Raw genomic sequence first — 57,522 nt, forward strand, 5'->3', positions numbered from 1 at the left:
TAACCCGAGTATTGCTACCAAAGCCGGCCGGCGCAAATGCTATTGTAGCATCTGCGCCGGCCGGTTTCGTATGTGTGTTTTTACTCGATGGAGGCGCTGGCAAGCTGCTCCACGGTAGCCTCCAGGCCGGCCGTCAGGCTCTCAACCTGCGCCTGCAGCTCAGCGGTGGAAACGCGCACTTGCTCTGATTCAGGCCTTGAGAGTGGCTCCAACACCGTTACGGCACTTTGCACACTGTGCACCCCTAGTAACTGCAGCGAGGGGCGCAGCTTGTGCACCAGGGCCCCCACGGTAGGCCAGTCGGCAGCGGCGGCGGCTTCGCGCAGCTGAGCTATAGCCACCGGTGTGTGCGCCTGAAAGGAGCCGATTACCTTCTGCATAAAAATGGTGCTGCCGTGGGCCGTGTCGCGAAGCCGGGTCAGGTCGTAGAGCGGCGCCTCATCGGTGGGCTGAGAAGTGGATTGCTCAGGTGCGGGCTCGGTGGCTGTTCCGGAACCCGTGCTACCGGAATTCAGGGTACCAGCTTCCAGTTCCGCTACCGGCACCGGCCGCAGGTTGGCTTCCAGCTTCCGGAACAAGTCATCTTCCTCAAACGGCTTAGAAAGGTAGTCGAGGCCCGCGGCGCGGTAGGTTTCATCATCGGAGCGCATTACGTTGGCCGTGAGGGCGATAACTGGCGTATTGGCTCGCAGCGGATCCGGGTGTTCGCGCAGGCGGTGCGTCACATCGAGGCCACTCATACCGGGCATCTGAATGTCCATCAGTACCACATCATAAAGTCGGGCTTCCAGTTGGGCCAGCGCCTCGTTGCCATCAGAGGCTAGGTGCGTTTCTACCTCCCAGTTTTCCAGAATCATAGCGGCTAGCTGCTGGTTTACGGGGTGGTCCTCTACCAGCAGCACCCGTTTGCCCCGCAGCTTTTCGTAATTGGGAGGCGGGAGCTGGCTTGGCTCCGGCAAGGCATATCCGGCCTTGGTGAGGGTGAGCGAGAAGAAGAACGTGCTGCCCTGGCCAAACTCGCTTTCTACCCACATGCGGCCCCCCAACTGCTGCACTAGGCTTCGGCTGATGGTGAGACCTAGTCCGGTGCCCCCAAAGCGGCGCGAAATATCCGCATACGCCTGCGAGAAGCTCTCAAAGATGGTTTCCAGCTTATCAGCGGAAATACCGATGCCCGTATCGCGGACGTAAAACTCCAGCTCCAGTTCCGTTTCGGTTTCCCGCAGGAGGCGGCTGCCAAGCTCTACGGTGCCCTGGTCGGTAAACTTGATGGCGTTGCTGAGCAGGTTGAGCAGAATCTGGTTGATGCGGCCCGGGTCGCCGATGACGAAGGGGTGGGGCAGTTGCAACGGCACCAAGCGGAACGTGATGCCCTTTTCCTCGGCCCGGAACCCCAGGCTTTGCACAGCATCTTGCACCGACTGCGCAATGTCGAAGGGAACTTGCTCCAGCTCCAGCTTGCCGGCTTCCATCTTGGCCACGTCCAGCACATCGTTGATGACGGTGAGCAGGTGGCGCCCCGAGTTGCGCAGAATCCGCAGGTGTTCCTGCTGCGACTCAGAAAGCGGCGTTTTGGCCAGCAAGCCGGCCATACCCAGCACCCCATTTATCGGCGTCCGGATTTCGTGGCTCATGTTGGCCAGGAAGTTTTCCTTGGCCCGCGCAATGTTCTCGGCGGTTTCTTTGGCCCGCACGAGTTGCTGCTCGGCCTGAATCCGTTCCGTAATTTCCTGGCCGTACGCAATTACGTACGGCACCTCATTGGGCTCCTCTACGCGGTAATTATTGTACATCAGGTGGTGCGCCTGCCCGTTAAGGCCGCGCAACGTCATGAGGCCGGTGAGTTCCTGCTGATGATGGGCCTGCGCCAAATAGGCTTTCACCTGCGGGTGCAGATCCGGGGTCATGACATCGAACAGCGAGCGGCCCACCAGCATTTCAGGCACCACGCCCACCAGGTGCGCCGCCGCCGGGTTCACCGACAAAATCAGGCCATCTAAATCATGCGTGCAGATAAGTGCCTGCGAGTAGTGCATCAGGTCGCGGTACTGCTTGGTGCTGCGCTCCAGCGTCTGGCGCGCCTGCTTCATCTCGGTTATGTCGGTACTTACCCCTAGTACGTTCACGCTGCCATCAGCGCGCAACAAGGGGCGTTTTACCGTCTGAAGCCACATGGTGCGGCCGTCGCGCAGGGTGTAGGTGGTCTCGTTGATCAGCTCGTGTCCCGTCGTCAGCACATACTCATCGGTGGTGCTGAACTCACGAGCCTCTGCGGCCACTACACTGTCCGGATCTAGCACATCCACGTTGCGGTGGTCACTTTGGGCCACCAGCTCGTCGAAGGCGCGGTTGCTGAACAATACCTGGCCCCGGCCATCGGTCACCCAAATAATATTGGGGGTGGAGTCGACTACCATCCGGGTAAACTTCTGCTGTTCTTGCAGCTGAGCTTCGCTTTGGCGTACTTTTTCTTCGGCGGCGTGGCGCTCCGTAATGTCAATGCCGTAGCCGATAACCATGCGTAGCTCGCCTTCGGGATTGAATACGGCCTGCATGTGGCGCAAAGCCAGCCTGGTGTCGCCCTCGGGGGTTAGAATGGCTTCTTCCCAGGCTAGCACGCCCTGCTGCCGGATGGCCTGCTCGAAGGTTGCGCGCCGTTTGTGGGCTAGGGCGGCGGGGCGGCCCCGATAGGCCATGTACTCAAAGTCATCGTGGCCGATAATCCACTGGCGCAGGTGCGGGTCGCGGATGGCGGCCGGGTTCACGAAGCGGTAGCGATGCTCCGTATCAAACACGGCTACATCGGCGGGCAGCTGGTTGAGTACGGTTTCATAAAACTCCCGCTGATCTACCAACTGCTTTTCGGCTTGCTTAAGGGTAGTAATATCGGTGAAGTACAGGTTCACGTACTGGTCATCGATGAAGGGGGCAATGGCTAGCTGGTAGCACAGCTCCTGGAAGCATATTTCCCGAATGATCAGCTCGCCGGCGGCCAGTGCCTCAGTAGCAGCTTCGTAAAGCTGAAGGGCAAACGCCGGCTCTTCCTGAGGGTTGAGGTATTCTTTGCGCAGGGCGTCGGCGGCGGGGTTGCTATAGAGCAAGCGCCCATCGGCGTGCAAGCGCACAACCGGGTTGGGGTTCTGGCCGGGTATGCGCGAGAGGGAGTGCATGTACTCCTCGGCCCGGCGGGTTTGGGTTACGTCGCGGAAGGAAAGCATGTAGCCGGCTGCCACTAGCTCATCGGGGCCGCTCAACGGGATAAAGTCGAACTCCAGAATAGTGCGGTCGGCTAACTCCAAGTCTTCGCCCAACACCCGCTGGTTGGCTTGCTGCATGCTGTGCAGCCGCTGCCGGGCCTGCTCCGGCCGCGCCGCCTGGGCAATAATGGCCTCGAGTACGGGCGCCACCTGCTGGCCCAGCATGCCCAAGGAAAGGCCTTCTACCCCAAATAAGTCGCAAAACTCCTGGTTCAGCAACGCCACCAGCCCACTTTGGTGCGCTACCAACACCGCTACGCGCAGGTTTTGGGTGAGGCGCGTAATGCTGTCGGTGAGGCGGGTAGCCGTGCGTTGGCTGGTCGTGAGTTGGCGGCGCAGGTTCTGAACCTGCTGCTCGGCGGCCAGCCGTTCGCGGCGTTCCTGCTGAAGTTGGGCAGTAAGGGAGGCTAGCTCAGAGGCAGGATCGGGAGAGGAAAGCATACGCGAAACAACACAACCTGTGCAGGAGGAAGAAAGTCGGGCGCTACCGCTCCGGGCACTATAATGAGTGCTGGCTAAAGATACACAACGATTGAGCGCTAGCCCAATAGCAGGCCCGCACCAAACCCCAGCACTAGCCCCGCACCCAGGGCCAAACCGGCCCACACCTGCGCTTCGGTATGCGCGTTCAGGGCTAGGCGGGCGCTGCCCACGGCGCCGGCTACCATAATGGTGCCGGCCAGCCACGCCACGGCACCCGGCCCGGCCATGCCGCCTAGGTGCAACAACGCCAGCAACCCCACGCTACCGCCCATGCCCACGCCGTGCGCCGAAATCTTCCAGCGCAGCGTAATCAAAAAGGTTAGCAGCACGGCCACGGTCATGCCAATCATCATCTGGGGCAGCAACGCATCAAACAACCGGGGCCGATGCAATAGCCACGCCGCCGCCCCAAAGCTGACGGCCGCCAGCAGCAAGGGCCAAGCACGCTGCTGGCGTTTGGCTAGCTCCAAAGAATCAACAAACCCGAACTGCACCAGGGTTAGCGTGCCCAAGGAGGGTAGTACAAACGTGAACCCCCACACCACGGCCAGCACCAGCCACCGATCAGGCAGCGGCGGCAGCAGTACGGCGCCCGGCAGCTGATAGCAGACGATGTAGAACAGATAAGACGGAACTAGCAGCGGATGAAATACCGCCGACAGCGCCGTAGCAAGGGCACGCGACACAATAGGCAGGGCTAGGGCAGAACCCAACGAAGATACAACAGTGCCAGCGCTTCGGCACCGCCCTCTCACTAGGCCGTGTGTATACGCAAAGTCCCCGGCACCGGCGGTACCGAGGACTTTCGCTTCTGGCTGCACATAGTAACTAGCCTACAGCTCTTTGCGCAGGCGAGCTACCGGAATATTAAGCTGCTCGCGGTACTTGGCTACTGTGCGTCGGGCAATGTTGTAGCCGCGGGCATTGAGCATTTTCTCCAGTTTGTCATCGGAGAGGGGCTTGTTTTTCTGCTCACCCTCAATGATTTCCTTCAGAATGTGCTTTACCTCCCGGCTGCTGGCATCCTCACCCGAGTCGGTGGCAATGCCTTCAGAGAAGAAGTACTTGAGTGGATAGATGCCGAACTCCGTCTGGACGGATTTGGAGTTGGCTACCCGGCTCACGGTGCTGATGTCCATCCCAATTTCCTGGGCAATGTCCTTCAGAATCATGGGGCGTAGCTTGCTCTCGTCGCCTTCCAGAAAAAACTCACTCTGGTAGCGTACTATCGAGTCCATGGTGCGCAGCAGCGTGTTCTGGCGCTGCCGGATGGCATCAATAAACCACTTGGCCGAATCCAGTTTCTGCTTCACGAAGGTGACGGCCTCCTTCATTTTCTTGTCTTTCTTCGAGGCTTTGTCGTAGGCCCGAAACATTTCCGTGTAGGCCGGCGACACGCGCAAATCGGGCGCATTGCGCGAGTTCAGCGTGAGGTTAAACTGCCCGTTGTCAGAAGTCAGGATGAAGTCGGGGATAATGTACTGCACCTTGCCCATACCCACAGGGCCCGTGCCGCCGGGCTTGGGGTTGAGCTTGAGAATCAGAGCAATGGCTTCCTTCAGCTCGTCATCCTCCAGGTCGAGTTTCTGCTGAATGCGAGGGTAGTGCTTCTTGGTAAACTCGTCGAAGGTTTCATTCAGAATTTGCTCGGCGTGCTCCGTCGCTTCGTCTTGGTGGCGGCGCTCTAGTTGCAGCAGTAGGCATTCCTGCAGGTCGCGGGCGCCAATGCCAGCGGGGTCGAAGGACTGAATCACGTGCAGCACGCTTTCTACCTCCGGTACGGTCGTTTCGATATTTTGCGAAAACGCCAGGTCGTTGGCAATGGCCGATAGGTCGCGGCGGATGTAGCCGTCGCCATCAATGGAGCCAATTAACTGGCGGCCAATGGCTTCTTGCTTTTCATCGAGATTGGCAAAGCCAAGCTGGTCGAGCAGGTTGTCCATCAAGGAGCCACTGGTGTCGGCCAGGGGCATCTCCCGGTCATCCTCGTCCTCGCCGGGGCCGTCGCCCTGCATCTTGTAGCCGGCTATTTCGTCGTCGTTGAGGTAGTCGCTCAGGTCTAAATCCTCGTTGTCCGACGACTCTTTGGTATCGGCGGGCTCGTCTTTGATGGGCAGCTCTATTTCCGGCTGCTCTTCGCTCTGGCCGCTGTCAAAGTCTTCGTCCAGCGTATTGTCGGGGTTGTCGAACTCCGCATCCGGGTCGTTGTCGAAATCCTCATCCGAGTCGCTGGAGTCGTCACGGTCTTGGTCCTCGAAGTCCTCCTCTTGGTCGTCGCCTTCTTCCAAGGCCGGATTTACTTCCAGCTCTTCTTTAATGCGCGCTTCCAGCTCTGCCGTCGGAATCTGCAGCAGCTTAATAAATTGAATTTGTTGGGGTGACAGCTTCTGGGAGAGAAGCTGTTTCATGTCCAGTCGTTGCATACTCAAAAACGCGTACGCCCCGCCGGTTTCTGCACGGGGTGGTTAGGCCAAATATAGCCCTTTCTGTACTTGGGTTTGGGGTAAAATGTTGGGCCAGGAGGGGGAGGCTGAACCGTAGCAATGCGTGGCGCGGGCCCGAAGGCTATCTGTACCAAAGGCTTTGCGCTACTCTGGCCCCTAGTAGCACGGTTTTCACCCCTTAAAACTTCTACCTTTGCCGTTCTTAGTTATTCTCCTTCTAGTACGAACACAACCTCCTAATGTCCGACCTCCGAAAAACCAGCGTGCAGGAATTGCTCCGCAGCACCGATCTGGACCGCGAAGTGCTGGTAAAAGGCTGGGTGCGCACCCGCCGCGGCAACAAATACGTGCAGTTCATTGCTGTCAACGACGGCTCTGGCTTTAATTCCATTCAGGTGGTAGCCAATGCCGAGCAGTTCCCGGAGGAAAAGCTAAAGGCCGATGGTGTTGAAAATGGCGCTGCTATTGCCGTACGCGGTACCCTAGTAGCCTCGCAGGGCAAAGGGCAGACGGTTGAGATTCAAGCCACGGAAATTACGGTGTACGGCTCCGCTGATACGGCCGAGTATCCGCTCCAGAAGAAGGGTCACACGCTGGAATTCCTGCGTGAAATTGCGCACCTACGCCCCCGCACCAACACATTTGGGGCGGTGCTGCGCATTCGGCACGCCATGGCATTTGCTGTGCATAACTACTTCAACAGCAAAGGATTTTACTACGTCCATACGCCCATCGTAACCGGCTCCGATGCTGAAGGCGCGGGCCAGATGTTCCGCGTAACTACGCTGCCCGACCAAAACCCGCCGCTCACGGAAGACAAATCAGGCGTTGATTACAAGCAGGACTTCTTTGGCAAGCAAACCAACCTCACGGTTTCGGGGCAACTGGAGGCGGAAGTAGCTGCTATGGCCTTGGGCAAAGTGTACACATTCGGCCCCACGTTCCGGGCCGAAAACTCGAACACGGCACGCCACCTGGCGGAGTTCTGGATGATTGAGCCCGAAGTGGCCTTCAACGACTTGCAGGACAACATGGACCTAGCGGAGGATTTCCTGCGCAGCCTGGTTCGCTACGCCCTCGAGAATTGCCAAGATGATCTGCAGTTTCTCAACGAGCACTACGACAAGGAATTACTAGGCCGTCTGCAATTCGTAGTCGACAACGACTTCCAGCGCCTGACTTACACCGAGGCCGTTGAAATTCTGAAAGTTGCCAAGCAAAAATTTGAGTTTCCCGTGGATTGGGGCACTGACCTGCAGAGCGAGCATGAGCGCTACCTAGTTGAAAAGCACTTCAAAAAGCCCGTTATCCTGACGGATTACCCCAAGGATATCAAGGCCTTCTACATGAAGCTCAACGACGACGACAAAACCGTGCGCGCCATGGATGTGCTGTTCCCCGGCATCGGTGAAATCATCGGGGGCTCGCAGCGCGAAGAAAGCCTGGAGAAGCTGAAGGCCCGCATGGCCGATATGGGCATTGCGGAGCACGAGCTGTGGTGGTACCTGGAGCTGCGCAAGTACGGCACTGCGCCCCACGCTGGCTTCGGCTTGGGCTTTGAGCGCCTCATCCTATTTGTGACCGGCATGTCCAACATCCGCGACGTGATTCCCTTCCCCCGCTTTCCCAAGAGCGCAGAGTTTTAGGCCCGGCTTTCCCTATACGATAACCGCCGCCACAGCAACAACGGCAGCCTCCAATAGGGGCTGCCGTTGTTCATTATAATAGGCCTCAGCAATAATTTCGTAGCTCCTTGTCGTCCACGGCAACTAGCGCGTCCAGCCGCAGCTCGAAGCCGTCAGCGAGGCGCAGATATTCTACCTTATCCTTGATGAATAGGTCCTGAATGGTGCCGTGGTAAGTACTAGGAGGCGTGTCGGGCTCGGTGCGGTAAGTGAGGGTGCACGGCTGGCCAGTGGTAGCACGGGCTTCCAGCTCATCGTAGAAGGAGCAGTTGATGGGGCGGTAGGTTGAGTCAGGCATACGAGGTGGGGTAGAAGTACTAGGTCCTCTTCCTACGCCAAACCGCCATTTAAAGATGAGGCTCCGAGGCTTCTACCAATTGGCCGTCCACGGATACCAGCCAATCAAGGCGCAATTCACAGCCTTCCGCTAGGCATAAGTAGTCTATCTGGTCTCGGCGTTGAATACTCAGCACACTACCGCGCACACTAAACTCAGCGGATGTACCTGGGGTACGGTACACCAGCACGCACCGCCGCCCACCTTTGAGCTGTGCCCGAAGCATATCGGGGAGTTTGGGGCGCAATAGGGGGGTAGTAACAGGCATAGCGCGCTGAACGGATCAGGTACTAAAAAAGATACAGTGTAGGACAGGAGCTACGGAAAGCCGTTAGGCCTTGGTTTGGTTCCGGAAGTGAAATACAGGCAGTTACTAGGTCACTCAGTAAAACAAACGTGGCCACCTGCTAAACAAGGGGCCACGTTTTAGGCTCAAAATATAGTTGTCAGAAAACAGGGTCGCTTAGTGCTTGCCCTTGCCTCTTCCATTTCCATTTCCATTTCCGTTTCCGTTTCCATTCCCGTTACCGCGGCCTTGGCCATTGCCTGGGCCGTTACCATAGCCTAGCTTTTTTGCTTGGCCAGGGGGAAGAGGCTTACCACTTTGCAGGCGTTTTACCTGGCCAGGGGGCAAGCTGGCCGGATACAGCTGACGGTGACGGCCAATTTGGCCCCAGGGCTGAGCGCCCACGTAGTCGATTACTACCGGATGGAAAGAGCTAGGCGAGTAGCCGCTCACATTGGCTACGCGGGCCCATTTGCCGTCGCGCTGCACTACATAGTTCTTGTCGCGCAGGTCATAGTAGCCGCCTACTTCCGGAATGTAGTAATACTGGGTGCCGGCCGGAGCGGCGGGGCCCCAGGAAGGCGGGTTCACGTTGATATTTACCTGCGCCTGCGCTGACTGCGCGAAGCTAGAGAGCGACAGAGCCAGCAGGCCTGATAAAGCAAGTTTGGGCAGAAGTTGCATGGTTGTGGGTTGAGTTAAGAGGTAGGAACAACATGGGCTTTGCAAGAACAAGGCCAACTCCAGGTCAGGCGGAGCATCATAACTGAACAGAAAGCACCTGCCGACCTTAACGCAGATATACGAAACGTGTTAGGGCTCCACAGAACCCAAATGAAAAGAGGCCTCCTAGTTTTACATAGAAGGCCTCTCAACGAAAAGAAGTGCTAGCTCACTTATTGTCCCATACGGCCGCGCCCGCCGGTGCGGGAGTTAGGCTGAGGAGATGAGGCTCCAGGGGCGTTGCTGCCTCCGCGCTCTGTGCGGTCGGGGTTTCCGTAACGCGTATCGCCTTGCTGGCCACTGTAGCCGCCCTGTTGAGTTTGGGCATCATCACGGCGTCCGTTGTAGGCTCCTTGGTTGCCGCGTTGGTCATGGCGGCGGTCATATCCCCCGCCGTAGTTGCCACGACGGTCATAGCCATTATGGTAGTTACCCCGATAGTCGCGGTCGTCCCGGTAGTCGTTGCGGGCGTAAGGGCCCGGGTGGTTTGGCCGGTGATTATAGTATCCGTTAGGTCCGTAGTTGGGGCGTGGGGCCACTACATAGCCCCGGCCGGGCCAGTTGGCTCCGTAATAGCGGCCCGGCACTACGCCCCAGCGGCCGCAATACGCCCGGTGGTCGCGCAGGTAGCCCCACGGCTGCCGGCCCACGTATTGTACCACTACGGGGTGGAAAAAGCGGGGGTCGTAGCTGGCGTAGGCCCTAGGCAGTACCGGCGAGCTAACCCAAGCGCCGTATACCGGATCATAAAACAGATACGACTCCGAGTACAAGTCATAGTAGCCGTCTATTTCCGGAATATAGTAGTACTGCACATCTGGGCCTACCGCTGGGCCCCAGTAGGGTGTATTGAAAGAAACCTGAACCTGCGCCTGGGCCTTGCTACCATACAGTAGCAGTCCAAGTGCCAGCACCAGACTTGATTTAAGCAGCGTTTTCATGGTAGAGAAAGTAAAAGGGAGACGCTACTTATAACGCAAAAGCCACACCACAATTCAAGGCTTAGATGGAAATGCGCCGCTAGGTTTAAAAGAAGTTTTGTTCCGCCCGGGACATTTCCCCAACCCTGTGTGTTATAGCCCATCTGCCCGCTTTTCTGCGCTTGCAATTCCTCGCTCATCGGCTTAGCAAATAAGCTAGTGGGCGTAGCCGTTGGGGCCTGATTTGCGTACCTTTGCAGACTTATTCGCTTCGCTGCTGCATGGCCAAAAAAACAACCGCTGCTCCTGTTACTACCCCTGCTCCCGCTGCAAAGCCGAAATCGGTGGCTACGGCCGACCGCCCGGCTAGAGCGGCCAAAGGTGCTGCTAAGGCAACCTCTGCTCCAGTAACCAAAGCCCCGAAGCCCAAGAAAACGGCCGCTGCTGTGGCCGACAACGCCGAAAGCCACACCACGGCGGCCGTACAGGCTGTAGCCCGCGTAGAGCAGGTTGCTGAGGTAGTAGCAGCTAGTGCTACCGCCGGGCAGCTACTAGGCCCGGCCGATCTGGAAGCTCCCTACATTGAGGTGTATGGCGCCCGGGAGCACAACCTGAAAAACGTTTCTGTGCGCATTCCGCGCGGCCGGTTGGTGGTGTTTACTGGCATTTCCGGCTCGGGCAAGTCGTCGTTAGCATTCGACACGATCTACGCCGAAGGCCAGCGCCGTTACATGGAGACATTCTCGGCCTACGCCCGTAGCTTCATGGGCGGTCTGGAGCGCCCCGATGTGGATAAGATTGAGGGATTGTCGCCTGTTATCAGCATCGAGCAGAAAACTACCTCGCGCAACCCCCGCTCCACGGTAGGCACCATCACCGAGATTTACGACTTCCTACGCCTGCTTTACGCCCGCACCGCCGAGGCATTCAGCTACGCCACGGGCAAGAAGATGATCCGGCAGAGCGATGATCAGATCATCAACTACATTCTGAAGCAGTACGACGGCAAAAAGCTGGTAGTGCTGGCGCCGGTAGTGAAAGGCCGCAAGGGACACTACCGCGAGCTGTTTCAGCAGATTGCCAAGCTAGGCTTCACGAAGGTGCGCGTTGATGGCGAGCTGCTCGACATCACGCCCAAGATGCAGGTGGACCGCTATAAGATCCACGACATCGAAATCGTCATCGACCGGCTGGTGGTGAAAGAAGAAGACCGGTTCCGGCTCTCGGGCTCAGTGCAAAGTGCGCTTACCCACGGCAAAGGCACTATGCTGGTGCTGGACCCCGATGAGAAGAAGGCCGACAAGCAGACCCAGTTCTTCTCGCGCTTCCTCATGGACCCCACCACCGGCATCGCCTACGATGATCCGGCCCCAAATACGTTTTCCTTCAACTCGCCTTACGGTGCCTGCCCCACCTGCAACGGCCTGGGCGAAGTGCAGGAAATCACTGAAGACTCGGTGATGCCAGATAAGAAGTTGAGCATCAGCCGCGGCGGTATTGCACCTCTGGGTGAGTACCGCGACATCTGGATTTTTCAGCAGCTTGGTCTCATCGTTAAGAAAAACAAGGCCAGCCTGAGCACGCCCATTGAAAAGCTGCCGGCTGAGCTAGTGGAGCGGCTACTATACGGTGTGCCCGAAGATGAGGATGCCGACCCTAAAAAGGCGAACTACAGTGAGCCGTTTGAAGGTATCATTCCGTTCCTGCGCCGCCAGATGGAGTCCGATTCGGAAAACATACGGGAGTGGATTCAGCAGTACACCCAGGCTCAGGAGTGCCCCGAGTGCCACGGCTACCGCCTCAAAAAGGAGTCGTTGCACTTCAAGATTGACGAGAAGCACATCGGCGAGCTGTCGGTGATGGACCTGAACGACCTAGCTGATTGGTTTGAAGGACTGGAAGGCCGCATCTCGGAGCGCCAGAACCTGATTGCCCGTGAGCTGCTCAAGGAAATCCGCAAACGCATTGGGTTCCTGCTGGAAGTTGGCCTCGACTACCTGAATCTGCACCGCTCAGTACGCACGCTTTCGGGCGGCGAGTCGCAGCGGATTCGGTTGGCCACCCAAATTGGTACGCAGCTGGTGGGGGTGCTTTACATCATGGATGAGCCTAGCATTGGCCTGCACCAGCGCGACAACGAGCGCCTCATCAAAGCCTTGCAGCACCTGCGCGACCTAGGAAACTCGGTGATTGTGGTGGAGCACGACAAGGACATGATCATGCATGCCGACCACGTGCTGGACATTGGTCCGGGCGCGGGCATTCATGGGGGCCACATTGTAGCAGAGGGCACTCCTACCGAAATCTTCAGCTCCGGCTCGCTTACCTCACAGTATTTGAGTGGACAAAAGCACATTGAGCTGCGCAAGAAAAAGCGCGTCGGTGAAGGCAACGACTTGGTGCTGAAAGGCGCGAAAGGGCACAACCTCAAGAACGTAACCGCTAAGTTTCCACTAGGCAAGCTGATAGCCGTAACCGGCGTTTCGGGCTCGGGCAAGTCGTCGCTCATTCATGACACGCTGTACCCGATTCTGAACCAACACTTCTTTAACGCCAAGCGCGAGCCGCTGCCTTATGGCACCATTGAAGGCCTGGAGTTTATTGACAAGGTAATTGAGGTTGACCAGTCGCCGATTGGGCGTACGCCACGCTCTAACCCAGCTACCTATACGGGTGTATTCACTGAAATTCGCCAGCTGTTTTCGTCGTTGCCGGAAGCCAAAATCCGGGGATACGGGCCGGGCCGGTTCTCGTTCAATGTGAAGGGTGGCCGCTGCGAAACCTGCGAAGGCGCCGGCATGCGTACCATTGAAATGAATTTCTTGCCCGATGTGCACGTGCCTTGCGAAACCTGCAAAGGTCGCCGCTACAACCGCGAAACGCTGGAAGTGCGCTTCAAAGGCAAGTCCATCACCGATGTGCTGGACATGACCGTGGAGAAGGCCGTAGAGTTTTTCGAATTTCAGCCCCGCATCCTGCGCAAAATACAGACGCTGAATGAGGTAGGTTTGGGTTACCTCACGCTCGGGCAGCAAGCCACCACGCTCTCAGGCGGCGAAGCCCAGCGCGTAAAATTGGCCACTGAGCTCAGCAAAAAGGATACTGGCAAAACGTTCTATATCCTGGATGAGCCAACTACTGGCCTCCACTTTGAGGACATTAACCACCTAGCCGTAGTGCTGCACAAGTTGGCGGATAAAGGCAACACCGTGCTCATCATCGAGCACAACCTGGATCTAATTAAGGTGGCTGATCATATTATTGATATCGGACCGGAAGGCGGCGGGGCGGGCGGCAATATTGTGGCCCAAGGTACTCCGGAGCAAGTAGCAAAGTCAGGAAAAGGCCATACGAGCCGCTTCCTGGCCGAGGAATTACGCACCAGTAAGTACGCTGAGGAAAACGTAAAAGAAACGGTGTAAAGCTGCCAAGGCGAAAGGTAAAAGCTTCCTGTTTTTGCGAAACATTGAAAAATATTCGCGGAAGCATGGAGCTTTTACTATTTTAACGGGCTCTCCCACACCAGTTGCTTTATGAAAGTCCTCGTATTCCCGGCGCTGCTTGCAGTAGCTATTGCCACGGCACCTCCCAAGCCTCTTAGAAATTCAGCTCAAGCCAGCACAAGCAGCATAGTAGCGCCTGCATCAACAACTAAGCACTGCTCCGCCACTAGTGAGTGCCCGGAAACCAGTGTAGCTTCCGAAAACCAGCGCACCCATGGCGCAACCACTTCCATCAGCATTACCAGGCGTTAATCGCCCATACCAATACCATATAAGATACTAGGTGCCTAGTCAACGCATTGGCTATACACTGCCCCTAGTAACAAGAAAGCGCCTGCCTCACAGTTGAGGCAGGCGCTTTCTTGTTACTAGGGGCACTTCGGCAGATTTACATCATGCCTGCATGCTTCTTCGACATATCAAGGTGGTTGGCAACTACCGGCGTGGTTTTCGTGATGAACCCCTGCAGGTCAGCGTCCTGGGTCATCTTCTGATGAGCTGCCATGGTGTTCAAGGTTTTCTGGTGGTCAACTACCATCTGATCCATGAACTTCTTCTCGAACTCCTTGCCAGAAAGTTTGCGCATATCGGCCGCAATGGTCTTGTGCTCAGCGTCCATGTCAGTGGGCAGCGTCACACCCTTCTTCTGGGCAATAGCTTTCAAATCGGCTGTTGATTTAGTATGGTCGCGCACCATCATTTCGGCGTGCGTTTTGGCCATACCTGTTACCCCTTTTTCCAGCGCCAGCTTGCTAAGCTGAATTTCGTTCTGGTCGCTGTGGGCGGCTGACTTCATAAACTCAGCATCGTCTTTGTGTGGAGCCGTGGGGCCGTTTGGGTCGCCCATAGCCGCGCCGCCTGAAGCTGCCATAGCCGTATCGGGGGTGGCCATGCTGGCTGAGGCCGTGTCCATGGTAGCGTCAGCGGTAGCCGAGGTGGCATCCGTAGAGGCAGTATCGGTTTCGGTGGCAGAGTTGCTGCAGGCTCCCAGGCTCAGTAGGCCAATGCAGGAGACGGATAACAGAATGCGTTTCATAGTGAGAAGGATTGTAAGGTGAATGTGAGAGAGCGGAGACGAACGGGAGAAACTACTGAGCCGTAGAGTCGGCAGCCGCTGCCGAGTCGGCGTCGGCGGTTACGGTCGGACCAGCGTTGTTATCAATCACTATTGCATCAGCTTTTACGCCTCCATCGTCAGCGGCTTGGTCCATGTCGCTTACCGCTTCACCGGCCGTGCCATCGGTGCGTTTTTCAGCATTATTGCAGCTAGCCAGCATCAGGCCGGCACTCAGTACTAGAAAGGGAAGAAGGCGAGTTCTCATTCGGGTTTTGGAAAAGTGAAAAGTAGAGCGGAAAGTATTAGGGTTTGAGCTTGTCGCTCAGGTCGTCAAGGGCTTTGGTTTGGGTCTGAATCAGGGGCAGATACCGCGCGGCGTGCGCCCGGATGTCGCCATCGTAGGCATCATCGCGCAAATCATCGTACGCATCTTCGTCTTCAGCCAGAATCCGACCTAGCAGCTCCGTGTATTTCTGATCAAAAGCTGCTCCGTTCAGGGCCGTAAGCTCACCTATTTGCTGGGCTTGATCGGCGCCGAGGCCTGTTGGGAGCACTAGGTTCTTTTGTTGGGCCAAGTTTCTAAGCTCCTGTTGCAGCCCGTTGAATTGGGTTATGGCGTTTTGAGCGGCTAGGCGAACATCGGGGGAAGTAGCTTTGCGCTGAGCGAGCTGGCTGGTTTCCAGCAGCTGCATGTGGCGGCTGGCAGCGCCCACAACAAACTCCGCATCCTGAATCTGGCGCTTGGTGATGGCCTCATCGCCGATGCGCTTCTCATTTTGAAATTTAGCCTCCGCAACGGGGTCTTTGTTACTCTCGCCCGCCGAGCAAGCCGCCGCGAACGGAAGAAATAACACGGCACAAGTGCGCAAGGAAAATAGCATGAGGTCAGGCGGTTGGATCTTATAGCAGATATGTGAGGCTATACGCGCCCTGCTAGATGAGGTTCTGATTCAGTATTTTGAAAAAAGTTCCCTTCCCGAATTAAACTCTTCTTCAGGCTAGCCCTCTAACTGCCATACACCTCTCTGTCAACCCTCACACTTCCAACCATGACTACACGTACCCTGCGCACATTCAGCCTGATGGCCTTAGCTGCTGGCAGCCTGCTAGTAGGCGCCTGCGACAAAGCCACGGATCCGCAAGCTGCGCCCGACGTAGCGGTTTCAGCCGAAGATCAAAGCGTAGCTGAGGAGGAAAATGCCTTCCTGGCCGATGTAGTGGAGGCTGGCTCGCCTACCGATGCGGCGGTAACAGGCAGCCCCGCCGCCGAGCCTACTGATATGAGCCGAGTAGGGGGCACCTGCTTCACCCGTACGTATGATGCCGCCACTCGCACGCTCACGCTTGATTTTGGTGCTACCAACTGTGTAAGCCCCAATGGAGTGGCCCGCCGGGGCAAAATTGTAGCTGTGTTCAGCGGGCCTTATCGCCAAGTGGGGGCTAGGGTAACCATCACGCTGGTAAAGTATTACCGCAACGATAACCTGCACGCTGGCACCCGTACCATTACTGCCCTAGGTAACGGCTCCTGGACGCTAGAGGTGCAGAACGCCAGCGTAACAACTTCAGTAGGAACGCATTCCTGGACTTCGCAGCGAACCTACACCCGTACCGCAGGCTTTGGCACCCGCACTATTCAGGATGATACGTACAGCGTAACAGGCCAGGCCACTGGCACCAACCGCAAGGGCATAAGCTACACGGCCACTATTCAGCAGCCGCTTATCAAGAAGTTTCAGGCAAGTTGCGCCCGCACGTTTGTGGCCGGCACCGTGCAAGTGCTTACCTCGAATGAGAAAGAGCTGCTACTGAACTACGATCCAACGGGTACTCAAGCCTGCGACAACCTGGCTTCTATCACTATCAATGGGAACACGCGTACCATCCGTGTGGGGCGAGGGCTGTAGGTAGCAGCAGGGTTTACACAGAAAAGGCAGGTAGTGGTTTACTACCTGCCTTTTCTGTGTAAACCCTGTTATTCTGGTTTGGCTACTTGCGGAAGGAATGCTGGCCGACTACGGGTTTGCCAGGAAGGCTTCCGCCACCAGCAAATCTTCCGGCGTCGTGATTTTTAGGTTGCGGTAGTCGCCTTCCACCAAGTGTATGGGGTGCAGATCTTCTACCACGCTGGCATCATCTGTAAACGTAGTAAGCTCAGGTAGTTGATAGGCCCTGCGAAGCAGCTCCAGGTCAAAGCATTGGGGTGTTTGCACTAGTCGCAGCCGGGCCCGGTTCAGCGCATAGGAGCCTTGCTGGTTTAGGCCGCGCACCGAGTCTTTGGGTACTACGGCAGCTATAGCTGCGCCGTGGTTATGGGCCGCCTCGTAAGTAGCCTCAATAACGTGCAGCGGCGTAAGCGGCCGGACGCCGTCGTGTACGGCTACTACGCCGGCCGTATGCCCTGCAAGATGCAGCAGCCCGTTCCGGACCGAAGCCCACCGCGTTGCACCCCCCGTGACTAGGGCATGCGGAAAGGTTACCTCATGCTTCTGGCAGAGCTGTTGCCAGGTTTCTACCTGGTCAGAGGGTAGTACTACCACGCATTCCTGCACACCCAGGCTGGCATCGGCAAATTTTCGGAGGGTGTGCACCAACACCGGCTCGCCGGCCAGGGGCAGAAACTGCTTGGGCCGATCGGCACCCATGCGCGTACCGCTGCCGCCAGCTACCAAAATTGCAAAGCGAGGGTAAGTAGAAGTTGGCATACGGGCAAGGGGCTAGGTAGAGCGCAAAAGTAAGGCCCGGTCGCTATATGCAACCGGGCCTTCTTGTTACTAGCTTCTGAAAAAGCGGCAGGCCGCCATTTTCTGTTTGCTAGGTCTCTGATACTAGAGAATCAGCATGGCATCGCCGTAGCTGAAGAACTTATATTTCTCCTTAATAGCCAGCTGATACGCTTCAATCAGCAACTCATGGCCAGCAAAGGCCGAGGCCATCATCATCAGGGTGCTCTCCGGTGTGTGGAAGTTGGTGAGCAGGGCGTTAGAGATTTTGAACTCGTAGGGAGGGAAGATAAACTTATCGGTCCAGCCCTCAGTGGCTTTCAGGCGAGCATGCGCCGAAACCGACGACTCCATGGCGCGCATAGAGGTAGTACCGATGGCACACACGCGCTTTTTGGCATCCAGGGCGCGGTTCACAATCTTGGCCGTTTCTGCGGGCACAACAAAGTTTTCCGAGTCCATCTTGTGCTTGGTCAGGTCTTCCACATCTACAGGGCGGAAGGTACCTAGGCCAACATGCAACGTTATCGGAGTTACATCTACGCCTTTGATTTCCAGGCGCTTCATCACCTCGCGGGTAAAGTGCAGGCCGGCCGAAGGGGCAGCCACAGCACCCGTATGTTTGGCATAGATGGTCTGGTAACGCTCCTTATCGGCTGCCTCAGTCTCGCGAGGAATAAACTCCTTTGGAATCGGGGTTTCGCCGAGGTCGTGCAGGGCTTTATAGAACTCCTCGTCGGAGCCATCAAACAAGAACTTGATGGTGCGGCCGCGCGACGTGGTGTTGTCGATTACCTCCGCTACCATATCCGACTCGCCGAAGTACAGCTTGTTGCCCACCCGAATCTTACGGGCCGGATCAACGAGTACATCCCAGAGGTGAATTTCCTTATTCAGCTCGCGGAGCAGAAATACTTCAATCTGGGCTCCGGTTTTCTCCTTGTTACCGTAGAGGCGCGCGGGAAATACTTTGGTATCGTTGACTACAAAAACGTCGCCTTCCCCAAAATACTCAATGATATCCTTGAACACGCGGTGCTCAATCTTACCACTGTCGCGGTGCAGCACCATCAAGCGCGATTCGTCGCGGTTCTTGGCGGGGTGCTGTGCCAGCAGGCCTTCGGGCAAGTCAAATTTGAACTCAGAAAGTTTCATGGGCTGGACAAGGCAATAGGAGGGGAACCTAAGGAAAAAATCGAAGTGCAAAAGTACGTACTTACCACGGATAAATCGTTACTTTTCGCCCGAAATCTGGTTATCGCCCACGTTACGCCCCTTCGCCGAACCTCCTTCCTATGAAAGCTATACGCCTTACGCTGGAGAGTTTCCGTTTTGCGTGGCAAGCCCTGAAAGCCAACCTGCTTCGTACTATTCTCTCGCTGCTGGGCGTAACGGTAGGTATCTTCGCCATCATTGCCGTCTTCACCGTCGTCGATTCGTTGGAAGCCAATGTGCGCCAAAGCATGAGTTTCGTGGGCGACAAGGTGATTTACGTGATGAAGATGCCTTGGACTTTCGACCAGCCTGACTACCCGTGGTGGAAATACTTTGGCCGCCCCGTGCCTACGGTGCGGGAGTATAACGCCCTGCGCAAGTCCTTGAGTGATAATAATAAAGGGGTGGCTGTATTTGCCAGCAGCGGCGGTAATACATTGCGGGCCGGCAACAACAGCATTGAAAGCGTGGCCTTACAGGGCGTGAGCTACGATTTCCGGAATGTCTCGGAATTGCCTATTGCCGAGGGCCGATATTTTACAGCGCAGGAGGTGGAGGCGGCCCGCAACGTAGCCATCATCGGGGCTGATATTGCCACCAGCTTGTTCCCGAATGGCTCAGCTCTGGGCCGCGAGTTTAAAGCCAAAGGCCAGCGGTTCATGGTCATTGGCGTAGTGCAGAAGGAAGGCAAAAAGCTAATTGATACCCCTAGCAACGACAACAACGTGGTAATTCCGTTCGGGGCGTTTACCCGCATGTTCACCCTCACTACCGGCAATGGCTTTGGCATCACGCCTACCATTGCCGTGAAAGGTCGGGAAGAAGATACTGGGCTGCTGGACCTGGAATATGAAATGCGCGGCCTGATGCGCAACATCCGCAGCCTGCGGCCCCGCGAAGAAGACAACTTTGCCCTGAACCGCCCCGAAATGTTTGCTAACATGATCGGGAAGCTGTTCTCGGTTATTGGGGTAGCAGGAGCCGTCATTGGCTCGTTTGCGATGCTAGTAGGCGGCTTCGGTATTGCCAACATCATGTTCGTGTCGGTGAAGGAGCGCACCAACATCATCGGCATTCAGAAGTCATTAGGAGCCAAGAACTACTTTATCCTGTTCCAGTTTCTGTTTGAGGCGGTGTTCCTGTGCCTGTTGGGCGGAGCAGCTGGCATTTTCTTGGTGTGGCTGATTACCCTGATTCCGCAGGAATCTCTGCCGCTGCTGCTCTCGTGGAGCAATATCACCCTAGGCCTCACCGTGTCCGTCGTGATTGGGGTGCTAGCCGGCATTATTCCGGCAGTAATGGCCGCCAACCTCGACCCCGTTATTGCCATACGGGCTCAGTAAAAGGAACAGAGAAATCTTACTAGGGTGGCTTGGCCGGCCAAGCCACCCTAGTAAGATTTCTTAGCGTAATGTTAACAAATTGTTAACTTGCCGGTCACTACCTTGGGTCGCCTTCCTTCCGTGAGGCGGCTTTCTTTTTGCCCTTTTCTTAATTTTTTACCTGGGGCGGATCATTCCCACCTGGCCGAAGCCTGCGGGCCCGTCGGCTATCCGCGTCCAAATTTTAGCGTAGCTTTTATGTCAAAGCTTAAAAAAACCAGTCGGACTAAAGTAGCTGATGAAGTACTGAATGCTGGCAGCGGCCAGACCATCGTTCAGCCCAATATCAACGACAATAAGGTTAAGACCATCAGTGATATCCGCGAGCAAACGCACGGCCAGCGGACCGTGCAGGTAGACGACGAGCAGCGCATTCGCAAAGCCTTCGTTGATAAGGACTGGAACGAAATCAAGATTGCCGACTCTTGGCAGATCTTCAAGGTGATGGCCGAGTTCGTGGAAGGCTTTGAGAAGATGAGCAAAATTGGGCCTTGCGTGTCCATCTTCGGTTCGGCTCGTACCAAGCCCGACAACCCGTACTACCAGATGGCCGAGGAAATTGCGGCTAAGCTGGTGCGACATGGCTACGGTGTAATTACGGGTGGTGGCCCCGGCATCATGGAGGCCGGCAACAAAGGTGCGCACTCCGAAGGCGGCCGTTCGGTGGGCCTCAACATTGAGCTTCCCTTCGAGCAGTTCAACAACATCTACATCGACCCCGATAAAATCATCAACTTCGACTACTTCTTTGTGCGGAAGGTGATGTTTGTAAAGTACGCGCAGGGATTCATTGGCATGCCCGGCGGCTTTGGCACACTCGATGAGCTGTTTGAAGCAATTACCCTGATTCAGACCAAGAAAATCGGCCGTTTCCCTATCGTGTTGGTAGGCACGCGCTACTGGCAGGGCATGTTCGACTGGATTCAGCAAGTGATGCTGGAAGACGAAAAGAACATTTCGCCGGAGGATATGAACCTGGTGCAGCTAGTAGACGACGCAGAATCGGCGGTGAAAATCATCGACGAATTCTATAGCCGCTATTTGCTCTCGCCAAACTTCTAAATCATAGCTGGAAAGGTTGCTCAACGTGTAGTTTACTAGCCTGCTGTGAGTGACAAACCGGTCTGATCTTAAAAAGCCGCTCTGCTAGGAGCGGCTTTTTTCGTGTTTATTTGTTGCATACCTGTCCCGTTCGCCAAGAAGTTGCCTTACTCCGTGCCATCTGCAGAACCCAACTCCGTGCAGGAAACTTATGACTACCTCATTGTAGGAGGCGGGGCGGCCGGTCTGAGCCTAGCTTACCACATCAGCCAGGAGCCTCGATTGGCCCAGAAACGGGTGCTCGTACTGGAGCCTGAAGTCAAAGATCAGAATGACCGCACGTGGTCGTTCTGGGCCGATGAGCCGATGCTCTTTGACGGCATTGTGGCCCACGAGTGGCAGCGGCTGGCTTTCCGCGGCCCGGAGTTTGAGCGGGTATTTGACCTAGCGCGTCACCGCTACAAAATGATTCGGGGGCTGGATTTTTACCAGTTTGTACGGGGCGCGCTGGCTGATAACCCACAGTTTACCTGGCGTCAGACTAGGGTCGATTCATTGACAAACCTGCCAGATGGCGCGCGGGCTACTACCCCTGTCGGGAAGTTCAGGGCCCGGTTTGCTTTTGATAGTAGGCCGCCACACCTAGCCAAGCTGAAGCAGCCCGCCAAACATCGGTATCTGCTGCAGCACTTTGTAGGGTGGGAGGTGGCCACAGAGCAGGATGTGTTCGACCCCGCTACGGTAGAGTTTATGGACTTCCGCGGCGCCCAGCACCAGGAGGCGCGTTTTATGTACGTGCTACCCTTTAGCCCGCGCCGAGCCCTAGTAGAATACACGTTGTTTTCGGCGGAAGTCTTGCCCAAAGAAGCCTACGAGGCAGAAATTCGGAAGTACCTAAAGCAGCTCGGAGTGGAATCTTTCCGCATTGAGACCGAAGAAGTAGGCGCCATCCCGATGACGGACCATCCGTTGCCCGGCCGCGACGGCGCGCATATCTTCAACCTAGGAACGCGCGCCGGCCGCGCCAAAGCCAGCACCGGCTACGCCTTCAAGCGGATTCAGGAGCACTCAGCCCGGCTGGTTGCCAGCTTGGCCGCTACCGGCCAGCCTCCACAGAACCCCACCGGCGACCAGTGGCAGTTTCAGTTGTTCGATACGTTGCTGCTGGATATTATGCAGCGCCAAGGAGAGCGTACGCGCACTATCTTCTCGGAGCTTTTCCGGAATAATCCAGTGGAGCGCATCTTTGATTTCCTCGACGAGCGGACCTCACCCTGGGAAAACTTCCAGATTATGAACTCTGTGACGCCGTGGCCCTTTCTGCAATCCATCTGGCACGTACTGCGCCGAAAACCTGGGCAACGGCAAGCGTAACCAGCTGGTTATAGTAGGTTTGATGCGCTAGCGGCCCTAGGCCGCTACCATGTACATACGAGGCAGGCTACCTTCTCTGTACTAGGCTTTCTTCACTTTCTAAGTATTCTCGGGCTGCCCGGACCGATGCCTCCGTCAGTGGCTCCAAAATAGGGGAGGGTGCCGAGAGGTTGAGCAGATAGCCACTCAGGGCCGGCAGGTTTTCCAGGTCGTGCGTGATGCACAGAATCGTTTTTTGCTGCTCCCGCACCCACGCGTGAAGCAAGTCGAATACGCGCCGCCGGTAATACACGTCTAGCTGCTGGGTTGGCTCATCTAAGAGGTAAAGCGCGGCATCCTGCAAACTGAGCTGGGCCAGCCACACCAATTGCTGCTCGCCGCCGGAAAGCAGCGTAAAATCTCGGTTAGCGAGGTGGGCCGCTCCTACCTGAGCCAAGGCCGCCTCCGCGAGTGCATAATCCTCGGCGGAGTAGGCGCCTAATAAACGGTGGTGTCGAAATCGGCCCATCACAACCAACTCCCGGACCGGCAACGAAAACTCTACGCTACCGCGCTGGGGCAAATGCGCTAGCAGGCCGCTGGCCGCTGGGCGCTTAATAGTGCGCAAGTCTTGGCCTTGCACCAGCACGGTTCCTTGGTACGGAATCTGGCCGGTCAGGGCCCGAAGCAAGGTTGTTTTGCCGCAGCCGTTATGGCCTACCACGGCTACAAAAGCAGGCTTAGGTACCGTAAAACACAAATTGCGGAGCAGGACGCGCTGTCCATACCCCGCAATTAGGTGTTCAATATGCAGAACAGAATTGCCAGTTGCTAGGTGCCCGTTGTCAGTGGAACCAGTGAGTGTGTTCATCTATACCGGCAACAGATAACGGGCAACTGGTAACTCACTTAGTATTCGTCCTCGTTGAACATGAAGTCCTCTTTGGTCGGATAATCCGGCCATACTTCTTCAATGTTTTCGTAGGGCTGACCATCGTCTTCCAGAGCCTGAAGGTTTTCTACCACTTCCATCGGGGCACCCGAGCGGATAGAGTAATCGATGAGCTCATCCTTGGTGGCAGGCCAGGGTGCGTCTTCCAGGTACGAAGCAAGTTCCAGGGTCCAGTACATAGTCGTGTGTGCTACTAAAAAGTGGTCAAAAAGGTAAATCTCGTCAGCAAAAACCTAGCCGTCGGTGGGGGCATGACACCATTACCGACTCAGGGTTGCTTTTCGCTGTCGACAACGTAAAATAGTGGGTAAAGTTGGCTTAGCTAGTCAGGCGTTGCTCAAACATGGCAATCAAATCCTTCTTGGTTCTGATTTTTCGATCGAATGCTTTGATTTTGCCCTGCAACATGGTCCGGAAGGCTTCGTTGCCCGGCGAGTCGTTGAGTTTGCCCAGGTTTTCTTCCAGTACTTCCTGCTCCTGTTTGTCTGACTTGATAAAGTCGCGCAGGGCCTGGATGCGTACTGTGGCTTGGTCACGGGGCGAGCTGACATCAGGGCCAGCCGGCAGACGCTTGCGGATGTAGTGCTCTAAGGCGCTCATCTCAAACACCTTATCGCAGGCCAGGATAAACTGCTCCCACACCCGGTCCGATTCCTCGCCGCGTACGGGGCCTACCTTTTTCCAGGCTGCTTGTAGCTCCTTGGCCCGCGCTACGGCCTGCGACATGGGCTGGCTGAGCAGGGCCTGCGCCTCGGCTACTAGGGCGCGCTTACGGCTCAAGTTGTCCTCACCGGCCGATGACATAGCCGGCTCCGTGCGCTTGCTTTCAATGTGCACCTTCAGGCGCTCAAAGAAGTGGTTGTGGGCGGCCCGGAAGCGCGTCCAGAGGTCGTTGGCCTGCTTGCGGGGCAGCGTACCATCTATTTCTTTCCAAGCCTGCTGCAGCTGCTTGAGCTTGCGGGTCGTCTCTTCAAACTCAGTGGAGTTTTGTAGAGCCTCCGACTTGTGAATCAGGTCTTTGTACTGGTCGTAGACTCGGTTGGTCATGGCCTTCTTCTCGGCCAAGAAATCCTTTTTACGGGCGAAGAAGGCATCTACGGCGGCCTGAAAGCGCACTTCCAGCTCGTCGGTGAGGTGCTTTTCTACGGGGCCAGTCTTGATCCAGCCCTGGCGCAGGTCCTTGAGCTTGTCGCTGCCACCCTGCCAGTCAATGGTGTCGTGCAGGGCCTCCGCCTCCTGAATCAGGCTGATTTTGGTAGCGAGGTTTTTCTCGCGGTTGCGGTTAATGGTAACTTTAATGGACTCCTCGGCTTCCGTGAGCCGGTTGTATAGGCTCTCAAAGTCGCCAAGGGCATCATAGCTGGCTACCTGCTCCTTCAGGTGCAGGGCCTTCATAAGGAAAGAGCCTTTGTTGTCCGACTCCTCAATTTTCTGGAGCAGGTCCTCTACTTTGGAGCGAAACAGATTGAAGCGTTGGGCAAAATAAATCAGCGAAGCATCAGCAGATTCTTTGACCTGGCCAACTTGACGGGCGGGCAGGTCTAATAGCGGGCTAAGCCACACCTGGTCGCCCTCAATGTAGCCATAACGGCGGGCTTCGGCCAGCAAGTGGTCTTGTTCTTCCATAATCAGATAGCGGGGAGCGAATAGGTGGAAAGGTCGAGGTTCAGGCCAAAAATATGAACAAGTTTACGGGTTGTTGACTAATTCTTCTGCCCGGCCCAGGCTTCGGAATGTTTGCTGGAGCTGCCTACCTTTGGCATTCCGGCCCACAACGCAGGTTTACTAGCGCCGGTGCCCAGGTAGTTACTCAGTGGGAGGAGCTACGAACGGACAGCCAGCGCGGTTATTATGTATGTATTCAAAAAGCAGAATAAACCACGTTTGGCCCGTTCTGCCCGTACGGCCCGCTGCCGTATGATACCGCAAAATAGAAACCTGCGCCGAACTCACAAGCTTGCCGGCGGTTTGAGCGCCCCGGCACCCTAGTACATGTACCTTCACGGCCCTAGGCCCTTCACGTTTCCGAACTCTCTGTATGAGCGACCAACCCACCATTATTTTCTCGATGGCGGGGGTGACGAAAGTTTATCCTCCGCAAAAGCAGGTTCTTAAAAACATTTACCTCTCGTTTTTCTACGGGGCAAAAATCGGCGTACTCGGTCTGAACGGCTCGGGTAAGTCGTCGCTCCTGAAGATTATTGCCGGGGTTGATAAGCAGATTCAGGGCGACGTAGTATGGTCGCCGGGTTACTCCGTGGGCTACTTAGAGCAGGAGCCGCACCTTGATGCCACCAAGACCGTGCTGGAAGTAGTGCAGGAAGGCGTGGCCGAAACTGTAGCGCTGCTCAAGGAATTCGACGAAATCAACGAAGCCTTCGGGGCCGAAGACGCCGACTTCGATAAGCTACTGGAGCGCCAAGGCACTGTGCAGGAGCGCCTCGACCAGCTCGACGCCTGGAACCTCGACAGCAAGCTGGAACGCGCCATGGATGCCCTGCGCACGCCCGCCCCGGATGCCATCATTGGCAACCTCTCGGGTGGTGAGAAGCGTCGCGTAGCCCTCTGCCGCCTGCTGCTGCAAGAGCCCGATGTGTTGCTGCTCGACGAACCCACCAACCACTTGGATGCGGAAAGTGTGCTGTGGCTGGAGCAGCACCTGCAGCAATACAAAGGCACCGTTATAGCTGTAACCCACGACCGGTACTTCCTCGATAACGTGGCCGGCTGGATTCTGGAGCTTGACCGGGGCGAAGGCATTCCGTGGAAGGGCAACTACTCCTCGTGGCTGGAGCAGAAATCAAACCGCTTGGCCCAGGAAGAGAAAACCGAGAGCAAGCGTCAGAAAACCCTGCAGCGCGAGCTGGAGTGGGTGCGCATGGCCCCGAAAGCGCGCCAAGCTAAGAGCAAGGCCCGCCTTGCCGGCTACGATAAGATGGTGAACGAGGACTCGAAGGAGAAAGAGCAGAAGCTGGAGCTGTTCATTCCCGACGGGCCGCGCCTAGGCTCCCAGGTGATTGAAGCCGAAGGGCTGACCAAAGCCTTCGGCGACAAACTCCTGTTTGAGAACCTCTCGTTCAACCTGCCACAGGGCGGCATTGTGGGTATTATTGGGCCGAACGGCGCGGGTAAAACCACCTTGTTCCGCCTCATCACGGGCCAAATGCAGCCCGATGCGGGCACGTTTGTAGTGGGCCCCACGGTGCAAACCGCCTACGTTGATCAGCAGCACGACACGCTGGATCCCAACAAAACGGTGTTCGAAACCATTTCGGGTGGCACGGAAACCATGTTGCTGGCGGGCCGCCAGGTGAACTCACGCGCTTTCGTGAGCAACTTCAACTTCCGCGGCGGCGACCAGGAAAAGAAAGTGGGCTCGCTCTCGGGCGGGGAGCGCAACCGCGTGCACCTCGCTACTACCCTTAAGCAAGGCGCCAACCTGCTGCTGCTCGACGAACCCACCAACGATCTGGACGTGAATGCCATCCGGGCGCTGGAAGATGCCTTGGAGAACTTTGCGGGCTGCGCCGTGATCATCAGTCACGACCGGTGGTTCCTCGACCGCCTGGCCACGCACATTCTGGCTTTTGAGGGCGACTCGCAGGTAGTATGGTTCGAAGGCAACTTCACCGACTACGAAGAAGCCAAGCGCAAACGCCTCGGCGACGTGGAGCCCAAGCGCGTGCGCTACCGCAGCCTGGGGTAATTCCCTAGGTAGTATTACCGCTTAAGCCGACAGCCTTCCTTATCCACAGATAGGGAAGGCTGTCGTGTTGTAAAGCCGCACCGATGCTGGCTGCCGGCTTAATGTGGCATGTGGCTGATTTTGGCTTCGTCAAGGTCCAGTTGGGCTTCTTGGTGGCGGAGCATTTCTTCCTCGAATACGTCTTCGCGGCGCAGCACAAACAGTTCCTCGCGCTGCACGCGCAGCACATCCAGCAATACTTGGTGGTAGCGCTGCAGCGCCAACCGCTTCGATTCGTCGTAGTCCAGCGCTTCCAGCAGGTTTTCGGTGCGTTGGGCTTCCGCGTGCATGCGCTGCTGCAGGGCTCTAATGAGCTCATTTTCCTGAATATCGGGGAGATAGTGCTGGCCCATATGGTCCAGGGCCACTTGGCGCAAACGAAGCCGAATGCCTGCCTCCTGCGCATCGGTGGGCATGCGTTCTTCAATATGTGCCACACCGGTAAAGCGAATGAGTGCTGGCAGCGTGAGGCCCTGAAACACCAGCGTAACCAAAATCACGACGAAGGTGATAAACAGAATCAGGTTACGCTGCGGAAACTCCTGCCCGTTGGCCAATAGCAGCGGCACTGAAAGCGCCGACGCCAACGACACTACCCCGCGCATACCCGCCCAACCGATAATCAGGGGGCCTTGCCAGCCGGGGCTGGTTTCAGAAGTGCGGATGGTACGACTTAGCCAGCGGGGCACAAACGCGGCCGGAAACATCCACAACAACCGGATCAGGATAACAATGACGCTGATAATGAGGCCGTACATAATAGCCTGCCGGAGCGAATACGAGCCCAACCCCTCTACCGCCACGGGCAGCTCCAGCCCAATCAGGATAAAGACCAGGCCATTCAGCGCAAACCCAACGCTAGCCCACACACTGTTAGCTTGCAGACGCGTATCGGCATCAAATACCCGATGCGACCGAAACGAGAGTAGCAGCCCGCCACTAACCACGGCCAGCACCCCCGAGAAGTGAAATTCTTCAGCCAGCAGGTACATCACGTAGGGCGCAAGGAAGGTAAGCACCGTGTTGATGCTAGGGGTGGTGGGGAGGTAACGGTGAATGAGGTAGAAAAAATGCGCGACTACCAAGCCCACCACTAGCCCCATAAAACTCACCAACACGAAGCTGGAAGCAGCCTGTTGCAGCGTAAACGTGCCAGATATCACGGCTGCCAGCGCAAACCGAAACACGATAAGGCTGCTGGCGTCATTGATCAGGCTTTCCCCTTCCAGAATGCTGGTTACCCGGCGCGGCACTTTCACGCCCTTCAGCACCGAGGTAGCGGCCACAGCATCAGGGGGCGAGATAATACCGCCCAGCAGAAAGCCCAGCGGTAGAGTGAACCCCGGAATCATGGCTCTGGACACGTAGGCCACGATGGTAGAAGTGAAAAACACCAGCCCGAAGGCCAGCAACCCAATAGGTCGCTTCCAGCGCCAGAAGTCTTGCCATGAGGTTTCCCAGGCCGCTTGGTACAATAAGGGTGGCAGGAAAATCAGAAAAATAAGGTCCGGATCAATACTGATGGCAGGCAAACCCGGCACGAAACCCAGGGCCAAACCAGCCAGCACCAGAAAAATAGGATAAGAAATTCGCAGCTTCTGGCCCAGCATCACGAGCAGCAGCATGGCAAACAGCAACCCCAGAACCAGCAGAATATTCTCGTGTAACGTGGTGTCGTGCATCAGAAGAGAAAAAACTAAAAGCGGGCTGCCCGCGGCAGGAATCAGTAATGGAATGGCTGGCTCCACGGGCCTGGCCGCGGCTTCCGGCAAATTCAGAAGGCTGGCCGGGTGGAGCAACAGTTGCGGCAAATAGTAGCCTAGGCACAAGAATACCAAAAGCTCCGCTGTGAAGCACGCTACCCGGGTTTTCTGCTCCTTCGCCCAGCAGAATAGGGCGTTGGTTGCGAAAGATGGCCCGTTGGCCTAGTAAACCAGCATCGCGCCTATTTCACTCTGTACCTTTGACTTAATAAAGAATTAGCGCGAGTGGGTCCTATGGAAAGGAAGGCGCTCACCGCGAAGTATTGACCACCGGCAAAAGGAGTAGGGTGGATGAATGAAATTTGCCGGTCAATGCGACGGAAAAAGCCGCTGCCTCAGGCAGCGGCTTTTTTATTGGGCCACTTTAAGCTCGGGTAGGGGCTAGTAGTATTCGTCAAGTCGTTACCCACCCTTCGCGCACGGCCTGTACTGCCAGACCAACCAGCGTTCTGGCTCCCGCTTTCTGAAGCAACGCCCGCCGATGACTTTCCACGGTACGCACGCTTAGGCACAGCTGATCAGCTATTTCCTGGTTGCAATAATCATGTACTACCAACCGCAGCACCTCCAGCTCACGGCGGCTAAAGGGTGTAGGTGGAGCTAGCGTCCGGTGAGGCAGCATGGGCTGCCCAGCAGTTGCGGAGGAAGCATGAAGCAAGTAACTCTGAAACAGGGAAAGTACAGTGGCCGGCGCGGCGTGGTGGGGCAAGCAGGTGTGCGTATCCCGGTCGGCCAGAAACTGTCGCAGGCTGGTAGAAAGGCGGTTTCCGGTGAGTAGCACCACGGGCTGGCCGCTGCGAATTGTATATAGCGACTCCAGAAACGGCAGCAGCGGCTCCGTGGGCAAAGCGCAATCGAGAACAAGTACCGCGTACGCATGCTGGTAGAGCATCCGGGGTAGCTCGGCTGCATCTAGCTGAAGCGTAATAGGTAAGTCCGGCCACGCGTCGTGGAGGGTAGCCAATAGCCCCTGGCGGTGTAATGACGGGGAGGCAACTAACAATACGGCTGTAGGATAGGCACACATAGGCTGTTGCGTAAGGACATTACGACCCTAAATTCACTGGCAGCAATAGGTAAGCCCGAAGGGGATAGTATAGAGCGGAATGCACTTAAGATACCTAATAAAAAGTATTTTATGAATATTAAATATAATAATAATTAAGATCACAAATACATGCAGTGCAGCAGGGCCTCAGGCGTAGGGTCTGAAGGGAAAGTAGATTATCTTGTCTACTTCTTGTTGCTCGCTTTCTGTTATGCTGCCTTCTTCTGACTACTTAAGCCTAACCTACCGCCCCGATTTGCGGGTGCTGGTGGCGCGCTGGCTGCGGCAGCCTACCTCGCCAGAACTGCAGGAAGGCTACTGGCAGATATTGGCTTTGGCCGTAGCAGGGCGCCATACCTATTGGCTGGTAGATGTGCGGCGGCGCGACAACGCCAACCAGCAAGGCACTCCCTGGATGATGGAAACGTTTTTTCCGGCAGTGGCCGCGCAACTTGGCGGCCCGATGTACGTAGCGTATCTGTTCTCGCCCGCGCACCTGGCCGATTTGGAGGCTGATGCCTCGGTGCCGCCCCTCTCTTATTTTGATGACCGCCCTTATCAGGTGCAGCGCTTCACCGATGAACACCACGCCATGACCTGGCTGACCAGTTGCCAGCTCCACGACCAAGCGGTGGCCGCAAAGCGAACCCAGCGCTAAGCCTACCAGACCGATAGTACCTATTTATAGTGAGCAGAAGCTTCGGCTCCTGAGTGTAAGTATGCACCTTCATCCTGTTGTTGAAATGCCCGGCCTGGCTATTGGCTACGACTCAGATAACCAATGGCTGTATGCCGACTGGCACGGCGAGCACACGCAGGAGTCGTCGCGGAAGGCATGCATGCTGATGCTGGAAAGCCTGCGAGCGTGGCCATGCAGCAAAATCCTCAACGATAATTCCAGCATCACGCATACTTCAGCCGAGCTCAGTGAGTGGGGCGTCTGGTGGCTGGATGAAATGCTGCGGGCGGGCCTTGAGCACATTGCCTGGGTGTTTCCGCACCACTTTACGGCCCGCCAAGCCTCCGAAGGCAGGCTCCAGCTAATTTCGCGGCCCGTGGTTGGCACCTTTGATGATGTGGCTTCCGCGTGCGTATGGCTTCAGCAGCAAGCCGCCCGGAGCTAACTAGGCGCGCTTTTTACTAGGGTCCTTATTCCCGCCAACCGATGAAGGTTTGAGCCCTGGCGCACCCTAGCAAAACGATTACCACCGAAGTACGGGCTAGTAGCGGTGGCGCGGCTGTTATACCCCCTTTACGCGCATCGGTAAGGTGTATATGCCTTCTGATGCCGTAATAAACAGGATGTTACGTTTTTTGCCCGCAAAGCAGACGTTGCCGGTCCAGTCAGCCGGTACCTCAATGTGCTCAATCTGTTGGCCCGCCGGGTTGTATACCGTTACGCCTTTTCCCGTCAAGTACACGTTGCCTTCCGCATCAATGGTCATGCCATCGGAGCCTTGCTCCACAAACAGCTGCCGGCCTACTAGGTGCCCGTCGGGGGTAATCTGGTAGCGGTAGGTTTTATTGGCCCCAATATCGGCCACGTAGAGCTGGCGGCCATCGGGTGTGCCGATAATACCGTTGGGTTGCTGGAGCTGATCATCTACCACTATCGGTTGCTTGCCCGGCGGCAGGTAGTACACTTTCTGCCCGCCCAGGCCTGGGTCGGGGGCGGTGCGCTTCCAGTAAGCGCGTTGGTAGTACGGGTCCGTGAAGTAGATGCCGTCGGTTTTGGGGTTGATCCAGAGGTCGTTGGGGCCGTTGAGGCGGTGGCCCTGTACATCTTTTACCAGTACCTTGGGGGTTCCTGTGGCATCAATTGACCAGAGCTGGTTATGTTCATCGGCACAGGCCAGCAGGTTACCTTTTTTATCGAAATACAGGCCATTGGCGCGGCCGGCCTGCTCCATAAAAACCGTCAGCTGGCCCTCGGTGCTGTACTTCCAGATTTTGTTGTTGGGCTGATCAGTGAAATACACGTTGCCCGCCTTGTCGGCTGCGGGGCCCTCCGTAAAGGAAAACTGGCGCGCCACCAGCGTTGGTTTGGCCTGGTTGGCCACCACAGAAGCGGCCGGGCCACCCTGTTTCCGGGCCTCCGGATGATGCCAGCATGTGAAGGCACAGGCACCGGCTACTACACAGAAAAGACCTATATACAGAGCGGGGCGGTACGTCATATAGCCAACGAAATATCAGTGAAGTAAGTAAAGCGGCGCCGACTGCCTAGGTTGCTCAGATGGGCTAACCCACGGGCACACCGGCCCGAACAGTCATCGAACGTAAGCACATCTTCCGTCTCTTATACGCAGCCAAAACTATGGGCCGCTAACAGAGGGGCTTAGAAAAAGCTAATATGCAATTTATCAATCTTTTGGAGGTGTGGTATGAAGTAAATATATAATAGGTTTTATATTATTTACTTGTTATTTCAGCCGTACGTTACTACTTCAGCTAGGGCCCAGAGGCAAGCTTATGATTGAGCGCGGAGCGCGCGGAAACATACCACCTAGTGTTGCGTATTCAATCTGCCTTCCACCTGCCACATAATGTTAGATTTCGCTGCCCTGTTCCGTCCGCTAGTTGAACGTAGTCAAGTGGTGTACTTTGTATACCACTTGGAAGCCAGGCAGTTTCACTTCGTGAGTCCGGCGTATGAAACGGTATTTGGCCAGCCATGCGCCGAGGCAACTGCGGCGCTGCCGCGCCTTATCAGTCGGCTACACCCCGATGACCACCATTTTGTGGGCGCGCGCCTGGCGCACCTGATGCGAGGAAAGTTTGTGGAAGATGTGGAAGTGCGGCTGGTGCCCGAAAACGACCCAAACGGGCCGGTGCAATGGCTCTATGTAACGGCCGGACGTGTAGAGCAAAGTCCGGGGCACACCTACCTCAGCGGTACCGTACAGGATATTACCAGCAACCGCGAGTACCTCGACAATGTGGACAAGTTCAACAAGAAGAAAAATACTACCCTCGAAATCCTGTCGCATGATCTGGCCGGGCCTTTTGCCATGATTAAGCAGGTAGCTGGGTTTGTGACGGAAAAGGTGGAAAGTCTCCACGACTCGCAGCTAAACCACCTGCTCCATATCATGCAGAACACGTGTCAGGAAAGCATCAACCTGATCCGGGACTTTGTAGACAATGAGTTCCTGGAGTCGTCAAATGTACAGATGAAGGTGGAGCGCGCCGATCTGGCCTTGGAACTGCGGGAGATGGTAGCAGAGTATCAGAAGTCGGCTGAGGATATTGCCAAGCACTTTTCTTACAAAGGCCCGGAGCAGCTCTTTCATGTCCTCGACCACAACAAGTTCATGCAGGTAATCAATAACTTGCTGAGCAACTCTATCAAGTTTACGCCCGACGGTGGCCACATTCGGGTAGGGTTAGAGGAGCATCCTGATCAGGTACTGATAACCGTGGCAGATAACGGCATCGGAATTCCGGACGAGTTTCAAGACACGCTTTTTGAGCGCTTTACACCCGCTCGCCGCACCGGCCTGCGCGGAGAAAAAACCACCGGACTAGGCATGTCCATCATCAAAACCATAGTTGAGCTTCATCAGGGCCGTATTTGGTTTGAGAGTGCAGAGGGCCAGGGTACTACGTTCTTCATTGCGCTGCCCCGCACCGAGCCAGCCTAGCCCCTGGTAAGGCGTACACCCTAATGAAAGCTGCTTGGTTGACTGCTACTGGTCCCGGAAAAGGTTCGTAAGGTAGCAGGGGCGTGGCGACGGGCTTGCTCATTCGTGGTGGGCTAGTAGGCGGGTGATGGATGACTACAACAGCGCCTGTTTCGTACAAGGACCTGTACCAACTACCACCATTATGTGCGGCCGTTATACTGTTACGCCTCCTGCTGCGGCGCTCGAGGCCCGTTTTGATGCTTCCTTTGCCGGTGACCCCGTGCTGCCTACCTACAATGCCGCGCCGTCTCAGCGTCTGCCCGTTATTCTGAACACGGAGCCCGGCCGCATCCAGCTGCTGCAGTGGGGCCTGGTACCGGGCTGGGTAAAAGAGGTGCAGAAAGCGCCCCGCCCCATTAATGCGCGGGCCGAAACCTTAGCCGAAAAGCCTTCTTTCCGGACGCTACTCCAGCGGAAGCGGGCCTTGGTGCTGGCTGATAGTTTCTATGAGTGGCAAGTTACTGACCACGGCAAAGTGCCGCACCGGATTTTGCTGCAAAACAAAGAGCCCTTTGCGTTTGCGGGCCTCTGGGATGATTGGGTAGATAAACAGACCGGCGAGATCAAGCCAACCTTTACCATCATCACCACTGCACCAAACAGCCTGATGGCCCCTATTCATAACCGTATGCCGGTGCTGCTTGCGAACCGGGAGGCGGAGCTGGCCTGGCTTGATGATGGCGTAGGCCTAGCGCAGCACCAGGCGCTGCTGCAGCCCTTTTCTGCCGAGGCCATGCAGGAATATCAGGTCTCAACGCTCGTGAACTCGCCGACGAATAATGAGCCGGCTGTATTGGCCCCAGCGGCTTAACACTGAAGGCACTAAGGGCAATACAGCAAGCAGCTAGGCCAGTCATGCCAGTAGGTTTGGCGTAAAATGCAGGCTAGCGGCTAGGTGCCTGTGGTGCGCGGAATAGCTCGTTGCGCCGTATAGCGCGGGCATAGCGCGACTCGCCAGCAGCTTTTCTAGGAAGGAGTTTAGCAAGGAAGCTCTTCTTGGCTGGTAGGCGGGTAGCGGCCGCTTTCGGATCTGGTTGAGCAGCCTTTCCGGCCTGAGGCACACAAGTTGCACTACCAACCAGTAGCAGAACTATAGTAGCAAAGTGTTTCATTGGAATAGGTTATTGTGCAATTTTATACGAATACAATGCTAATCAATTATTTTGTAATAAGTATATATGATATGTAATTATTCTGTACAAAAAAGAGGCCCGTCGCTTACGACGGGCCCCAAGTGAGAAGCGGCATCCAATGGAGATACCGCTATGAGTTTGAAAATCAGCTTATCTGCGATGATGCGCACGCCGATAAGCACGAGTTGAGTTGTGTACCTTCTTGCGTTTAAATAAGCCTCCTTTCTTGTACTTATTCGGATTTGGGCGTACAGTTTCGGTAGTAGCATCTGCCATTGTTACAGCGGGCATGGCTGTTACTTCTGTTCCAATCAATAGAGTAAGCCCAGTGATAAGGAGTGTGGCTGTTGTCATGTTATTGCGGTTAGGTTGTGTTGTTGCAAGTATATGTTAAATTTATTATTGTTAATATTATACTAGTGCATTTGCATAAAAAAAGCTCCCTCACATAGTGAAGGAGCTTTGAGAGCTACGCTGGAAAGCTTATTCCGTGTTGTCGGCTGCTTCAGCAGCTTTGGCTGCTACTATAATAGCAAGGCTGGCAACTACCGCAATACCTACAATGAGCTGTGTGGTAGTGAAGCGCTGCGAGGCTTTGCGCAGCAAGTGCCCGCTGTGCTTCAGGAAATCATCTAGCTGATCCTGCTCCCCTTTGAATACTTTGTATCCTGCTTGCAGGGCGTTAATAATCTCGTCAGGGGCAATTTTCTCAATTTCTTTTGGCAGGTGAGTGCTCATAGCAGGCAAATAAAACAGTGAAGGAAGAGTCTGGAATAGTGGGAATACAACCACTGAACCCTCTCTACGGAGCTAAGCCGAATTTTGATATGTGGAGTTAGTCTCACGCGTTAGTTAAACCCTGAGCTTGACCCGACTACCCGAGTATTTAGTCACAAAAAAGCCCTGCCGGCAAAGGCAAGGCTTTCTGTAATAGTAGTTGAGCTTCGCTTATTCGTATACCTTAACCACGAAGACATAGTCCTGCAGCTTCCGGATTTGCTGGGGCCTCGAGGTGCCACTGAGTTGATTGTTGCGGGGCATATTATAGGGTTTACCCGCGCCCGCCGCGCTCAACGAATCCACCAGGCGCATCAGGTACGACGACTTGGTGGCAAAGGCGGCGCTCTGTACATCCATCTGCCGGCCGCTAATCACGCCAATCAGGTTGCCTTTATCATCGAGGAGCGGACCGCCGGAGTTACCCGGGTTTACCGGAATGCTGATCTGGTAGAAGCCGGTGTCGCCTTCAAAGCCTGAGCGAGCACTCAAGGAGCCGTCGTTGAACACTAGGTCTTCGCGCGGATAGCCCAACGTATATACCCGCTCACCTAAGTCAGACTGCCCGCGCTTGAAAGCATAAGGCAAGCGCCCGAAGCCTTTAAACTGCTGGTCTTTGATTTGCAGAATAGCCAAGTCGTGAGCTACGTCCGTGAAAACCGGCTCGGCCCGGAAGCGCTGCCGGTCACGGCCTTCAATCAGTAGGGAGTCGGCGCCCTGAATCACGTGGTAGCTGGTTACTAGGTATCCATCAGCCGTAAGGGCAAAGCCGGTGCCGCTGAATTTTCCTGGGTTGGCTTTTTCCGGCTGCGCGTCAATCTGGTTGAGCGTGCGATTCATAGAGCGCTGGGTTTGCTTGATGCGCTCTACCTCCCGCCGCAGTACGGTGTAGCCATACAAAGAGGGCTTTTGGGCGGCTCTATACATTTCAAGGCCTAGTAGCGTAGCAAACACCGCGAGCACGGCTACGGAGGCGGCTACCATCATGGTGGCGCGGTGGCCGTTCCAGAAGTCGCGGAGTTTTTCCTCGGTGCGCGATATGCGCAACATCGGGCGGGGCGCCTGCCCAGTTGCAAACCGCTCGTGGCGCTCGTCCTCGTCGGCCGCTTTGGCCAGCGGGGTAAGCCGTACGGCCTGCTCCGCATCCATATCGGCATGAATGGCGTGCAGCTTACGCCGCAAGGCCAAGCGGCGGCCATAAGCCGTTAGCGTGCCAGTCAGCGCCTCAAACTCCTGGAGCTGGCGCTCCAAGCCAGGGTCAGCAGCCAAGCGGCGCTCCAGATCAGCCCGCTCGTCTGGGGCCAGCTCGCCGGAGCGGTAGGCTTCAAATAAGGCGTAATAATCAGCTTCGGTTTTCATCTCGTATCTGAAAGCGAGAACAGGCCAGGTTGCAGATAGGCTTTGCTATTTATCCGCTCTATTTCCGTTCCTCTATCATCTAAGTAAGCTCCTGGTACTGACTGAAAAATAGCTTTTTAAGTCGGACCAGGCACTTGTATTTCTGGTTTTTGGCGTTGTCGGCATTGGTGTAGCCAAACTCTGCCGTAAGCTGCTGCATCGATTTGTCGAGCAGGTAAAATCCTTCTAAAAGCGAGCGGCACGGCTCTCCTACCTGATCCAGCGCCTGAGCCATAGTGCCCAGTCGCCGGTCCCGTTCCTCAGCCAATTCCAGATCGGCCTCGGCACCAGTTTCGAGGTACGGCTCATAATCATCGAGGCGGCCGCCGAAGCGGGTTTTCTCGGTGAGCCGTTTCAGCCAGAGCCGACGGCACACGGCGTAGAGGTAGGTTTTGATTTGGCAGCTTAGCTCCAGGGAGCCGTCACGAACCTTTTCATAGAATACCATCACGCCTTCCTGATACACATCCTTGGCTTCGTCTTCGGTGCCGCTGTTTTGCAGCACGTAGTGCGAAATCATAGGAAAATGCAGCCGGTAGAGCTGTGCCAGGGCCCGGTCGTCGTCTTGGCGGATAGCCGCCACAAACTCCTCGTCGGTGTAGGAAGGTTGTCCCTTACCCATTCGCTTTGTTGATTAATACGTTGGCGTCCGGTTGGTAACCCAGTGAAAAAATATTTTCCAAGGTTGGGTTACCATTCGTCAGGAACGGTATGAAGGACGTTTTTTGGACAAAATTTCTCAAACCTACTATCAAAATGAAGAACCTCCTGAAGGTATCCGCTCTGGCCGTTGTTTTCGCTGCTACCCTCGTTTCTTGCGAGTCGAAGACTGCTGAGGAAACCACCACCACCACCGAGGCTACCTCGGTAGAAGCTACTGCTACTACTGCTGACACCACGGCTGCTGCTGCTCCTGCTGCTGACACTACTGCTGCTGCTGCTCCTGCTGCTACCACTACTACGGAAGCAACTACCACCACGCAAGCTACCACCGAAGTTAAGTAATTACGCGCCGGTTTGGCCGGTACGTTATTGCTAAGGTCCAGGTTCCGCACAGCGGAGCTTGGACCTTTTTTTGTACCTGCATTGTGCCGGGAGGTAAGGTGCTGCTGCTAGCCCCACTACAGGCTTAAAGTGATTGGTGCCGAAATGCCTACCTATTTGGTTACAAAGCGGCGAGAGCAGCTAGAGTTTTTCTTCGAGCCACAGCAGGCCGGCCGCCAGCAAAAATAGGGCATACCCCCACCACCGCGGCCAACTGGTGCTGGTGGTGCGGGTAACGGCAACTGAAGCCGCTTGCTTATCCGGCGTAAGCTGAGCCACGGCCTGCTGCCACGCCTGCCGGGCCGGCCCCTGCCATTGCTTAGCCCCGAACACGTAAAACCAGTGTTTGGCGGTGCCATTGCTTGCTTGGTGCCAGCCCTCCGCACTAGGCCAGTACGTAGCCGTAGCCCACTCCGGGAGGTAACGGTCCTGTTGCAATGCAGCGCGTATGGTAGCGCCGGCGGGCTCCGTGAGGGTAAGTGCGTTGGAGGTGGGGCCGGTAGCCCGTAGCGTTAGCGGAGCATGCGGGTGGGGCCAGGCGTCTAGGGGGGAAATGGAGGTTGTTGCCAACTGGGGTGGGGCCACGGCCGTTAGGAGTTGGCTCCAGTACGACTGGTAGGTAGCTGCTTGCCCCTGTAGCAGCCAGGGAAACGTTTCGACCGCCGTTGTTACCACCACCTGTCCCATTCCAACCCGACGAACGGCGGCCGCGGCCTGTTGACGGGCATCAGTAACCAAGGCGCGGAGGTTTGGACCCGGGTGGAGGGTAGCAGCTAATAAAGTAGCGGCAGCCCCAGGCGCTTCGGGCCAGCGCACCGGCTGCGTAGTAACAGCGGCCGTGGACAGGGCCTGTAGCTGGAATGCCGCGCTGCCCGGCAGCTGGCGCGGGAGGGTAGGTGAGTCGGCCAGGAGCAAGGCTCCGCAGGTGCCGGTCCGCACGGCCCGGCTCAAGGCCTCTGCTTCCGCCCCCGATAAAGAAGCCAGGGCCCCCGCATCAGCAACCAGCACCATAAAACGGGCTAGCAAGGCCGGCGTGAGGCGCCCCAAATCAGGAGGCGACGAAACGTTCAGGAACTCGGTTTGAGTAAGGCCACGGCTTAGTCCGGTGCGCAGTGCTACGCTGTGTTGGTGTGCAGCCAGATAGTTTTTCAGAAAGCGAACCTCAAAAGAAGGGGCCGCCGCCAGCACCAACACCCGTAGTGGGCGGGTGGCCTGCACCTCTAGCGGTACCGGCTCGCGGGCAATTCGCTTCCCTTCCCGTCGCGCTTCCAGCCAATACACGGCCCGCCCTTCTGCTTTTGGAGTGAACCGTAGCCGAAAGTTGCCGTGGCCAGAGGCAAGCCGCACCGAGTCACGGGGGGCGCCGGCTGCGTGCAGGCTAACCCAGATAGGGCCGCTAGCATGTGCAAAAGCGCCTTCCACGGCCCAAGGCCGGCCAAGCTCGGGCTGGCGGTTCCAGGTAGCGGCCTGAAAACCACTAGCTGCCGAAGTGTGCGTAACCACCTTTAAGCCCTGTAGGGCTAGGGCATCAGCAGCCGGCAACCCGTTCCCTACCACGTGCAAACGCTGCAAGGCGGGCAGCTGCTGGCGCAGGGCAGCCAGGTTGCTGAGCATGGGAGTATCGGTAGAAGTAGCGGTTGTTTGATAGCGCCAGAGTGGAGTGCTGGCTCCTAGGCGCCGGAGCAAGTGCCGCAGGGAGTCCGGCGAGTAACCATCAGTGAGCAGGATAGCCGCCTGCGGCGTAGGTACCTTATGGGAGCTGGCTGGCGGGAAGGCTGCCAGCCACACGCCCGCTACGGCCACTAGCCCGGCTCCAACCCGCAACCCCCGCCGCCGCTGGTCCGGCCGACGTAGGGCAACTACCGTCAGAATCACGGCTAGCAGAAGGCAAAGAGCAAGGGCGTAGGGCATATAAAAGAACAATTGCGAATTCAAACCAGGTGGATTGGTGGCAGGCTGGGACCTAGGAGGGGCCTAGCGGCTTAGCTCCTGAAAGTAGCGGCGGGCCAAGCGGTTAGCGGGAATAGGTGCCTGGCCGGGAGTTGGGGCCGTAGACGGCAGCAGGTCGGTGAAGGCACGCTCCAGCACCGGCAGCGCGGCTAACGACGGTGGCTGCCCGGCACGCAGGCTAGCAGAGAGGCGCCGCACTTCGCGCAGGGCCGAGAGGTAGGCGCCCGGCTTTTGCAGCGCGGCCCGAGCCAGCTCCTGCCCAGCTTGCTCCAGGGCCGCGGCGGCACCAGCGGGCGGGTGGGGCTGCTCGCGGAGTTGCGTGAGTACGCGCAAGGCGGCTCGCAGTACGGGTTGCCGTGGCGGAGCTTCCAGCTGCTGTTGGCGGCGCGGCGCAGCAGCACCAGCTAGGTCGCCGGTAAGGCGGGTAGTGGCTTCGGGCATCAGAGGCGGCGTGAAGCCGGCTTTCTTGACGTAGGCGCGGGTTTGGTGCTGTACTTCTTTCAGTAGCCGCAGCGCCCGATACTCAAAGGGCAGGGCCTCGCGGGGGCGGCCCGTGCGCAGGCGCAGCTCCGCTTCCCACATTTCGTTGAGCACGCCCCGCAGCTTAGCTTTCACGGCTGGCTCCAGGAAATCGGCGGTTTCGGAGTCATCGTGCCGGTGAATGTAGGGCTCCATGAGCTCAGCAGTAAGAGCGGCCCCGGGAGCAGCATCCGCAGCGGGCAGCGCATGGCCGTGGTCGTGCCCATCATCAGCGGTGTGTTCCTCTTTTTTCGGGGCTGGGGCCGGATCAGGCGTGTGGTCTTCGGCTACTACTGAGCCTAGGCCGGGCTCTTCTTCCGGCTCATCGGTGCTGGGCGGTAGGGTAGCGCCGCCAATAGTTTCATCGGCTTCCTCGCCCAGAAACTTGCCGTAGCGCATGCGCAGAATCTTCTCATCAAACCCAATGGAGTTGGAGCGTTCCAGCAAGGTAGCCGCCGAGAGATTCTTCTGTTCGGCCAGCAGCTTTTCGGTGTCAATGATAATCTGGCGCTGGCTGCGGAAATACGCCGGCTTGGTATTCACGCCCAACGACACATCGAGGGAGCTTTCCTGTACGGTGGTGTCTTCCCACTGCACCAAATAGGTGTCGGAGCGGGTGAGGTGCTGGCGATTGTCCCAGGCCTGGAGGTAAAAGTACACTTCGTCGCCGTAGGTGAGGCCCAGGGCCGGTAGGCGCAGCAGGTGCTGCAGGCTGGCCGTGGCGGGCTGGCCTCGCAGGGCAGCACTCAGGTCGGTGGCCACTTCCCGGAACTTCACGGCCTCGCCCTGGCCCTGCGCAACGGTAGCTACCAGCCGGGCGCGGGTGAGACCATAGTCATCGGTGAGCTGCATGCGTACGGCTACCTGCGGTGGGCGCCCAAACTCAACCAGCGTGTACGCCTTAGGCGCCATGATGCGGATAGCAGGGGCCTGATCGGGCTGTACATCAATGGCATAGTCTTCAGAAACCTGCCCCGCAAACCGGATGCGGTATAAGCTGGAGGCGCCTAGGGCTTGCTCAAGAACAAACTCCCCGGGGCTGCCGGCTACGGCCCGCAATGGTAGCTTCTGCGTGCCTAACTCTAGCACTGGAGGCTGACTAGCCCCCTTACTCACCCGAACCGTCCAGCGCACTCGGCTATCCTGGGGGCAGCGGAATGAGCCTTCGGCTGGCGAAAACGAAGAGCGGCGCGTATAGGCCGGCGGCGTTACGCGCAGGCGAGTTTCCAGGATGCGGGGAGCCGAAGCAGGTGGGGGCACTGGTGCCTCAAAGCGCAGCTGCAGCGGCTTATCGGCAGTGGCGGAATGTGGTGCTTGGGCCGAGGGGCGCTGCCACCAGGCCACGCCTGCCAGCAACAGCAGCAAGCCCGTGAGCAGTAGAGGCCGCTTGAAATCTACTGGCAGCAGCGGGCCTGTGGTTAGCTCGGGCAAACGGGCTAGCAGGCGCTGCTGCTGCAACTGGCCTAGCAGGTTCAGAGCGGTTGTTGGCTGCAGCAGCAAGCCGGAGCTGTCTTCCAACTCCGGATACAGCCGGTCGAGGCGCTGGGCTATGGCGCTGGCGGGCGTTTGCCACACGCGCCACAACAGCCAGCCAGCCAGCAGTATGCCTAGCCCGGCGGCAACTACAGCTATGATTTGCCACGCGGGCCAGCCTGAGGCAAGCACCAACGCCAGTACCAAGCCAGCCAGCAACGGAAGCAGCACGGCCACAGTACGTCGCCCGGCCCACGCACGGCGAGCCGCGGAAAGCGGGGCTTCGGTAGCAGCAAGGGTGGCGGTCAGGAGGCGCATAGCACAAGGTAAGAGGTGAAGGGCCGTTAGCTGCCGGCCGGCGCAGCAGTCCGACGGTTCTGATAGGCACTCAGCAGGCGTTCGGCCCCAAACAGCAGTCCGGCCGCTAGCACAAACCACGGGGTAAGGTCGCGGTGCGGTGCGGAGGCCGAGACCGGAGCGGCAGCGGCCACTGGCCCGGCTTGTAGTTGGGCAAGGTCAAGTAGGCGAGGATCGGGGCCGGGAGCCGCAGCAGAGGTTGACGGCAGGAGCAGGGGTAGCAGCAGAGCCGGCAGGTCGGGGCTTTCGGCCAGCGCACTCCAGGCCGGATCAAGGCGGGTGCGAAACTGATACCGTACCCCGGCGCCTTCCGGGTACGAGGTAAGCAGCGGCTGGCCCGTGGCCGTGGGCCACCAGGAAGTTGCTGCCACCGGAGTCGTCGTGGTATCGAGCCGCAGGATAGCTACTGGCCCGGTGCTGCCCGCCATCAGGAAGCTAGTGGCTGATTGTTTGGGTGTTTTGTTTGGAGCTTCCTGCCATATTCGTATGCCTTGGCTAGCTATCCGCTGAGCCCAGGAAGTTGGCAGCGGCGCCTCCCGAAGCCAGAAAAGCCAATCCAGCGAGTCCGATAAGGAAGGTAGCGCCGAGGAAACGGTTAGCCGCGGAGCAAGGGGTAGTACCGAGCCGGCGGCGCGCACCGCTGCTGCCAGCACATTAGCCGAGGCGGCATGGGTGGCATCAAAGCTGATAGCCAACCGCAACGGCCGTGTCAGCACCGGTAGCGCCCGCTGCTGGCCATTTTCTGTCACCGTCAGCTTCCTGGCAGCAAGGTCAATCTGCACCTCATCCGGTAAGCCCAGCCCTGGTATCGGACCGCTGGTAGCTGGCCAGCGCCGCCGCACCTGCCGCAGCTGAATGCCGGTTTCGGAGCCGTGGGCCACCAGCAGCACCAGGCTATCGGGGTGGGGCTGCCAAGCGGCTACAGGCCAGGTAAGTGAGTCGGGGCCCGGAAGTGGGAGCCAGCGCACCATGGCTGGCAGCGGCAGCCGCGTGCCTGAGAAGGATGCCAAGCTGGGAGTAGCCACCACAACCAAGGGCCGACCAGGCAACGAGTCAGCCGCTTGCCGCACGGCGCTCCACAGGTTCAGCGGCTGCCTAGCATCAGGGGCAGCAAGTGTATCTGTAGCAGGAGTTGCCTCCGCATTTGGGTCCTGAAACCCCACTGCAGTCCAGGGCAACGAAGGGCCTAGCGGTTGGCCCGCCTGCAATTGGCGCAACTCATACCCCTGCCGCCGCAACGAGTCCAGCACCGGCCGCACAGGCGCTAAGCTGGTTGCCGTCACCTCGGGGCCTAGTAGCACCTGGCCTCGGCGGGGCGGCAGGGGTAGCAGCTCGTTAGGTTCGGCCAAGGCTAAGGCAAACAACCCTACAATTGCGGCCCGCAGCAAAAAAAGCCACAGCTGCTCGGGCTTGATGCTGCGTAACCGCCGATTGGCGGCCGCTTCCAGCCACCGCAAACTACCCACCTGCACTACCCGGCCCGGCTTACGGTTCCAGAGATATATAGCCAGCGGTACCGCCAGCCCTAGCAGGGCCAGCCAGCCGATGGTGGCGTGTTGAAAAAAGATGGAGGGCAAGTAAAAGCGCAGGTTTCAGGTAACAAGAGGCGAGCGGCCGGAACACGCTGCTTCCCACGGGAAAGTAGGCAAATCCGAAACACAGACACAACTTAGCCGGCCGGCGTTGCGGCGCTACACTCCAAATTCTCGTGGTTGCTTGCTCCGTCGGCGCTCGTTATTGCACTTGTGGCTTTACCAGATACTGCTGCAACGAGTTAGTTAGCGCTGTCATGGCCTGCTCTATGCCTAGGCATTGCTGCAGCATTCGCGGCCGGGGCTCGCCTTTATCGGTGTACTGAGTATTATCTCGTAGTTGAGGCTCTACAGGTTGGCGGTACCGTTGCGAGTGCACGGTGCTGATGTGGGAATACTCATCCCGCCGAAGCCACTCTACTAAGGCATCGGCGGTCATGGCGTTGCTCGAACTCCCAATCGCGCTGGTAGCAGGATAATCTGGGTAGCTTATGTCGGTAAACTCGTAGCGTAAAACGCCGGCCTGGATGCGTAAGCTGAACCGAAAAAGTAGGTTGAACTGCTTTGCATCCTGGTTTCTTAGGGCCGGAGCGGAGGCTGTCGTCATGGCCTTGCCTATCAGCACGCCACGCCCTGCATCTGCTAGCTGTATTACCGACTCATACTGCTCAAACTGCAGCGCTACCCATTCCTGGGCGCGGCCATATAGTTCAGCTGCGGGCAAGTCTGGCGCCGCAACCTTACCGCGGTACGAGATACGCTGCGTACTGCTGTCAACAGGCACAACGGGCAGTGGCCGTACGGGCAGCACGCGCTGGGCATAGGTAAAATGGGTAGTCAATAGCAATGCCGCCACCAAGAGATACTGCTTCATACCTGAATAGATAAAGAGAGGAATATCAGGTAAAGCAAATACTTGGCCGAGTTACGGAGCTAGCAGCCTAGCCCTGACTTCGGCGCCGAAGAAATTCGCGCAGCGCAGTGGTGAGCGGTTCGGCCGTATTGAGCTGGTAGTAATCGAAGCCGTGGGTGCGGGCGCGCTGAGCAGCCTCCCGGAGCCACTGCTGCAGGTGCTGCTGCCAGGTGCGGCGCTGCTGATCGGCGTCGAGCTGCAGGGTGCGGCCCGTTTCCAGATCCTCAAACGTTACCGCCCCCCGAAACGTGAATTCCAGCTCATTACGAGCCAGCAGGTGCAGCAGCAATACCTCGCCAGAAGCTGCCCGCAGCCGCGTCAGGAGTCGCTCAATCTCACCGTCTTCCTCGTATAAATCACTAACGCAAATGGTCAGGGCTGGCTGGCGTCGGGCCGTGAGCGGCGCTAGGGTAGCAGCATCCGGAAAGCTACCTGCGGCCTGCGCCGTTTCCAGGGCATGATACAGGCGCGGCAACTGGCGGGCATCGGAGCGCGGCGGCAGGTGGCGCAGCCCCGCCGGGTGCAGAATGGTCAGGGCCACGGCATCGCCCTGCTGGGTGGCTACGTAGGCTAGCGCCGCACACAACAGTCGGCCATACTCCAGCTTGGTCAGGCCATTATCGTCGCGGTGGTTCATGCTGGCCGTAGCATCCAAAACCAAGTGTACCACTAGGCTCGTGTCTACCTCTGATTCGCGCAGATAATACCTATCGGAGCGAGCTGCCAGGCGCCAATCGAGGCGGCGCAGGTCGTCGCCGGGTTGGTAGGGGCGGTACTGGCTGAACTCCAGCCCCGCGCCGCGCCGCCGGCTTAGGTGGGCGCCGTGCAGCAACCCTTCGGCGGCCCGCTTGGCGGCCAGCGGCAGGTTGTGCAAGGAGTGCAAGAGTTCGGGCGTAAGCATATCGTTCAGTTGCTGGTCGTCAGTTGCGGGGCGAGTTGCCAGGAATAGGCTACCAGTGATAGGTGAAAATGAGCGAGCTGCTGGCTGTAAATAAAAGGTACCTTAAACTTGTACCACCTTCAGCAACTCCCGCACGGCATCATCAGCCGTCAGGTTTTCGGCTTCGGCGTTGAAATTGAGCAGAATGCGGTGGCGCAACACGGCTGGGGCCAGAGCGTGCAAATCATCAAGAGTAGCGGCGAAGCGGCCGTGCAGCAGGGCCCGCGCTTTGGCGCACAATATCAGGGCCTGGCCGGCGCGCGGGCCCGCTCCCCAGCGGCCGTATTCCCGAATAAACTTCACCTCTGATGTAGCCGGACGCGTAGCCCGCACCAGGCGGTTTACAAGGGCCAGAAGCTCGGGGCTTATGCTTACCTGCCGCGTAAGCTGCTGAAGCTGGCGCACGTCCTCGCCACCCAAAACAGGCTGTACTTCCTGGCGGATGGTGCCAGTGGTGCCGCTGAGTACGGCTAGTTCCTCCTGCTCGGTGGGGTAGCCAATGCGGATGTAGAGCAGAAACCGGTCGAGTTGGGCTTCGGGCAGGGGGTAGGTGCCGCTTTGCTCGATGGGATTTTGGGTAGCCAGCAGAAAGAAGGGCTTAGGCAGCGCGTGCTCCTGGCCGGCATACGTTACGTGGCCTTCCTGCATGGCTTCCAGCAAAGCCGCCTGCGTTTTGGGCGGGGTTCGGTTGATTTCGTCGGCTAGTACCAGGCTGGCGAAAATGGGCCCTTCATTGAATTTGAACGAGCGGTGACCGGTGCCGTGGTCTTCTTCCAGAATTTCAGTGCCCAGGATGTCCGTCGGCATCAGGTCAGGCGTGAACTGGATGCGGCGGAAGGGCAGATCAGTAGCCTGCGCGAGGGTGCGCACCAACAGGGTCTTGGCCAGGCCCGGCACCCCTTCTAGCAGCGCGTGGCCGCCCGCCAGCAACGCCACCAATACTTCTTCCAGCACTTCCTGCTGGCCCACAATCACCTTCCCGATTTCTTGTTTGAGCTGCGGTATTTTCTGAAGCAGGCGAGTTACGTCTTGTTCGGTCATGCAGGGTAAGTGTTGTCGCAGAAACTAGCGGGAAAGTTGATGGTGAAGTACTAGGTAGGTACTAGGCCGTAAGGGCGTACAGGATGATGTTTACACCAAACTTGGTGTTGTCTTCGGCCAGAAAGCGCTTGTTGCGGAAATCATAGTCCCACTCGCAGCCGTAGTCCTTGTTGGAGTAGAGCACCGCCAGGCGGCCATTAATTTCGATGCCCTTCAGGTAGTCGTGCACCAGGTCATCGCCCCAGCCGTTCAGCTCGAAGCCAGTGTTCGGTGGGCCATCCGGAAACTTGAAAAACTGCGAGTAGATGGGGTGCGTTTTCGGTAGCTTTTTCAGCGCGCCGGCCCCAAACGATACGCGCATCTGCTCTTCAAAAGAGCGAGCAAAGAGGCCATCAATGTCGTGGTTGCAGTCATCTACAAACACGAAGCCACCGCCGCGCACGTACTGCTCAAAGTTCTTTTTTTCCTGCCCCGAAAACTGCACTAGCCGGTGGCCTGAAAGGTAGCAGAAGGGGTAGCGAAACAGCTCCGCTGAGTCGAGAGCCACTACCTTCTCTTTGGCCACCACTGGCACTTTGGTGTACTGCACCAAGGAGTGCAGCAGGTTGGCAGGCATGCGCTCATCCACGGCATCCCAGTCGCCGGAGCGGTATTGCAGACGCACGAAGGTGAAAGGAGCAGGCATGAAGCTTGTAAGAAGGAAGGAAACGGCGAAAGGACACCGCCGCCGCCGCATAGGTGGCTTACGGAGGCAGAAACCCTAGCAGTTTTTTCGGCAGACTACACAGGGAGCCATGATTTTGACGCGCTTAAACATACACCCTCCGCGCTCAATTTCGTTAGTCTCTGCTAGTCGATCTTCTGTAACTTACTCACTACCTGCGCTATGAAACACACCTTGCTTTTTCTGCTGGCCTTTTTGCTGGCTGCCACTGCCCACGCCCAGCTCGGGGTGAAAGCCGGCATCAACGCCGCCGTATTGGATGGCGAAAACCTGGGTTCCACCTCCACCGACTACAAAACCTACTATCACGCCGGCATTTTGTACGAGGCCAAGCTCATCGGGCCCCTATCTATTCAGCCCGAGGTGTTGTACTCCTTGCAGGGCAGTTCTTTCAAAGATGCCGTAGGGAATTACGATGCTAAGCTACACTACCTCAATGTGCCGGTGCTGGCCAAAGTCACGCTAGGTCCTGTATTCGTGGAAGCCGGCCCGCAGTTTGGATTACTCCTGAGCAAAAGTGAGAGCGGCGAGGTGACCGTTTCCTCTACTGGCAATGGCCCCTACAGCAGCTACAAGCGCGGCGACCTGAGCCTAGCCGCCGGTGCTGGCCTCAAGCTGAGCAACTTTCTGGTAGGCGCTAGGTTCAATGCGGGCCTCAACGACATCAACGATGCCAAAAACCTCAGCGGCGCCAACGATTCCCGGTTGCGCAACCGCGTAATACAAGCCTACATTGCCTTGCAGTTTGGGAAATAAAGGAGCGGGTTCGATAGTAGCATTTTGGTGAGCATGAAGTAAATGCTGTGCTTGCAGCAAATTTCATGTTCACTGTTTCGCTTTATGCAAAAAATTACGCTCGTATTAGGATTACTATTTGGTACTACCATGGGTTGCTGGGCCCAAACCGGGGTTCAGCTAGGTGTCAAAACCGGATTAAACCTCGCCGTTTTAGATGGTACTATGAATCAGGACGCGCAATTCAAGCCTGGGATTCACCTAGGTGGTGTGTTGCGGTGGCGGCCTTCCAGCCACTTTGCGCTGCAGCCTGAGCTAGTGTACTCGCAGCAAGGTTCCGATAACCAGATTCCAGTTGGGCCGGTAGTATTAGAAAATAAGACTAAGCTCTCTTACCTAAATATTCCAGTTATAGCGAAGATCTATCTGGGGAAAGTGGTGAACCTCCAGGTGGGGCCTCAGTTTGGTGTACTGCTGGCTGCCCGGCAGAAAGGGCAGGTGGGGTATTACTCGGGGTCAAATGGCAGTGGCTTCGAGGTGGAAGACACCGATGTTCAGAACGATTACAAGGGTGATGTAAGTCTAGCCGCCGGCCTGGGCGCCGACCTGAAAAATGGGCTGATGATTTCGGCGCGCCTGAACTACGGCTTTACGGATATCAACAACAACGATTTAGTGAAGCTGCAGCAGGAGTATTTTGGCATCGACGGGATTCATAACCGGGTGTTTGAGTTTTCCATCGGATACCTCTTCGGCTCTAAATAACCAATGCAGTCAAAAAAGCCTCATCTGAGTAATCAGATGAGGCTTTTTCGTGCAAGTGCCGCTAGGCTATACCGCGTCGGAGAGGCTAGTAAACGTGAAGTCTCGAATCTTTAATGGGGGCACCAAGTTGCCGCCCAACCGCACCGGTTTGCCAATGGCCTCGATGTTGTTGAGCATAATCACGGGGCTTTCATTGAAGCGGAAGTTCTTCACTGGGTGCTTGATTTTGCCGTTCTCGATGTAGAAAGTTCCGTCGCGGGTCAGGCCGGTGTAGAGCAGCGTTTGCGGGTCCACGTCGCGGATATACCACAGGCGCGTGACCAGAATGCCCTTGGCCGTGCTCTTAATCAGGTCCTGCACGCTTTGGGTGCCACCTTCCATGATGAAGTTACCGGAGAAGGCGGTGGGCTGCACCTTGTTCTTATCGGCCCAATAGCGCGAGTAGTACAGGTTTTTCACCACGCCTTTCTCCACCCAGTTGATGCGCTTGGCCGGCAGGCCTTCGCCGTCGAACACGCCGCTAGGGGCTAGGGGGTTCAGTGGGTCGGAGTAGATGGTAATGCGCGGATCGAAGAGCTTTTCACCCATGCGGTTGCCGCCGCCCTTTTTGCTCAGGAAGGAGCGGCCTTCGTCGGCTTCGCGAGCCCCAAAGTTGTACACCAGGTTGTTGAGCAAGCCCTCATCGGAAACCAGCGCCGCTGGCTCCAGAATGACGGTGTACTTGCCGGGCTCCAAGGCTTTGGCATTGCGTGAGCCCGCTGCCTTATCGGCCGCAATCTGAGTCAGCGACTTAGCGTTGAACTTCGACACGTCGGTGAAGTCGGCCACGGCATAGCCGGAACCCGTGCCATCGGGCGTACGCACCGTCACGGAGAAATCAACGCTGGTGCTTTGCTGGTAAGCTTCTAGGCCTTTGTTGTTGCGCAAGGCTATGAAGTACGCGCCGTCTTCGAGGTAGCCGGCACCGGTGAGTTGCTTAGCCGCGCACAAGGCAATACTGTCGCCGGCCACCTGCGCCCGGAAGTCGGGCGTGATGGCGGCGGTGCTGGCCGCGTAGCTAACCGGGGTTAGGTACTGCTGGGGGCCTAGCAAGGGCATGTACTCCGGGTCTTCGGGAGCCAGGCGGGCTACCTCTTCGGCGCGTTGTACGCACCGGCGCAGCGTAGCATCATCGAACTGATTACAGGTTGCTACCCCTGCCCGCTTGCCAAACCTCGACTCCACCACCAACGACACGTTATCGGCGCCGCCAGCGGTGCTCACCGAGTTGCGGGCGTAGCGGATGTTGCCGGTGGTGCGGCCCTGCAGGCTGGCCTGGCACTCATCGGCGGTGCTGTAGCTGATGACCTTTTTCAGGATGGCCTGCGACTCATCTTTAGATAGAATAGCCATGTTGCTTATCCGATTTTACGAGCCGTGTTGATGACATTCACCGAGTTGAAGCGGGTAGTAGAGGAGCCGTGGCTCACTGCGGAGCTCTGGCTAGGCTGCCCTTTGCCATCGTTGAAGAAGCCCGCAAACCGGTAATCCGACTGGTCGCAGACGGCGGCGCAGGAGTTCCAGAATTCGAGCGTGTTGGTCTGGTAAGCCACATCTTCGAGCATGCCGGCAATCTTGCCTTTCTCGATGGCGTAGAATACCTGGCCGCCAAACTGCGAGTTGTAGCGCTGCTGGTCGATGGAGAACGAGCCGTTGCCGGCAATGTAAATGCCTTTGTCAACGCCCGAAATCATCTGGTCTACGCTCAGCTTCTCGGTGCCGGGCTTCAGGCTCACGTTGGGCATACGCTGGAACTGCACATCCTGCCACGACTGGGAGTAGCAGCACCCGTCGGATTCCTTTTGGCCTACAATGTGCGCCTGGTCGCGGATTTTCTGGTAGTCTACGAGCTTGCCTTGCTCAATCAGGTTCCATTCTTTGGTTTTCACGCCTTCGTCATCGTAACCCACGGCGCCCAGCGAGCCGGGCTGCAGCTTATCGGCCACAATGTTTACCTGCTTCGAGCCGTAGGGCTGACCTTTGGCTTTCCACTCCATCGTCGCGAAGGAAGTACCAGCGAAGTTGGCCTCGTAGCCCAGCACGCGGTCCAGCTCCAGCGGGTGGCCTACCGACTCATGGATGGTTAGGCCCAGGTGGTGCGGGTCGAGCACAAGGTCGTATTTGCCGGCGGTTACGCTCTTGGCGGTGAGTTTCTCTTTAGCTTGCTTGGCGGCGCTGGCGGCATCTTCCAGCATGTCGTAGCTGTACTTGTAGCCTATCACGTTGGTGCCGGCGGGGCCCGCTACTTTGTCTTCGGCTTTGGGCTGCATATACTCGTAGCCCATGCCCATCGGAGCGCTCAGGGCCGAGCGGCTGCGAAACTTGCCACTAGCCCTATCCACCACCGTAACCCCAAACGTGGGGAAAATGCGGTGGATATCCTGGTCAATATAGGAGCCATCAGTCGAGGCAAAGTACTTCTGCTCATTCACCTGAAACAGTACCGAGTTCACGAAGCTGGCGCCGTTATCCATGGCTTTGGCATTCGCGGCCAGCAGTAGGTCTACTTTGTCCTTGATGGGCACCTCAAACGCGTTCTGCTTGATGGGCGCTTTCCACGACACCTCGCCGTAGCCTTTTTGGGGAGCTAGTTTCACCTGCTCCTTCTGCACTTTGGAGTTGGCTTTGGCAATTTGCACGGCGAGTTGGGCGGCCTTGGCAATACCTGCTTCCGTCACCTGGTTGGTAGCCGCGAAGCCCCACGTGCCATTGGCAATAACGCGTACCCCGGCCCCGTAGCTCTCGGAGTTCACAATGTTCTGCACCTGCTTTTCGCGGGTGAAGATGCCCTGGTTGAGGTAGCGCCCGATGCGCACATCGGCATAGGTAGCTCCGGCCGACTTAGCCGCGTTCAGAGCAACATCGGCCATACGCTTTTTCACGGCCACATCTACTCCTTCCAGGAGTTGGGCCGGATCAACCGGGTTGCCGCCGAAGCTGGGCAGCGAGGGCAGCCACAGCGCACCCGTCGCGAGGCCCGTAAGGCCCACAAAATCACGTCTTTTCAAGGGAGTAGAGGTTAGAGGTAAGTAGGTAGGGTAGAGGAGGTGAACACGCGGGCCTAGGGAGTAAGCATCGTGCCGAAAGCTCCCTTCTGCTCAAAGGCTTTGATGGTAGCTTCTTCCAGCGGGGTGCGCTTTACGGCCGAGTTGTTTTGCCAAAAAACGGGGTCGTAGGCCAGCTCTTTTATGGTTTGCAAGTCGGAGGCGCGTGGTTTGTAAGGGCGGTAGGTAATGCCGGGCGCGGGCGCGGCTTGGTCGTCGTAGAAAACAGTAAACGCCGAAACATGCACATCAACAGCCGGTTTTCGCGGCTGTTGCAAGGTGCTTTGGTAGTCAACCTTGATATAGCTGAGCACGGTGCTTCCATTGTCTGCCGGATGAAAAACCCATTCTGCCGACGTGCTCTGGTGCGCAAACTCGTAAGCCGAGCGTGAGGCAGAAGCATTGATAAACTGTCCGGTTACCCGAAAGCGGAGAATCTGATAGGTAGCGACATCGATGAGAAAGCTGCCATATTTCTGCTCCGGCTTGGCTTTATCCGCGAAGCCAATCTCGGCCAGTTCCCGGTCGCCGTCCTGCCTGATGCCTAGTAGGCGTAGGGTGTTGGCGGCGTTAGGGTTTAAGCTCAACAATAAGGTAGAGGTAGTTGAATCGGCGGCGAGAGAAGTAATAACGACTGATTTTGTGAAGGCGGAAAAGTCCTTAAAATTCAACACGGCTTTTTTCTTCGCGTATCGCCCCTGATAAGGTGCTGTTTCCTCTATGCCAATTCCGCTGGCCTTCGTGTGCCACACCATCTCCTGCACTTCCGTCGGGTCGTTGTTGAGTTGGGTTGTCTGGCGGTAGAAGGCTTGGCCATAGCGCGGGCGGTTGGCGTGTTGCAGGTGGCGGTAAGCCTTTTTGAGTAGCTCAGCGGTATAAGCGCCCGGCTGCACGTCGGGTAGCTCTACGGCTGCGGGCTGCAGGCGTATCAGGAGCGGCTGCGAACCGGTAACCTGCACCGTATCCGGGCGGTGGCTGAGCTCAGAAACCACCAGCCGGCTTTGCGGGCCTGCTGATAGCACAAACTCGCCTTCGGCATTACCGGTTGTGCCCTTCGCTGTGCCTAGTACTCCTACGCTGGCGTACGGCACTGCTTGGCCCGTTTTGGCATCAACCACCTTGCCTGCAATGCCCTGTGCCCGGGCATTTAAGCCAAGGAAGGGCAGCAACCCTATGCCAATGTAAAAGCGGATTGCGGGCATAAATACAGGGCTGTTAATCTGGTTTTAGGTAGATAGTAAGGGTAGGATTTTGAAACGTGAGATAAGTAAGTATAACCCGGGCGGAGTGTGGCACGCCTGCCGCCCGGGTTACCAGCCGCTAGGCTATACCGCGTCGGAGAGGCTAGTGAAGGTGAAGTCCCGAATCTTGAGCGGGGGCACTAGGTTGCCGCCCACCCGCACTGGTTTGCCAATGGCTTCCAGGTTGTTGAGCATGATAATCGGCGACTCGTTGAAACGGAAATTCTTCACTGGGTGCTTGATTTTGCCATTCTCGATGTAGAAGGTTCCGTCGCGCGTGAGGCCTGTGTAGAGCAGCGTCTGGGGGTCAACGGGGCGGATGTACCACAGGCGCGTCACCAGAATGCCGCGCTGCGTGCCCTTAATAAGGTCGGCGGTGCTTTGAGTGCCGCCTTCCATAATCCAGCCCCCGGGGCGCGGAATATCCGGAATACCTGCCTTCTGGGCCCAGAAGCGCGAAGTGTACAGGTTCTTTACCACGCCCTTTTCAATCCAGGTAATCTTCTGCTGCGGGCGGCCGTCGCCGCTGAAGGTCAGGTCCGCAATTTCGGGGTTAGTAGGGTCGGAGTAGATGGTTACCCGCTCATCGAACAGCTTTTCGCCTTTGCGGTTTCCACCACCTTTTTTGCTCAGGAAAGAGCGGCCTTCATCGGCGTTGCGGGCCTCCAAAGCGCCCATCAGCGCCTGCATCAGCGAGGCATCGGTGTTAGCGACTAGGGCAGCGGGCTCCAGAATAACGGTGTACTTGCCGGGCTCTAGGGCCTGGGCGTTGCGCGAGCCAGCGGCTTTGTCGGCCGCAATCTGGGTGAGGCGGCGGGCGTCAAATTTGCTTGCGTCGTTGTAGTCGGCGGTAGCGTAGCCGGAGCCGGTGCCATCGGGCGTACGCACCGTAATGCTGAACTCCAGGCCCGAAACCTGCTGGTAAGCCTCCAGGCCCTTGCTGTTGCGCTTGGCCACAAACCCCGCCGAGTCGTTCAGGAAGGCTGCCGAGCTAAGCTTCTTTTCGTCGCAGAGCTTCATGCTAGCACCTACCTGAGTGGCGCGGTAGTCAGGCGTGATGTCGGCGGTGCTTTTCGCAAAGCTCTGGGGCGAAGCTAGGTACTTCTGGGGGCCGAGCAGGGGCATGTACTCGGGGCTTTCGGGGGCCAGGCGCGCTACTTCTTCGGCCCGTTGCACGCAATTGCGCAGCGTGGCGTCGTCGAACTGGTTGCAGGTGGCTACCCCCGAGCGTTTGCCAAACCGCGACTCTACCGTGAGAGCTACGTTATCGATGCCGCCGCTGGTGCTGATGGCGTTGCGCGCCGAACGAACGTTGCCGCCCGTCTGGCCATTGAGTGTGACTTCACACTCGTCGGCCTTGCTGAAGCTCAGTACCTTTTTCAGGATGGCCTGCGCTTCGGTCTGGGAAAGAATTGCCATATGGGTTGAGATGCTGTAGAGTTGACGTGTAGACGCTCTCCGTCATGCAGAGCGGAGCGATACATCTCGCCTGCTGAGGTTGAGTTGCTTACTCAACGATGCTCGGTGAGGTGTTTCGACTGTGCTCCGCATGACGTTTTTAGGAGGGCGTTATCACTAGCCGATTTTGCGGGCGGTATTAATGACGTTTACCGAGTTGAAGCGGGTAGTAGCTGAGCCGTGGCTTACGGCCGACACCTGCGAGGGCTGGCCCTTGCCATCGAAGAACGAGCCGAACAAGCGGTAATCCGACTGGTCGCAGATGGCCGCGCAGGAGTTCCAGAACTCGAGCGTGTTGGTCTGGTAAGCCACATCTTCGAGCATGCCGGCAATCTTGCCTTTCTCAATGGCGTAGAACACGGTGCCCCCGAACTGCGAGTTGTAGCGCTGCTGGTCAATAGAAAACGAACCGCGGCCGGCAATGTAAATGCCCTTGTCTACGGCACTAATCATCTGGTCTACGCTCAGTTTCTCGGTGCCAGGCTTCAGGCTCACGTTGGGCATGCGCTGGAATTGTACCGTGCTCCAGGAGTCAGCGTAGCAGCAGCCATCCGACTCGCTCTGACCCATGATATGGGCTTGGTCGCGGGTTTTCTGGTAATCCACGAGTTTGCCTTGCTCAATCAGGTTCCACTCTTTCGCGGGTACGCCTTCGTCATCATAGCCCACGGCACCCAAGGAGCCGGGCTGGCGTTTATCGGCCACAATATTCACAAGCTTCGAGCCATACGACTGCCCCTTTGCTTTCCACTCCATCGTCGCGAAGGAGGTACCGGCGTAGTTGGCTTCGTAGCCCAGCACACGGTCTAGCTCGGTGGGGTGACCAACGGATTCGTGAATGGTCAGGCCCAAGTGGTTAGGGTCCAGTACCAAGTCGAATTTGCCGGCCGTAACGCTCTTGGCGGTGAGTTTTTCTTTGGCCTGCTTAGCCGCCAGTGTGGCGTCTTCCAGCATATCGTAGCTGTACTTGTAGCCTATCAGGCCCGTGCCGGCGGGACCGGCAATTTTGTCCTGGGCTTTGGGCTGCATGTACTCGTAGCCCATGCCCATGGGCGAACTGAGGGCTTCGCGGGAGCGGAACTTGCCACTAGCCCGGTCAATGGCCGTAACGCTGAAGTTTGGCCAGATGCGGTGCACGTCCTGGTCGATGTAGGAGCCATCGGTGGAGGCAAAGTACTTCTGCTCGTTTACCTGAAACAGAGCCGAGTTTACAAACGAAGCACCGTTGTCTAGGGCTTTAGCGTTGGCGGCCAGCAGCAGGTCTACTTTGTCTTTGATAGGCACCTCAAACGAGTTCACCTGGATGGGCGTCTTCCAGCTTACTTCGCCTTGCCCTTTTTGTGCCGCGAGCTTTACGGGCTCTTTCTGCACCTTGGAGTTGGCTTTGGCAATCTGCACGGCTAGCTGCGCGGCCTTAGCCATGCCGGCTTCGGTTACGGTGTTGGTAGCCGCGAAGCCCCACGTTCCGTTGGCTATAACGCGTACCCCGGCCCCGTAGCTCTCGCCGTTGGCAATGTTCTGCACCTGCTTTTCGCGGGTGAAAATGCTTTGATTGAGGTAGCGCCCAATGCGGACGTCGGCGTAAGACGCCCCGGCCGATTTGGCCGCGTTCAAGGCCGCGTCGGCCAGGCGCTTTTTAATGGCCGGGTCCACCTGCTCGAGTAGGCGGGCGGGGTCTACTAGGTCGCTGCCAAAGCCCGGAACGGTGGGCAAGAACAGAGCACCGGTAGCGAGGCCGGTCAGCCCCACAAAGTCGCGTCGTTTCAAGAAAGTAAAGGTTTGGGTGATGGAGGAAGGGAAATCGAAGGAAGTTTAGGCAGAAGCCCTGCCAATTGCAACCTATGGACGCAATTGCCGTAAGGAGGCTGCATTTTTTCAAACAAGTGCCTAAATAGATGAAATAATTATCGGTTTAGGCTCAAATGCCAAAATATCACCCGTTTCGTTTTTGCCAGGAGTTAGGCAGGTACTCCCTACTCTACTAGGCAACCAGTGCCAGTAAACCGGCCGCAATCTGCTCCCACGGCTGAGCCAGGTCAATGGTCACGATGCGGATGGGATGGCCGCCCAAGCTGTAGCGCACATCAATAGCCTGAGCCGAAGCCGGATACAGCAGAATGCCTTCCAGCTTCTGGGCTGGGGTAGTAGGCTGATTTTGAAGGTAAGCGTACAGCTGATAGAGGTGAGGGGCAATCAGTTTCTGCTGGTTATAACGCTGCCGCAGGGCGGCCGCGTAGTACTTCGTATCGAGGATAATTTTGCGCTCCGGGCTTTCCAGCGTTGTGTCTGTAATCATGGCTGGCAGCAAGCCAAGGGTATCCGAGGTGTCAGCCTCAGCTTGCCACTGAATAGTTTCGCTGAGTACCCGGTAGCGCCGCTGCTCAAGGCGGTAAAAGTTGCGCACAAATTGCTCGAAGATGCGGGCCATGAGGGCCTCGTCGCGACGAAAATCGCGGAAGCGCGTACCGCCGGCTGCATCAGGGCTCGGCAGCGCGCTTTGGTAAATCAGTTCACAGATGTTCAGAAGCAAGCCCGCAAGCCCGCTAGGGCGTAGCCGCCGGACGTGCCGGAGGCCAGCTACACTCGGTGGCGCAGGCGTAACGGCAGCAGGGAAACGCCGCATTACCAGGCGTATCTCCTGGCGCAGCGGCAGGGGCAAGCTGCGGGTGCGGCTCAGTTGCTGCAGGGTTCCGAGTAATAGGCGGGCTAGGGCCGTATCAGCCCCTAACTCATCATAAGCGCACACGGCTCGGCCCTGGCGCAGTAAATCGCGGCTGAGGGTGGGAGCTAGCTGCACCCGGCCGCGCAGCTCCGGGAGTTCTTCGGTGCGCTCGGT

Annotated in this window: 49 protein-coding genes (2 of these 49 running past the window's edge); 15 read left to right on the top strand and 34 right to left on the bottom strand. The window is 57.2% G+C overall.

Annotation, left to right across the window (positions count from 1 at the left end; all coding sequences use genetic code 11):
- Window positions 1–3, top strand: the 3' end of a protein-coding gene (locus tag ACYVGU_RS11980) for a LytR/AlgR family response regulator transcription factor (protein WP_460614881.1). 726 nt of this gene lie to the left of the window's left edge; only the last 3 of its 729 coding nucleotides appear in the window; its start codon lies beyond the left edge, outside the window; its stop codon occupies window positions 1–3.
- A 77-nt stretch (window positions 4–80) separates the two neighbouring features.
- Here the strand turns inward: ACYVGU_RS11980 and ACYVGU_RS11985 are convergent, their stop codons facing one another.
- The 3 genes from ACYVGU_RS11985 to rpoN form a co-directional block, all read right to left on the bottom strand.
- The gene (locus tag ACYVGU_RS11985; RefSeq protein WP_460622291.1) at window positions 81–3,698 is read right to left on the bottom strand and encodes a PAS domain S-box protein; all 3,618 of its coding nucleotides are present in this window, start codon (window positions 3,696–3,698) and stop codon (window positions 81–83) included.
- A gap of 98 nt (window positions 3,699–3,796) precedes the next feature.
- On the bottom strand, window positions 3,797–4,426 hold the full coding sequence (locus tag ACYVGU_RS11990) for a hypothetical protein (protein ID WP_460614883.1): 630 nt from the start codon (window positions 4,424–4,426) through the stop codon (window positions 3,797–3,799).
- Between the two features lie 147 nt (window positions 4,427–4,573).
- Window positions 4,574–6,163, bottom strand: coding sequence for an RNA polymerase factor sigma-54 (rpoN, locus tag ACYVGU_RS11995; protein ID WP_460622292.1), 1,590 nt, complete (start codon window positions 6,161–6,163; stop codon window positions 4,574–4,576).
- A 260-nt stretch (window positions 6,164–6,423) separates the two neighbouring features.
- Between rpoN and asnS the strand changes: the two genes are divergently transcribed.
- Window positions 6,424–7,830: an asparagine--tRNA ligase gene (gene asnS, locus ACYVGU_RS12000; protein WP_460622293.1), complete on the top strand. Its 1,407-nt coding sequence runs from the start codon at window positions 6,424–6,426 to the stop codon at window positions 7,828–7,830.
- An 85-nt stretch (window positions 7,831–7,915) separates the two neighbouring features.
- On the opposite strand, the gene ACYVGU_RS12005 is transcribed toward asnS, so the two are convergent.
- From ACYVGU_RS12005 to ACYVGU_RS12020, 4 genes are all read right to left on the bottom strand, one after another.
- Window positions 7,916–8,167, bottom strand: coding sequence for a hypothetical protein (locus ACYVGU_RS12005; protein WP_460614886.1), 252 nt, complete (start codon window positions 8,165–8,167; stop codon window positions 7,916–7,918).
- 49 nt (window positions 8,168–8,216) lie between these two features.
- A complete protein-coding gene (locus tag ACYVGU_RS12010) occupies window positions 8,217–8,474 on the bottom strand; it encodes a hypothetical protein (protein WP_460622294.1) in 258 nt (85 codons plus the stop codon).
- Window positions 8,475–8,669: 195 nt separating this feature from the next.
- Window positions 8,670–9,176 (bottom strand): hypothetical protein, encoded by a 507-nt coding sequence (locus ACYVGU_RS12015; protein ID WP_460622295.1) that lies wholly within the window; start codon window positions 9,174–9,176, stop codon window positions 8,670–8,672.
- Window positions 9,177–9,388: 212 nt separating this feature from the next.
- Entirely contained in the window at window positions 9,389–10,156 is a 768-nt protein-coding gene (locus tag ACYVGU_RS12020) for a hypothetical protein (RefSeq protein WP_460622296.1), read from the bottom strand.
- Between the two features lie 260 nt (window positions 10,157–10,416).
- Here ACYVGU_RS12020 and uvrA point away from each other — a divergent pair, with 260 nt between their 5' ends.
- Window positions 10,417–13,557, top strand: coding sequence for an excinuclease ABC subunit UvrA (gene uvrA, locus ACYVGU_RS12025; RefSeq protein WP_460622297.1), 3,141 nt, complete (start codon window positions 10,417–10,419; stop codon window positions 13,555–13,557).
- A gap of 469 nt (window positions 13,558–14,026) precedes the next feature.
- Here uvrA and ACYVGU_RS12030 read toward each other — a convergent pair whose 3' ends face one another.
- Genes ACYVGU_RS12030 through ACYVGU_RS12040 form a run of 3 tightly spaced genes read right to left on the bottom strand, consistent with a single transcriptional unit; the run spans window position 14,027 to window position 15,549 of the window.
- Window positions 14,027–14,674: a DUF4142 domain-containing protein gene (locus ACYVGU_RS12030; RefSeq protein WP_460614891.1), complete on the bottom strand. Its 648-nt coding sequence runs from the start codon at window positions 14,672–14,674 to the stop codon at window positions 14,027–14,029.
- A 52-nt stretch (window positions 14,675–14,726) separates the two neighbouring features.
- Complete coding sequence (locus ACYVGU_RS12035; protein ID WP_460622298.1) at window positions 14,727–14,960, bottom strand: hypothetical protein; 234 nt, start codon at window positions 14,958–14,960, stop codon at window positions 14,727–14,729.
- Between the two features lie 37 nt (window positions 14,961–14,997).
- Window positions 14,998–15,549, bottom strand: coding sequence for a DUF4142 domain-containing protein (locus ACYVGU_RS12040; RefSeq protein WP_460622300.1), 552 nt, complete (start codon window positions 15,547–15,549; stop codon window positions 14,998–15,000).
- A 195-nt stretch (window positions 15,550–15,744) separates the two neighbouring features.
- Between ACYVGU_RS12040 and ACYVGU_RS12045 the strand changes: the two genes are divergently transcribed.
- Window positions 15,745–16,602, top strand: coding sequence for a hypothetical protein (locus tag ACYVGU_RS12045; RefSeq protein WP_460622302.1), 858 nt, complete (start codon window positions 15,745–15,747; stop codon window positions 16,600–16,602).
- A gap of 108 nt (window positions 16,603–16,710) precedes the next feature.
- Here the strand turns inward: ACYVGU_RS12045 and ACYVGU_RS12050 are convergent, their stop codons facing one another.
- Window positions 16,711–17,400, bottom strand: coding sequence for a 2-C-methyl-D-erythritol 4-phosphate cytidylyltransferase (locus ACYVGU_RS12050; RefSeq protein ID WP_460622303.1), 690 nt, complete (start codon window positions 17,398–17,400; stop codon window positions 16,711–16,713).
- Window positions 17,401–17,523: 123 nt separating this feature from the next.
- Window positions 17,524–18,573 (bottom strand): S-adenosylmethionine:tRNA ribosyltransferase-isomerase, encoded by a 1,050-nt coding sequence (gene queA / locus ACYVGU_RS12055; RefSeq protein WP_460614896.1) that lies wholly within the window; start codon window positions 18,571–18,573, stop codon window positions 17,524–17,526.
- A 140-nt stretch (window positions 18,574–18,713) separates the two neighbouring features.
- Here queA and ACYVGU_RS12060 point away from each other — a divergent pair, with 140 nt between their 5' ends.
- The 3 genes from ACYVGU_RS12060 (at window position 18,714) to ACYVGU_RS12070 (ending at window position 22,430) form a co-directional block, all read left to right on the top strand.
- A complete protein-coding gene (locus tag ACYVGU_RS12060; RefSeq protein ID WP_460622304.1) occupies window positions 18,714–19,976 on the top strand; it encodes an ABC transporter permease in 1,263 nt (420 codons plus the stop codon).
- Between the two features lie 237 nt (window positions 19,977–20,213).
- Window positions 20,214–21,077, top strand: a complete 864-nt coding sequence (locus ACYVGU_RS12065) for an LOG family protein (RefSeq protein WP_460614898.1) — start codon at window positions 20,214–20,216, stop codon at window positions 21,075–21,077.
- A gap of 153 nt (window positions 21,078–21,230) precedes the next feature.
- Window positions 21,231–22,430, top strand: a complete 1,200-nt coding sequence (locus tag ACYVGU_RS12070; RefSeq protein WP_460622305.1) for a lycopene cyclase family protein — start codon at window positions 21,231–21,233, stop codon at window positions 22,428–22,430.
- Between the two features lie 67 nt (window positions 22,431–22,497).
- On the opposite strand, the gene ACYVGU_RS12075 is transcribed toward ACYVGU_RS12070, so the two are convergent.
- The 3 genes from ACYVGU_RS12075 to ACYVGU_RS12085 form a co-directional block, all read right to left on the bottom strand.
- On the bottom strand, window positions 22,498–23,280 hold the full coding sequence (locus ACYVGU_RS12075; protein WP_460622306.1) for an ABC transporter ATP-binding protein: 783 nt from the start codon (window positions 23,278–23,280) through the stop codon (window positions 22,498–22,500).
- A gap of 38 nt (window positions 23,281–23,318) precedes the next feature.
- Window positions 23,319–23,540 (bottom strand): DUF2795 domain-containing protein, encoded by a 222-nt coding sequence (locus ACYVGU_RS12080; protein WP_019948259.1) that lies wholly within the window; start codon window positions 23,538–23,540, stop codon window positions 23,319–23,321.
- 139 nt (window positions 23,541–23,679) lie between these two features.
- Window positions 23,680–24,987, bottom strand: coding sequence for a DUF349 domain-containing protein (locus tag ACYVGU_RS12085; RefSeq protein ID WP_460622308.1), 1,308 nt, complete (start codon window positions 24,985–24,987; stop codon window positions 23,680–23,682).
- A gap of 412 nt (window positions 24,988–25,399) precedes the next feature.
- On the opposite strand from ACYVGU_RS12085, the gene ettA reads away from it, so the two are divergent.
- Window positions 25,400–27,067, top strand: coding sequence for an ABC transporter ATP-binding protein (gene ettA / locus ACYVGU_RS12090; RefSeq protein WP_460614902.1), 1,668 nt, complete (start codon window positions 25,400–25,402; stop codon window positions 27,065–27,067).
- A 98-nt stretch (window positions 27,068–27,165) separates the two neighbouring features.
- Here ettA and ACYVGU_RS12095 read toward each other — a convergent pair whose 3' ends face one another.
- Together ACYVGU_RS12095 and ACYVGU_RS12100 are read right to left on the bottom strand one after the other, a co-directional pair.
- The gene (locus tag ACYVGU_RS12095; RefSeq protein ID WP_460614903.1) at window positions 27,166–28,788 is read right to left on the bottom strand and encodes a cation:proton antiporter; all 1,623 of its coding nucleotides are present in this window, start codon (window positions 28,786–28,788) and stop codon (window positions 27,166–27,168) included.
- Window positions 28,789–29,263: 475 nt separating this feature from the next.
- Window positions 29,264–29,872: a helix-turn-helix transcriptional regulator gene (locus ACYVGU_RS12100; RefSeq protein ID WP_460622309.1), complete on the bottom strand. Its 609-nt coding sequence runs from the start codon at window positions 29,870–29,872 to the stop codon at window positions 29,264–29,266.
- A gap of 256 nt (window positions 29,873–30,128) precedes the next feature.
- Between ACYVGU_RS12100 and ACYVGU_RS12105 the strand changes: the two genes are divergently transcribed.
- Together ACYVGU_RS12105 and ACYVGU_RS12110 are read left to right on the top strand one after the other, a co-directional pair.
- Window positions 30,129–30,575, top strand: a complete 447-nt coding sequence (locus ACYVGU_RS12105) for a hypothetical protein (RefSeq protein ID WP_460622310.1) — start codon at window positions 30,129–30,131, stop codon at window positions 30,573–30,575.
- Between the two features lie 61 nt (window positions 30,576–30,636).
- On the top strand, window positions 30,637–31,041 hold the full coding sequence (locus tag ACYVGU_RS12110; RefSeq protein WP_460622311.1) for a hypothetical protein: 405 nt from the start codon (window positions 30,637–30,639) through the stop codon (window positions 31,039–31,041).
- Window positions 31,042–31,158: 117 nt separating this feature from the next.
- Here ACYVGU_RS12110 and ACYVGU_RS12115 read toward each other — a convergent pair whose 3' ends face one another.
- Window positions 31,159–32,094, bottom strand: a complete 936-nt coding sequence (locus tag ACYVGU_RS12115) for an SMP-30/gluconolactonase/LRE family protein (protein WP_460622312.1) — start codon at window positions 32,092–32,094, stop codon at window positions 31,159–31,161.
- A gap of 369 nt (window positions 32,095–32,463) precedes the next feature.
- Here ACYVGU_RS12115 and ACYVGU_RS12120 point away from each other — a divergent pair, with 369 nt between their 5' ends.
- Window positions 32,464–33,561 carry a PAS domain-containing sensor histidine kinase gene (locus ACYVGU_RS12120; RefSeq protein WP_460622313.1) on the top strand — a complete coding sequence of 366 codons (1,098 nt, stop codon included), beginning with the start codon at window positions 32,464–32,466 and terminating at the stop codon, window positions 33,559–33,561.
- 184 nt (window positions 33,562–33,745) lie between these two features.
- Window positions 33,746–34,414: an SOS response-associated peptidase gene (locus tag ACYVGU_RS12125; RefSeq protein ID WP_460622314.1), complete on the top strand. Its 669-nt coding sequence runs from the start codon at window positions 33,746–33,748 to the stop codon at window positions 34,412–34,414.
- 805 nt (window positions 34,415–35,219) lie between these two features.
- On the opposite strand, the gene ACYVGU_RS12130 is transcribed toward ACYVGU_RS12125, so the two are convergent.
- From ACYVGU_RS12130 to ACYVGU_RS12140, 3 genes are all read right to left on the bottom strand, one after another.
- Window positions 35,220–35,474, bottom strand: a complete 255-nt coding sequence (locus ACYVGU_RS12130; protein ID WP_460622315.1) for a hypothetical protein — start codon at window positions 35,472–35,474, stop codon at window positions 35,220–35,222.
- A 210-nt stretch (window positions 35,475–35,684) separates the two neighbouring features.
- Window positions 35,685–36,872: a trypsin-like peptidase domain-containing protein gene (locus ACYVGU_RS12135; RefSeq protein WP_460614911.1), complete on the bottom strand. Its 1,188-nt coding sequence runs from the start codon at window positions 36,870–36,872 to the stop codon at window positions 35,685–35,687.
- A 79-nt stretch (window positions 36,873–36,951) separates the two neighbouring features.
- Complete coding sequence (locus ACYVGU_RS12140; RefSeq protein ID WP_460614912.1) at window positions 36,952–37,533, bottom strand: RNA polymerase sigma factor; 582 nt, start codon at window positions 37,531–37,533, stop codon at window positions 36,952–36,954.
- Between the two features lie 134 nt (window positions 37,534–37,667).
- Here ACYVGU_RS12140 and ACYVGU_RS12145 point away from each other — a divergent pair, with 134 nt between their 5' ends.
- On the top strand, window positions 37,668–37,916 hold the full coding sequence (locus ACYVGU_RS12145; protein ID WP_460614913.1) for a hypothetical protein: 249 nt from the start codon (window positions 37,668–37,670) through the stop codon (window positions 37,914–37,916).
- Window positions 37,917–38,096: 180 nt separating this feature from the next.
- Here the strand turns inward: ACYVGU_RS12145 and ACYVGU_RS12150 are convergent, their stop codons facing one another.
- From ACYVGU_RS12150 to ACYVGU_RS12180, 7 genes are all read right to left on the bottom strand, one after another.
- The gene (locus ACYVGU_RS12150; protein WP_460622316.1) at window positions 38,097–39,866 is read right to left on the bottom strand and encodes a hypothetical protein; all 1,770 of its coding nucleotides are present in this window, start codon (window positions 39,864–39,866) and stop codon (window positions 38,097–38,099) included.
- Between the two features lie 63 nt (window positions 39,867–39,929).
- The gene (locus tag ACYVGU_RS12155; RefSeq protein WP_460622317.1) at window positions 39,930–42,215 is read right to left on the bottom strand and encodes a hypothetical protein; all 2,286 of its coding nucleotides are present in this window, start codon (window positions 42,213–42,215) and stop codon (window positions 39,930–39,932) included.
- A gap of 26 nt (window positions 42,216–42,241) precedes the next feature.
- Entirely contained in the window at window positions 42,242–43,831 is a 1,590-nt protein-coding gene (locus ACYVGU_RS12160) for a BatA domain-containing protein (protein WP_460622318.1), read from the bottom strand.
- A 157-nt stretch (window positions 43,832–43,988) separates the two neighbouring features.
- A complete protein-coding gene (locus ACYVGU_RS12165; protein ID WP_460622319.1) occupies window positions 43,989–44,660 on the bottom strand; it encodes a DUF4468 domain-containing protein in 672 nt (223 codons plus the stop codon).
- A 67-nt stretch (window positions 44,661–44,727) separates the two neighbouring features.
- Window positions 44,728–45,600 carry a DUF58 domain-containing protein gene (locus tag ACYVGU_RS12170; RefSeq protein WP_460614918.1) on the bottom strand — a complete coding sequence of 291 codons (873 nt, stop codon included), beginning with the start codon at window positions 45,598–45,600 and terminating at the stop codon, window positions 44,728–44,730.
- Between the two features lie 102 nt (window positions 45,601–45,702).
- Window positions 45,703–46,680, bottom strand: coding sequence for an AAA family ATPase (locus ACYVGU_RS12175; RefSeq protein WP_460622320.1), 978 nt, complete (start codon window positions 46,678–46,680; stop codon window positions 45,703–45,705).
- Window positions 46,681–46,741: 61 nt separating this feature from the next.
- The gene (locus tag ACYVGU_RS12180) at window positions 46,742–47,365 is read right to left on the bottom strand and encodes a DUF4159 domain-containing protein (RefSeq protein ID WP_460614920.1); all 624 of its coding nucleotides are present in this window, start codon (window positions 47,363–47,365) and stop codon (window positions 46,742–46,744) included.
- A 201-nt stretch (window positions 47,366–47,566) separates the two neighbouring features.
- Here ACYVGU_RS12180 and ACYVGU_RS12185 point away from each other — a divergent pair, with 201 nt between their 5' ends.
- Together ACYVGU_RS12185 and ACYVGU_RS12190 are read left to right on the top strand one after the other, a co-directional pair.
- Window positions 47,567–48,160: a porin family protein gene (locus tag ACYVGU_RS12185; protein WP_460622321.1), complete on the top strand. Its 594-nt coding sequence runs from the start codon at window positions 47,567–47,569 to the stop codon at window positions 48,158–48,160.
- 84 nt (window positions 48,161–48,244) lie between these two features.
- Entirely contained in the window at window positions 48,245–48,904 is a 660-nt protein-coding gene (locus ACYVGU_RS12190) for a porin family protein (protein ID WP_460622322.1), read from the top strand.
- Between the two features lie 66 nt (window positions 48,905–48,970).
- Here the strand turns inward: ACYVGU_RS12190 and ACYVGU_RS12195 are convergent, their stop codons facing one another.
- The 6 genes from ACYVGU_RS12195 to ACYVGU_RS12220 form a co-directional block, all read right to left on the bottom strand.
- Entirely contained in the window at window positions 48,971–50,296 is a 1,326-nt protein-coding gene (locus ACYVGU_RS12195) for a TldD/PmbA family protein (protein WP_460622323.1), read from the bottom strand.
- Between the two features lie 5 nt (window positions 50,297–50,301).
- Entirely contained in the window at window positions 50,302–51,951 is a 1,650-nt protein-coding gene (locus ACYVGU_RS12200) for a TldD/PmbA family protein (RefSeq protein ID WP_460614924.1), read from the bottom strand.
- A gap of 53 nt (window positions 51,952–52,004) precedes the next feature.
- A complete protein-coding gene (locus ACYVGU_RS12205; protein WP_460622324.1) occupies window positions 52,005–53,189 on the bottom strand; it encodes a peptidase associated/transthyretin-like domain-containing protein in 1,185 nt (394 codons plus the stop codon).
- Between the two features lie 123 nt (window positions 53,190–53,312).
- Window positions 53,313–54,647, bottom strand: a complete 1,335-nt coding sequence (locus ACYVGU_RS12210; RefSeq protein ID WP_460622325.1) for a TldD/PmbA family protein — start codon at window positions 54,645–54,647, stop codon at window positions 53,313–53,315.
- A 156-nt stretch (window positions 54,648–54,803) separates the two neighbouring features.
- Window positions 54,804–56,453 carry a TldD/PmbA family protein gene (locus ACYVGU_RS12215; protein ID WP_460622326.1) on the bottom strand — a complete coding sequence of 550 codons (1,650 nt, stop codon included), beginning with the start codon at window positions 56,451–56,453 and terminating at the stop codon, window positions 54,804–54,806.
- Window positions 56,454–56,667: 214 nt separating this feature from the next.
- Window positions 56,668–57,522, bottom strand: the 3' portion of a protein-coding gene (locus ACYVGU_RS12220) for an McrC family protein (RefSeq protein ID WP_460622327.1). Its footprint extends 177 nt past the window's final position; 855 of the gene's 1,032 nt are visible here — the last part of the coding sequence; its start codon lies off the right edge, out of view; it ends in the stop codon at window positions 56,668–56,670.

This window comes from Hymenobacter tenuis (assembly GCF_054780495.1).

Bases quoted from the DNA above. Each gene is read 5' to 3' on its own strand.
- ACYVGU_RS12020 (WP_460622296.1), bottom strand. From the start codon at position 10,156: ATGAAAACGCTGCTTAAATCAAGTCTGGTGCTGGCACTTGGACTGCTA.
- ACYVGU_RS12095 (WP_460614903.1), bottom strand. From the start codon at position 28,788: ATGCACGACACCACGTTACACGAGAATATTCTGCTGGTTCTGGGGTTG.
- ACYVGU_RS12130 (WP_460622315.1), bottom strand. From the start codon at position 35,474: ATGAGCACTCACCTGCCAAAAGAAATTGAGAAAATTGCCCCTGACGAG.
- ACYVGU_RS12145 (WP_460614913.1), top strand. From the start codon at position 37,668: ATGAAGAACCTCCTGAAGGTATCCGCTCTGGCCGTTGTTTTCGCTGCT.
- ACYVGU_RS12170 (WP_460614918.1), bottom strand. From the start codon at position 45,600: ATGCTTACGCCCGAACTCTTGCACTCCTTGCACAACCTGCCGCTGGCC.
- uvrA (WP_460622297.1), top strand. From the start codon at position 10,417: ATGGCCAAAAAAACAACCGCTGCTCCTGTTACTACCCCTGCTCCCGCT.
- ACYVGU_RS12195 (WP_460622323.1), bottom strand. From the start codon at position 50,296: ATGGCTATTCTATCTAAAGATGAGTCGCAGGCCATCCTGAAAAAGGTC.
- ettA (WP_460614902.1), top strand. From the start codon at position 25,400: ATGAGCGACCAACCCACCATTATTTTCTCGATGGCGGGGGTGACGAAA.
- ACYVGU_RS12015 (WP_460622295.1), bottom strand. From the start codon at position 9,176: ATGCAACTTCTGCCCAAACTTGCTTTATCAGGCCTGCTGGCTCTGTCG.
- ACYVGU_RS12035 (WP_460622298.1), bottom strand. From the start codon at position 14,960: ATGAGAACTCGCCTTCTTCCCTTTCTAGTACTGAGTGCCGGCCTGATG.
- ACYVGU_RS12190 (WP_460622322.1), top strand. From the start codon at position 48,245: ATGCAAAAAATTACGCTCGTATTAGGATTACTATTTGGTACTACCATG.
- ACYVGU_RS12125 (WP_460622314.1), top strand. From the start codon at position 33,746: ATGTGCGGCCGTTATACTGTTACGCCTCCTGCTGCGGCGCTCGAGGCC.
- queA (WP_460614896.1), bottom strand. From the start codon at position 18,573: ATGAAACTTTCTGAGTTCAAATTTGACTTGCCCGAAGGCCTGCTGGCA.
- asnS (WP_460622293.1), top strand. From the start codon at position 6,424: ATGTCCGACCTCCGAAAAACCAGCGTGCAGGAATTGCTCCGCAGCACC.
- ACYVGU_RS12165 (WP_460622319.1), bottom strand. From the start codon at position 44,660: ATGAAGCAGTATCTCTTGGTGGCGGCATTGCTATTGACTACCCATTTT.
- ACYVGU_RS12180 (WP_460614920.1), bottom strand. From the start codon at position 47,365: ATGCCTGCTCCTTTCACCTTCGTGCGTCTGCAATACCGCTCCGGCGAC.
- ACYVGU_RS12175 (WP_460622320.1), bottom strand. From the start codon at position 46,680: ATGACCGAACAAGACGTAACTCGCCTGCTTCAGAAAATACCGCAGCTC.
- ACYVGU_RS12005 (WP_460614886.1), bottom strand. From the start codon at position 8,167: ATGCCTGACTCAACCTACCGCCCCATCAACTGCTCCTTCTACGATGAG.
- ACYVGU_RS12115 (WP_460622312.1), bottom strand. From the start codon at position 32,094: ATGACGTACCGCCCCGCTCTGTATATAGGTCTTTTCTGTGTAGTAGCC.
- ACYVGU_RS12205 (WP_460622324.1), bottom strand. From the start codon at position 53,189: ATGCCCGCAATCCGCTTTTACATTGGCATAGGGTTGCTGCCCTTCCTT.
- ACYVGU_RS12045 (WP_460622302.1), top strand. From the start codon at position 15,745: ATGACTACACGTACCCTGCGCACATTCAGCCTGATGGCCTTAGCTGCT.
- ACYVGU_RS12050 (WP_460622303.1), bottom strand. From the start codon at position 17,400: ATGCCAACTTCTACTTACCCTCGCTTTGCAATTTTGGTAGCTGGCGGC.
- ACYVGU_RS12085 (WP_460622308.1), bottom strand. From the start codon at position 24,987: ATGGAAGAACAAGACCACTTGCTGGCCGAAGCCCGCCGTTATGGCTAC.
- ACYVGU_RS12030 (WP_460614891.1), bottom strand. From the start codon at position 14,674: ATGAAACGCATTCTGTTATCCGTCTCCTGCATTGGCCTACTGAGCCTG.
- ACYVGU_RS12120 (WP_460622313.1), top strand. From the start codon at position 32,464: ATGTTAGATTTCGCTGCCCTGTTCCGTCCGCTAGTTGAACGTAGTCAA.
- ACYVGU_RS12065 (WP_460614898.1), top strand. From the start codon at position 20,214: ATGTCAAAGCTTAAAAAAACCAGTCGGACTAAAGTAGCTGATGAAGTA.
- rpoN (WP_460622292.1), bottom strand. From the start codon at position 6,163: ATGCAACGACTGGACATGAAACAGCTTCTCTCCCAGAAGCTGTCACCC.
- ACYVGU_RS12105 (WP_460622310.1), top strand. From the start codon at position 30,129: ATGCTGCCTTCTTCTGACTACTTAAGCCTAACCTACCGCCCCGATTTG.
- ACYVGU_RS12150 (WP_460622316.1), bottom strand. From the start codon at position 39,866: ATGCCCTACGCCCTTGCTCTTTGCCTTCTGCTAGCCGTGATTCTGACG.
- ACYVGU_RS12110 (WP_460622311.1), top strand. From the start codon at position 30,637: ATGCACCTTCATCCTGTTGTTGAAATGCCCGGCCTGGCTATTGGCTAC.
- ACYVGU_RS12060 (WP_460622304.1), top strand. From the start codon at position 18,714: ATGAAAGCTATACGCCTTACGCTGGAGAGTTTCCGTTTTGCGTGGCAA.
- ACYVGU_RS12185 (WP_460622321.1), top strand. From the start codon at position 47,567: ATGAAACACACCTTGCTTTTTCTGCTGGCCTTTTTGCTGGCTGCCACT.
- ACYVGU_RS12010 (WP_460622294.1), bottom strand. From the start codon at position 8,474: ATGCCTGTTACTACCCCCCTATTGCGCCCCAAACTCCCCGATATGCTT.
- ACYVGU_RS11985 (WP_460622291.1), bottom strand. From the start codon at position 3,698: ATGCTTTCCTCTCCCGATCCTGCCTCTGAGCTAGCCTCCCTTACTGCC.
- ACYVGU_RS12135 (WP_460614911.1), bottom strand. From the start codon at position 36,872: ATGAAAACCGAAGCTGATTATTACGCCTTATTTGAAGCCTACCGCTCC.
- ACYVGU_RS12080 (WP_019948259.1), bottom strand. From the start codon at position 23,540: ATGTACTGGACCCTGGAACTTGCTTCGTACCTGGAAGACGCACCCTGG.
- ACYVGU_RS12155 (WP_460622317.1), bottom strand. From the start codon at position 42,215: ATGCGCCTCCTGACCGCCACCCTTGCTGCTACCGAAGCCCCGCTTTCC.
- ACYVGU_RS12075 (WP_460622306.1), bottom strand. From the start codon at position 23,280: ATGAACACACTCACTGGTTCCACTGACAACGGGCACCTAGCAACTGGC.
- ACYVGU_RS12210 (WP_460622325.1), bottom strand. From the start codon at position 54,647: ATGGCAATTCTTTCCCAGACCGAAGCGCAGGCCATCCTGAAAAAGGTA.
- ACYVGU_RS12140 (WP_460614912.1), bottom strand. From the start codon at position 37,533: ATGGGTAAGGGACAACCTTCCTACACCGACGAGGAGTTTGTGGCGGCT.